Below are 56263 nucleotides of genomic sequence, written 5' to 3' on the forward strand. Positions count from 1 at the left end.
TTCCGGGCCCCGCCCTCCCGGCTACTCGAGGGCGACGCCCCACTGCACCGCGAGGCCGGCCAACCCACCCGCCACCGCCTTCCCGGACGGCGTGAACGTCCAGGCGCCGCCACGCCGTTGGAAGGAGCCGACCAGCATCGCGGTCTCCGGCACGCCGCCCGTCGCGGCCGCCCAGCGCTCCGGCCCGGTGGTGTGCGGGCCGTACGAGCCGGTGAGGGCCAGCCCGTGCACGTAGCCGAGCGGCAGGGCGGGCGGCTCCTCCTCCTCGGTCGAGACCGCGACCACCACCTCGTCCGCCGCAGCCGGCAGCCGCTCCGGATCCAGCGTCAGCTCGGCGGCCCGGACCGGCTCACCGGGCACCGAGCGGGTCGGGTGGAGGCGCACGGCGCCGTCCGAATCCTGCGGGTTGTTGAAGAACACGAAGTGCTCGTCGCTGAGCACCCGCCCGCTCGCGCAGACGAAGGCGGAGACGTCCAGTTCCACGGCGTCCCCGCCGGCCGTCCGGCTCTGCCACGACAGCCGCACGGTGGCGGCGGGCTCCGCGGCCCCGGCGGCGGCGTCCGCCGCGGCGGCCCGCCGGGGAGCGGTGGATCCCCCGCCGCCGAGCCGCCCGCGCAGGCCCTGCTCCGCCAGCAGCTCGACCAACTCCGGCCCGCTCACCAGCGTCAGCGGCTTGTTGCGGATGTACTCGTACGAGCCCGGCCCGAACCCGGCCGTGGTCACCAGGATGCCCTTGATGGCGCCGTGGTGGCGCACCGTCGAGTCCAGGTCGCGCACGGCGGTGGGGGAGACCGTCGAGCGGTACCGCTTGGCCTGGATCACGATCCGTCCGCCGGTCACCGGGTCGAGGTCCTCCGCGACCACGTCCACCCCCGCGTCGCCGCTGCGGGCGGTGGTCATCACCCGGAACCCGCGCAGCCGGAACAGCTCCGCGATCAGCTCCTCGAACTCGATCGGGTCCATCTCGAAGAGGTCCGGCTCCTCCTCGCCGCCCTGCCCGGCCACGATGCCACCGACCGTCTCCGGCAGCCGGTCCGGCCGCACCTCGTCCAGCCGCTCCGGCCGTGCCGACAGCCTGCCGCCGAGCCCCTGGAAGCACTCCACGGCCGCCACCCGGTCCAGCGCCAGCCCCGCGAACTCGGCCCGGTCCACCGTCACCGTGGACAGGAACCGCTCGGCCTCCCGGCCGGTCGCCGGGTCGATCCCGCGGACGAAGCCGTTCAGCACCACGGAGGCCAGCAGCCCGTCGCCGTCCGCCCGGAACAGCTCGGTCACCACCCGCAGCGCGCTCTGCGCCAGCACCTCCCGGTACAGCGCCTTGCGCTCGGTGGCCGGGCGGGCCACCTCGGCCTCCCGGTCGTCCGCCTTCACGTAGCGCACCCGTGCGCTCGACGGCACCACGTCCGCGCCCGGCAGCTCCCAGTTGACCACCAGCTGGCGGGTGGACGCCTCCCAGGCCGCGACCAGCCGGTGCGGGAAACCCTCCGGCCAGCCCGCCGAGCCGTACAGCACGGCGCTGAAGTACTCCTGCACCGCCTCCGCCTCGCCGGCCCGCAGCCGGTGCAGCAACTCCCGGGTGCCCGCCGCCCGTTCCTCGTCCTGCCGGCGGTGCTGGGCCACCCACTCCAGGTACTGGCCGTGGTACTCGGCCAGCCGGCGCTGCCGGTCCGCCTCCGCGGCCTGCGCCGCGTACCAGTCCTGCTCGAACCGGGCCCGGGCCTGCGCCACGTACTGCTCGTACTGCTGCCACACCCCCGGGTTGCGCGCCTGGACCGGGTCCGGCGGCGGCACCTGGTAGCGCGCCTGGTCCGGCATCGGCACCGGCTCGCCGAGCCGGCCCGGTTCGAACGGCGGCAGCGCGCGGGGCGCCAGCAGCGCCTGCGGGCTGAACGCCGGCCGGCCCAGTCCGGCGGCCAGCAGCCCGCGCAACTCCTCCACCCGGCGGTCCAGTTCGGCCGTCCGCCGGGTCGCCTCGGCCTCCCGCGACTGCTGGTACGCCCGCAGCGCCTCGCGCTCGTTCCGCGCCGCCGCCCGCTGGGCCTCCCGGGCCTCCCGCTCGCGGCGCCGCTCCTCGGCCGCCTCGGCGCGCCAGCGGGCCTCCTCCCGGCGCTGCTGCTGCCGCTGCGCCTCCGCCCAGACCGCCAGCACCCCGTCGTTCCGCCGCCCCGCCACCGTCCACCCCTTCGTTCCGCACCCGAGCGGCGCGGCTCGGCCTCCCGGCCGCGCCGCCCCCCGCGCCCGCCACAATAGAACGTGGACGGGTGAACCGGCGAAGCGCCCTGTGACCTGCGGCGGCGTCAGGACCGGGCCGCCGTCAGCCGGCCGCGCGGATCACCACCTTGCCGACCGACTCCCGGTCCGCGAAGGCGCGGAAGGCCTGCGGCGCCTCGTCGAAGCCGAACTCGCGCCCGATCGCCGGCCGCAGCCCGTGGGCCGCGGCCGCGCGCAGCGCCGCCTCCAGGTCCGCGCGGCTGCCGACGAACTCGCGGCGGATCGTCGCCAGCGAACCGGCGTAGGCCTCGTCGGTGATCCGGAGGGCGGCGGGGCGGTCGCCGACCACCCAGAGCAGCACGATCTGCCCGTGGAACGCGGCCGAGCGGACCGACTGCTCGATGGTGGCCGGACCGTGCGTCTCGACCACCAGGTCGGCCCCGGCGCCGCCGGTCAGCCGGCGGACCTCCCCGGACCACTCCGGCGTGCGGCGGCGGTCGACGATGTGGTCCGCGCCGAGGGCGGCCAGCCGCTCCGCCCCGGTCGTGCTGCCGCTGACGGCGATCACGCGGCAGCCCAGCGTCCGGGCGAACTGCACCGCGAACAGCGAGACGTCCCCGCTGCCCAGGACGAGCACGGTCTGCCCGGGGAGCAGCCGTGCGCCGCCGGTGAGCGCCCGCCATGCGGCCACCCCGGCGCAGGTGAACGACGCGGCTCCGGCCCAGTCGAGGTGGTCCGGGACGGCCGCGAGGGCCTGCTCGTCCAGCACGGCGTACTCGGCGAGCAGCCCGTCGACGGTGCAGCCGAGCTGGTCGGCGAGCTCGGGCCGCAGCGGGCCGTCCGTCCACCGCGGGAAGTAGCTGCCGGTGACGCGGTCGCCCGGCCGGAACCGGGTGACCGCCTCACCGGTGGCCACCACCTCGCCGGCGCCGTCGCTGAGCGCGACCACGCCGGGCCGGGCGGGGAGCGGGTAGCGGCCGGAGAGGATCAGGGCGTCGCGCCGGTTGAGCGCGGCGGCGTGCACCTTCACCAGGACCTCGGTGGGGCCGGGGGAGGCGGGGTCGCCGTGGTGCAGGACGAGGCCGTCGGGGGTGCCGGGCCGGTCGATTCGGTAGGCGCGCACGAGGGGTTCCTCTCACTGGTTGCGGTGGTCGGGATCGATCATCGCCGGGGTGGTGCGCCGCGCCAATTCCCTTCGGGGAATGACGCGGTGGGCGGCTCGGCGGCCCCGCGCGGCGGGGCGGGTGCCCGCGGGCCGGTGCCACCCGGGTGCGACGGGGGCCGGTCGGCCCGGCCCGGCGCGGCCGGGCCGGAGCGGATCGGCCCGGCCGCACCCTCGGCCGTCAGGATGCCCCCGGGGGTATCTCTGCTACAGTCGAGAACAGATACCCCGGGGGGTAAACCGTGAGATTCGTGAGAAGGAGCGAGCACGTGTTTTTCGTCGACACCCTGGAGATCGAGGGCCTCGGCAACCGCAGCTACCTCGCCGGCGGCCCCGGCGGGGCGGTCGCCGTCGACCCGCCGCGCGACATCGACCAGGTGATCGCCGCGGCAGCCGGGCGCGGCGTCCGCATCGCCTACGTGGCCGAGACCCACGTGCACAACGACTACGTCACCGGTGGGCTGGAGCTGGCCCGGCTCACCGGCGCCCACTACCTCGTCCCCGCCGGAGCCGACGTCTCCTACCGGCGCGTGCTGGTCCACGACGGCGACGACTTCGACGTCGACCCGGCGGCAGGCCTGAGCCTGCGGGCCGTCGCCACGCCCGGCCACACCCCGCACCACACCGCCTACGTCCTCAGCGAGCAGGGCTGCGACGTCGCCGCCTTCACCGGGGGCTCCCTGCTGATCGGCACCGTCGGCCGCCCCGACCTGGTGGAGCCCCGGCTCACCGAGCGGCTCGCCCGCGCCCAGCACGCCTCCGTCCACCGCCTCGCCGATCAGCTGGCCGACGAGGTACCGGTCCTGCCCACCCACGGTTTCGGCAGCTTCTGCTCCGCCGGCCGGGCCGACACCGACACCACCACCGTCGGCGAAGAACGCCTCCGCAACGACGCGCTGGTCAAGGACGCCGACACCTTCGTCGCGGACCTGCTCGCCGGCCTCGACGACATCCCCGCCTACTACGCTCACATGGGCCCGGTGAACAGCGACGGGCCCGCCCCGGTCGACCTCACTCCGCCGAGCACCGCCGACCCCGCCGAACTCGCCCGACGCCTCGCCGCCGGAGAGTGGGTCGTCGACCTGCGTGCCCGCACCGCCTTCGCCGCGGGGCACCTGGCCGGCTCCTTCAACTTCGAGGGGGACGGCAGCCTCGCCACCCACCTGGCCTGGCTGATCCCCTGGGGCAAGCCCGTCACCCTGCTCGCCGAGAGCCCCGAGCAGCTGGCCGCCGCCCAGCGCGAACTCGTGCGGGTCGGCATCGACCGCCCCGCCGCCGCGGCCACCGGCGATCCGGCCGGCTGGCTGCTTCCCGGCGAGCAGCTGCGCTCGTTCCGGCGCGCCACCTTCGCCGACCTGGCGAAGGCGCTCAGCGAGGACGAGCCGCCGCTGGTCCTCGACGTCCGCCGCGACGTCGAACGGACCGCCGCACGGATCGACGGCACGTTGCACATCCCGCTGCACCAGCTGCACCGCCGCAGCGCCGAACTGCCCGAGGGCGTGCTCTGGGTCCACTGCGCCGGCGGCATGCGCGCCGCGATCGCGGCCTCGCTGCTGGACGCCGCCGGGCGGCAGGTCGTCGCCGTCGACGACGGCTTCGGCGCGGCGGCCGCGGCCGGGCTGCCGATCAGCACCGGCGTCGAGGGCGCGTCGGGCGCCTGAGCGGCGGGTGCCGCCAGCGCCGCCTGCAGTGCCGTCACCCCGCGGCACCGCCCATGCCCCCGCACCACTGCACCACCGCACCACCCGGAGTCACGCCCATGCAGCGTCCTGACGACCCCCGACGGCACGTCGCCCGCCCGCCCACCGTCCGGCCTCCTCTCGTCCGGCCGTCCGCCGTCCGCCCGCCCGGGCAGCCGGCCCGCCGAGCGGCCCGGCCCCCGCTGCCCGGGGCAGCCGACCGGATACCCCTCGCCGTACCCGCCGGTGCACTGCCCCGGCCGCCCGGCGCCGCCCGCCCGCGCTGCCAGGCCCCGGACCCCCGGCGGTGCACGTGATCACCTTGGTACTGGCTCTCGCCGCCGGGGCCGTCGTCGGGCTCGTCCTCGGCGGCCTCGGCGGGGGAGGCGGCATCCTGGCCGTCCCCGCACTGATCTACCTGCTCGGGCTGACCCCGGCCGCCGCCACCACCGCCGGACTGATGATCGTCCTGGCCACTTCGGTCTCCGCGATCGTCGCCCACACCAGGGCCGGGAACATCCGCTGGCGGGTGGCCCTCGCCTTCGCCGCCGCCGGGCTGGTCCCCGCGGCGCTCGCCGGAGCCGCCGCCGCGCGACTGCCGCAGTCACTGCTCACCGCGGCCTTCGCCGTGGTGGCGGCACTGGCGGCGACCAAGATGCTGCGCCCGGCCCGGAGAGGAACGGCCGCGACGGCCGGCTCGGCCCGGGCGGCCGTCACCGGGGCCGGGCTCGGCGCCGTCACCGGACTGCTCGGAGTGGGCGGCGGCTTCCTCGCGGTGCCGGCCCTGGTGACCGCGGTCGGCCTGTCGATGGAGACCGCCGTCGGCACCAGCCTCCCGGTGATCGCCGTGAACGCCTCGGCCTCCCTCGCCGCCCGCGGCGGCGCCGGCCCTGGTCTGGACTGGGCGGTGATCGCGCCCTTCACCGCCGCCGCGGTGCTCGGCGCCTGGGACGGCAAGCGGCTGGCGGCCCGCTTCTCCGGCGTCACCCTGCGGCGGGTGTTTGCCGGCCTGCTGCTGGCCGTCGCGGCCGTCATGGGCGCCGACGCCGTCCTCTGAGCCCCCGTTCCCCATCCCCCGCTCCACCACGCAAGGAAGTCCGCTGTGCCGACCCCCTCCGCACTCACTCCCGAGCAGGCTCACCCCCGCCTGTCCACCCTCACCGTCGTCGACGTCCGCACTCCCGGCGAGTACGCGGCGGGCCACATCCCCGGCGCGCTGAACGTCCCGCTCGACCAGCTCGGCCGTGCCCTGCCCGCGCTGCGCGAGGCCGCCGGGCGTGGCGGGCTGCTGATGGTCTGCGCCTCGGGCGCCCGCTCGGGCCGGGCCTGCACCGACCTCGCCGCCGCCGGCATCCCGGCCGCCACGCTCGTCGGCGGCACGTCCGCCTGGGTCGCCGCCGGGCACACCGTCGACCGCCCCGAAAGCGCCCCCGCCAGGGCACCGTGGTTGATGGACCGTCAGATCCGTTTCGTCGCAGGGGGTCTGGTGGTGGCCGGCCTGCTCGTCGGCCTGGTGCTGCCGGGTGCGCGCTGGTTCTCGGCCGCCGTCGGCGTGGGCCTGGTGTTCTCCGCCGTCACCAACACCTGCGCGATGGGTGCGCTGCTGGCGCGCCTTCCGCACAACCGCCCACGCCCGGGCCACCGCGACGACCTGGCCGCCACCCTGGCCACCCTCACCACGGGGCAACCGGAGCCGCACGCACCCGGCCGGTCGTGACCGCGCCGCGAGCCCTCCGGACCAAGGGGGCTCAGCCCCTGGTGAGAGGACCGATCCCGGTCTTCCGCCCGTAAGCGGAGACGAGTTGGTCCTTACCCCGCGGTTCGAGATCGATCTTGCACGGTCCGGGCAGACCGGGTGCGTCGAACTGCACGACGATGTGATGGCCGCTGTCCGCTTCGAAGTACACGGACCAGGTCACGGAACGGAGGCTACCGGTCGCAGAGGGCCGCGGTCCCGCCGTTTGCACGTCTGATGCGGCTGGGCCCGGACGCGGCGGCGCCCCGGCCGGGTGGCCGGGGCGCCGGGGGGTGTTGTGCTGGGGGGTCAGCTTTCGGCGGAGCGGCGGCGGCTGATGGCGACGAGTGCGGCGCCGGCGGCGAGGGCCGCGGCGGCGCCGCCGGCCTCCAGGACCAGGCCGTCGTTCGCGCCGGTGGCGGCGAGCTGGCCGGTGGCGGCGGTGGTGGTGCCGAGGGTGGTGCCGGTAGAGAGCGGGGCCGGGTTGGAGACGGTGGTGACGACCGCGGCGGTCTGGGCGGTCCGGGTGCCGGTCTGCTCCTGGCCGCCGGTGGTGCCCTGGGCCTGGGGCTGCTGCGCGGTGGTCTTCTGCTGGTCGGCCCTGGCGGCGGCCGCGGCGGCCTCGTCCTCGGCGCGGGCGACGGCCTGGCCCTCCTTCAGGAAGGCCAGGACGTCGGCGTAGCTGCCGTCGAGGGCCTTCAGGCCCGCCTTCTTCACGGCCGGGCCGCCCGCCTCGACGAGCTGCGAGACCTTGATGCGGTTGTCGCTCTCCTGCAGGACCGGGAGCCGGCTCTCCAGGAATCGGCGCAGGTCGGCCGGGCTGCCGTCGAGCGCCTTCTGTGCGGCCTCGCGGACCAGGCTTCCGGTCTGCGGGTTCGCCAGGACCTGCCGGATCTCGGTGCGGTCGTCCTCGGCGCGGGCGGTGTACTGGCCCTCCTTGAGGAACCTGACGACGTCCTCGTAGGTGCCCTTCATCGCCTTGTCGGCCGCGGCCTGCACGGCCGGGCCACCGCGGGACATGATCTGGACGAGCCTGAGCCGGTCGTCGCTCTCCCGGACACTCGGCATCTCGACCGTCAGGAAGTGGCGCAGGTCGGCGGCGGTGCCCTTGAGGGCCTTCCCGGCGGCCTCGCGAACGCGGGGGCCGGTCTCCTTGTCGGCGAGGATGCGTTCGATCTCGGCGCGGTCCTGGTCCTCGGCGCGGGCGGTGTACTGGCCCACCTTGAGGAAGGCCTCGCTCTCCGCATAGGTGCCCTTGAGAGCCTTCTCGCCCGCCTTCGTGACCGCTGGGCCGGCGCCGTCGAGGACCCGCACGATGAGGACCCGGTTGTCGGTGTGACGCGCAGGCTCCAGTTCCACCTCCAGGAAGTGGCGCAGGTCCGCGGCGGTGCCCTTGAGAGCCTTCTCGCCGACCTCACGGACCTTGGACCAGCTCTCCGTGCCTGCGATGATCCGCTCGATCTCGGCGCGGTCGCTCTTCTCCTGGGCGGCGCCGTGGTCGTCGGCGGCGTCGGGCGCCGTTTCGGACGCCGTGTCGGGGCCGGTGACGCCGGTGGGCTGCGGGCTGTCGGCGGCGGAGGCCGGCGACTGGAGCAGAACGGGCGCCAGCACGGCAGCCGCGAGGACCGCCGAGACCTTGGGCAACTTCATGCGCGTGAACCTGCTTCATACGGAGGAGTCCTGAACCGGCTCAGCATAGATCGTTTGAAGCGGTTGTCGTACGAATAACTCCTGTGACAGGCGGGCGCCACCGGATGTACACCGAGAGGACCACCGTTGGTCCTTCGCGGGAGCGAGGCGCCGCCGGCCCGCCGCAGGCAGCCTGATCCACGACAGAGCGGACGAAGCTCCGGACACCGGCGTCGAACGGCCGCGCGGGGCGCCGGGGCCCACCCGCCCCGGCGCCCCGCCCCTCCACCCCTGGGGGGCCTCCTCCGCAGCCGACGGCCTTCTGTCCGAGGCAATTGGTAACCTCGCTGGTTCGGACGGAGGGAAGGCATGGGCACAGGGCAGCAGACGGGCGGCGGGTGGATCTCGACCGGGCTGCAGTGGCGGGACGGCCGGCCGCTGCTCAGCGCCGTGCACGGGCGCCGGGTGCACGAGCGGGTGGCGGAGCCGGGCACCGTGGTCGGCTGGCTGCTGGGCGGACCCCGGCGCTGCACCGGCGCCTGGCTGGCCGGCGCGACCGAGCGGACGCCCTGCCCGCACCACGCCGAGATCGAGCCGGACGGCGGCGCCGTCCAGTGCCCCGCCTGCCAGAGCGTGGACCGGGGACTCGCGCTGGCGCGGGACCAGATCCTCGACGACGGGCGCACCTACCGCCTCTACCTCGCCTGGTTCGGCGACGGGCTGGTGAAGGTGGGCCTGACCGCCGAGCAGCGCGGCACCAGCCGGCTGCTCGAACAGGGCGCGCTGGCCTGGACGTTCGCCGCCCGCGGCGCGCTGCCCGCCGTCCGCCGGGCCGAACTCACGATCGCAGCCTCGGGGCTGGCCCGGGAGCGGTTCAACGCCCGGACGAAGCCGGACCACTGGTGGTCGCCCGGCGACGCCGCGCACCGCCGGACGCTGCTGCTGGACGCCCGTACCGCGGCGCACCGGCTGCTGGCCGGCCACGCGGTGGAGCTGCTGGCCGACCACCCGGTCACCGACCACGTCGTGCTCTTCGGCCTGGCCGAAGGGGCCCCGGCCGCCTACGGGCGGATCGAGACGCTGGCTCCGGGCGCGGTGGTCGCCGGGGCGCTGCGCCCGCCGATCGGCCGCCACCTGCTGCTCGACCAGCCGGACGGTGCCGAGCCGCTGCTGCTCGACACCCGGCTGCTGACCGGGTGGACGCTCACCCAGGCGGCCGGCCGTCCGGCGTCGGGGCTGGTCGTGCGACCGCGAGTGCGTCCCGAGGTGCCGGACACCCAGGAGGCGCTGTTCTGACGGCGCGCGGCCGACTGGTCGCCGCCCGGCCGTCGCTCCGGCCACCGCCCGGGCGGACGGCAGCCCCGCCGCTCAGGCCAACGTGCCGCGCACCCCGCCGCTCAGGCCAGCTTGCCGCGCACCCCGCCCGGGCCCGACCGCGCGCGACGCGACGCCGGGGGCCGGGACGGCCGGACGTCGCTGCGGGCGGGCGGCTCGGCCTCCGCCGCCCGACGCGCGAGCGCGGCCCGCGCGGCGGCCAGCGCCACCCGCGCGAGCAGGGGGTCCTCCCGGACGCCCGCAGCGCGGTTGGCCGCCTGGCAGTGCGCGCACCAGACGGGCGAGGCGGGCCCGTCCGGGTACACCATGCCCTCCGGCGGTAGGTAGTGGGCGCCGCACTCGACGCACTCGAAGACCATCCTCATCCGACGATCACCGTCCCGGATCCGTGGCACCGACCGCATGGCGACCAGAAGGTGTCGACCCTCGGCACCATGCTCCCTTCCTCGTCCAGCTCGACCGAGGCTTCGGTCTTCTGGGTCCCCCCGGACCCGCCACACCCGGTGCAGGCCTGAACCTCAGGCATATGACCCTCCTTGGCGCGGGGACCCACCGTAGCGCGAATCGCCGCGACGGGCGCCGCTCCTGGCGAACGACCACCCGTGTGGGGAGCGCACGGCCCACCGGCACGCGCCGCCCGTGCGACCTGGGCCGGTGCGCGACGGCCCCCGGACACGCCGGTGGGCCCCTCCCGCCAGGAAGGGGCCCACCGGCGAGCTCCGCTTTCAGCCGAGGGAGCTGCGGAGGAACTCGCGGTTCATCGCCGCGATGCTCGGCAGCGGGATGCCCTTCGGACAGGCGGTGGCGCACTCGCCGGTGTTGGTGCAGCCGCCGAAGCCCTCGGCGTCCATCGCGGCGACCATGTTCCGCACCCGGGACTTCCGCTCCGGCGCGCCCTGCGGCAGGACGTTGAGGTGGACCACCTTGGCGGAGGTGAACAGCATCGCCGAGCCGTTCGGGCAGGCGGCGACGCAGGCGCCGCAGCCGATGCACTCGGCGTGCTCGAAGGCCGTGTCGGCGGCCTCCTTGGGCACCGGCGTGGCGTGGGCGTCGGGTGCGCTGCCGGTCGGGGCGGTGATGTAGCCGCCGGAGCCGATGATGCGGTCGAACGCCGAACGGTCCACCACCAGGTCCTTGACCACCGGGAAGGCCGAGGCCCGCCACGGCTCGACGTCGATGGTGTCGCCGTCCTTGAAGTGCCGCATGTGCAGCTGGCAGGTGGTGGTCCGCTCGGGGCCGTGGGCCTGGCCGTTGATGACCATGCCGCAGGCGCCGCAGATGCCCTCGCGGCAGTCGTGGTCGAAGGCGACGGGCGTGTCGCCGCGGGTGATCAGCTCCTCGTTGAGGGTGTCGAGCATCTCCAGGAAGGACATGTCGGGGCTGATCCCCGAGACCTTGTAGGTGGTCATCGAGCCGGGTGCGTCCGGGCCCGCCTGGCGCCAGATGCGCAGGGTGAGGTTCATGCGTAGCTCCGCTGGGTGGGGTGGACGTGCTCGAACTCGAGCTCTTCGCGGTGGAGCACCGGTGCCGTGCCGGTGCCGGTGAACTCCCAGGCGGCGGCGTAGCTGTACTCCTCGTCGCGCCGGGCGGCCTCGCCGTCCTCGGTCTGGCTCTCGGTGCGGAAGTGGCCGCCGCAGGACTCGGCCCGGTGCAGGGCGTCCAGGCACATCAGCTCGGCCAGTTCGAAGTAGTCGACCAGCCGGTTGGCCTTCTCCAGCGACTGGTTGAGCTCCTGGCCGGTGCCGGGCACCTTGATCCGGCGCCAGAACTCGTCCCGCAGCCGGGGGATCCGGCCGAGGGCGCGGCGCAGGCCGGCCGCGTCGCGGGCCATCCCGCACTCGTCCCAGAGGAGTTCGCCCAGCTCGCGGTGGAACGAGTCCGGCGTGCGGTCGCCGTTCACGGCGAGGATGAGGTTGAGCCGGTCGGTCACCTCGGCCTCGGCGGCGGCGATCTCCCCGTGGTCCGCGGGCACGGGCGGCAGCGGGTTGCGGGCGAGGTAGTCGTTCAGGGTCGGCGGGAGGACGAAGTAGCCGTCCGCCAGGCCCTGCATCAGGGCGCTGGCGCCGAGCCGGTTGGCGCCGTGGTCGGAGAAGTTGGCCTCGCCGATGGCGAACAGGCCCGGCACCGTGGTCTGCAGGTCGTAGTCGACCCAGAGCCCGCCCATGGTGTAGTGGATCGCCGGGTAGATCCGCATCGGCACCCGGTACGGGTCCTCGGCGGTGATCCGCTCGTACATCTCGAACAGGTTGCCGTACTTGGCGGCGACGGCGTCCCGGCCCATCCGGCGGATCGCGTCGGCGAAGTCCAGGTAGACGCCCTGGCCGCCGGGGCCGACGCCGCGGCCCTCGTCGCAGACGTTCTTGGCGGCCCGGGAGGCGATGTCGCGCGGCACCAGGTTGCCGAAGGAGGGATAGATCCGCTCCAGGTAGTAGTCCCGTTCGGCCTCGGGGATCTCGGCCGGCGGCCGGGTGTCGCCCTTGGCCTTGGGCACCCAGATCCGGCCGTCGTTGCGCAGCGACTCGCTCATCAGGGTGAGCTTGGACTGATGGTCGCCGGAGCGCGGGATGCAGGTCGGGTGGATCTGGGTGAAGCACGGGTTGGCGAAGTACGCGCCGCGCCGGTGCGCCCGCCAGACGGCGGTGGCGTTGGAGTTCTTGGCGTTGGTGGAGAGGTAGAAGACGTTGCCGTAGCCGCCGGTGGCCAGCACCACGGCATCGGCGGTGTAGGTGGAGATCTCGCCGGTCACCAGGTCGCGGGCGACGATGCCGCGGGCCCGGCCGTCCACCACCAGCAGGTCCAGCATCTCGGTGCGCGGGTGCATCTCGACGTTGCCGGCGGCGATCTGCCGCGACAGCGCCTGGTAGGCGCCGAGCAGCAGCTGCTGGCCCGTCTGGCCGCGGGCGTAGAAGGTGCGGGAGACCTGCACGCCGCCGAAGGAGCGGGTGTCGAGCAGGCCGCCGTACTCGCGGGCGAACGGGACGCCCTGCGCCACGCACTGGTCGATGATCTCCACCGACACCTGGGCGAGGCGGTGCACGTTCGACTCGCGGGCGCGGAAGTCGCCGCCCTTGACCGTGTCGTAGAAGAGCCGGCGGATCGAGTCGCCGTCGTTGCGGTAGTTCTTGGCCGCGTTGATGCCGCCCTGCGCGGCGATCGAGTGGGCGCGCCGCGGGGAGTCCTGGAAGCAGAACTGGACCACGTGGTAGCCCTGTTCGGCCAGCGTGGCGCCGGCTGCGCCGCCCGCCAGGCCGGTGCCGACGACGATCACGGTGTGCTTGCGCCGGTTGGCCGGGTTGACCAGCTTGGCCTCGAACCGCCGCTGGTCCCAGCGCTGTTCGATCGGCCCGGCGGGGGCCTTGGTGTCGGCGACCGGAGCGCCGACGCCGTACTCGGCGTAGGGGAGCTCGGTGGGCACGGCGCTCTCGCCGCTCTGCGCGCTCGGGGTGTTCACGGTGCTCAACTCACCACTCCGGTCATCACGGCCACGGGGACGGACAGGAAGCCCACGGTCAGCACCAGGGCCAGGCCGTTGGCGGCCAGCTTCAGCGCCTTCTCCCGGCGGGCGTTGGAGGCGCCGAGGGTCTGCGCGGCGCTCCAGAACCCGTGCCGGATGTGCAGACCGACGGCCAGCATCGCGACGACGTAGATCACGCAGCTGTACCAGTTCGAGAACGACGCCACGATGTTCTGGTACGGCTTGCCGTGCTCCGCGTTGGGGTTCACGGTGAGCGTGGTCAGGTCCAGGATGTGCCAGACGATGAACAGCCCGAGGATCACCCCGCCCCAGCGCATCGTCCGGGTCGCGTAGCTCGCCCGCCGCCGCTTGTGTACGTACTTGCTCGGCCGGGCCGCGATGTCGCGCCGGCTCAGCTGGTACGCGGACACGCCGTGCAGCACCACGGCGGCGAGCAGGCCGGCGCGGGCGATCCAGAGGAACCACTCGTACCGCAGGAACGGCTCCCCGAGGGTGCGCAGCCAGTGCGCGTAGCCGTTCAGCTCGTCCGGACCGAAGAAGATCTTCAGGTTGCCCAGCATGTGGGCGACCAGGTACAGCAGCATGACCAGTCCGCTGACGGCCATGACGGCCTTCTTGCCGACGGTCGACCGCCACAGCGTCACCAGTGTGGACGGGTGCCGGGCCGTCCGAGTCGCGGTTGTCATGGCGTCAACGGTAGGGACGGGCCGTCCAGTGCGTCCAAGACATGATGCGGCTCGCCGCGATAGCCAGTACCTATCGACCACGCCTATCCTGGCCGGGTGCAGCTCCAGCAACTCCGCTACTTCGTCGCGGTCGCCGAGACCCGCCACTTCACCCGGGCCGCCGAGGCGGCCCACGTCGCCCAGCCCTCGCTCTCCCAGCAGATCCGCGCCCTGGAGCGCGAGCTGGGTGCCGAGCTGTTCCACCGCACCCGGGGCAACATCGCCCTCACCGACGCCGGCGACGCGCTGCTGCCGCTCGCCCGGCGCATCCTCGCCGACACCGAGAGCGCCCGGCTGGCCGTTCAGGAGACGGTCCAGCTGCGCCGCGGCCGGGTCCGGCTCGGGGCGCCGCCGAGCCTGTGCACCAGCCTGGTGCCGGACGTGCTGCGGGTCTTCCGGGACCGCTACCCGGGCGTGGCGCTGCTGGTCCGCGAGGGCGGCTCGCGCGACCTGGTCCGCACCCTCGCGGCGGGCGAACTGGACCTCGCGCTGATCATCACACCGCCGAGCGGCGAGGCGGCGCCCGCGCTGGACGTGACCGAGCTGCTGCACGAGGAACTGGTGCTGGTCTCGCGGTCGGCCGAGGGGCGGCGCCGCAAGGTGCGGGTGGCGGAGCTGCGCGGGCGGCCCCTGGTGATGTTCCGCGAGGGCTACGACGTCCGCGAGGCGACGCTGGAGGCCTGCCGGGCGGCCGGGTTCGAGCCGGAGTTCGCGGTGGAGGGCGGCGAGATGGACGCGGTGCTCGGCTTCGTCGGGGCCGGGCTCGGGCCGGCCGTACTGCCGGGCATGGTGGCGGCCCGCTCCGGGCTGGCCGTCACGCCGTTCGCCGGGCCCGGCCTGGGGCGGACCATCGCCGTGGCGCACGGCCGCGAGGTGCCGCTCACCCGGGCCTCGGCCGCGCTGCGCGAGACCCTGCTCGCCCATTTGCGCGACGCCGCCCGGGACGGCGACCTGCCGCCGGGCACCCGGCTGCTGCTGGCCTGAGCGGGGCGCCGGCACCGTGCCGCCGGGCGTACGCCGGCCGACCGCCGGGTCCGCCGTACCCGACCGCTGGACCCGACCGCCGTGCCCGACCGCCGGTCCGCCGTGCCCGACCGTTCGTACGAATGGTTGGCATGGTACGCGAAGCACCCGAATCGTGATCCGGAACCACCGGTGGCCCGGAACCCCGTGTTCACGGGCGTGCGTCCCGTGCAGTGACCGCGGTGCCGTATGGTGCGTCGCCGCAGAACCGAGCCGGCAGAGCCGGGCCGGCAGTGACGGGCGAGCAGGGACTCACGGGGAGTACGACGCGATGGGCGACGGGAAGCAGCTGGACGGCAGACCGGTCGGGGGCGACGGCGCCCCCCTCGGCGGCACGCCGGAGATCGAGGACGAGCGACCCTGGGAGCTCCCCGACTACCTCCACGAGCGGGAGCTCGGTGCAGGCGCCAGCGGCCGGGTCGTGCTCGCCCGCCACCGGGAGACCGGCACTCCGGTGGCGATCAAGTACCTGCACGGCTCCGTCGGCAGCTCCGGCCTGCGCGAGGAGGCGGAGGTCCTCGCGGCCGTCGACTCCCCGCACGTCACCCGGCTCTACGAGTACGTGGAGGGCGAGCGCGGCGCGGCCATCGTGATGGAGCTGGTGGACGGCATCGCGCTGCGCGACCTGCTCCGTGCCGAGGGCGCCACCACCCCGGAGGCCGCCCTGGTGGTCCTGAAGGGCTCGCTGCTGGGCCTGGCCGCCGCCCACGAGGCCGGGGTGGTGCACCGCGACTACAAGCCCGCCAACGTCCTGGTCGACACGGCCGGCACCTCCAAGCTGGTCGACTTCGGCATCGCGGTGGCGCGCGGGGAGGAGGGCGACGTCTCCGGCACGCCCGCGTACATGCCGCCCGAGCAGTGGGCGGGGCGCCCCGCCTCGCCCGCCGGCGACGTCTACGCCGCCACCGTCACGTTCTTCGAGTGCCTGACCGGTGCCCGCCCCTACGCCGGCACCACGATCGCCGAGCTCGCGGTCCAGCACACCGAGGCCCCGATCCCGGCCGAGCAGGCGCCGGACCCGGTCCGCCCGCTCATCCTCGCGGGCCTGGCCAAGGACCCCGCGGACCGCCCCGACAGCGCGGCCGCCCTGGTCGAGGAGCTGGAGGCCGTCGCGACGGCCGCGTACGGGCCGGACTGGGAGGAGAAGGGCTGCCTCGACCTGGTCGCGCTGCTGGCCCTGCTCGCGGTGCTGCTGCCCGGTGCCGGCGGTGCCGGCGGCGGCACCGCGCTGGCCCACACCGCCCTGGGCGGCGGGGGCGCGGTCGGTGCGGAGGCGGCGGCCGGCACCGTCCTCGCGGCGGGCGTGGACGCCGCCGCCGAGGCCGGCACCGCTCCGGCGGCCCCGGTCCGGGAGACGCTGGTCCGCCGCGGCGCCCGGCTCGGCGGTCGCGGCAAGGCGCTCGCCGGGGTCGTGGCCGGCACTCTGACCCTGGCCACGCTGGCGGGCATGGCGATGGCGGGAGCCGCCGACGGCGGCGCCCACACGGTCACCGGCGGCGCAGCCCCCGAGGCCACCACGACGCTCGGCACCACCGACCCGACCGGCGCACCGTCGCCCGCGGCGAGCAGCGCCACGGACACGCCGTCCGCCTCGCCGTCCGCCTCGACCGGCACGCCGTCGGCCTCCGGAAGCCCGAGCGCCACCGCCACGGCGGGTTCCCCGACGGCCGGGCCCTCCGGGTCCTCGCCGGTCGCCGGGGCGCCGACTACCAAGGGCGCCCCGCCGGCCACCGGAGCCCCCGCGCCCGGGCAGCCGACCCCGCCGCCCGCCGGCCCGGCCTCACCGCCCCCGACCGCCCAGCCCGCGGGCCCGGCCGCCCCCACGACCGTCGTCGCACCGACGCCGGTCGTCACCCCCACGCCGACCCCGACCGTGGCGCCGGCCACCCTCGCGGTCAGCACGGTGAACCTGGACTCGCTGACCTGCAGCGGCCGTTGGAGCCTGAGCGCGACGGTCACGGTGGTCGCCCAGGGCACCGGCAGCGGGACGCTGACGCTGAGCTGGTACCACACCTCCGGCGGACGGTCGGTCACCGTCGCGACCGACACGGTGGTGATCCAGGGCGGTCGCGCCACGGTCACCCGGGCGCACGACTTCGGCTCGGCCGACACCTTCCCGACCTGGGGTGTGCGGATCGGCACCAGCCCGGCGGCGGCCAAGCCGGGCAGGACGTCGGCCGAGACGGCCGCCTTCCTCTGCGACCCGCCCCGCTGAGCCGGCGCCGCTGGGCCCGGGGCGCTGCGCCCCGGCCCCCCGGTCCGCCGAGCCGGCGCCGGCAACGCCTTCCACCGATCCGGTCCCTCACCGACCGGCCCCCGAACCCCTCGTCCCCACCCCGCTCTCCGGAGGAGCCATGTCCACGTCCCGCCCCGACTCCGCCGCGGCCCCGGCGCCCGAACCGGACCGGACCGTGCGGCTCGGCGCGGCCCCGAAGGACGTCGAGGCGACGGTCCGGCTCGGGTCCGGTCCGGCGGCGGAGGAACTGACGGTACGCCTGACCGGTGCCCCGGAGGACGCCGAGCAGACGGTTCGGCTCGGGTCGGAGGCGGTTGCGGGGGAGCAGACCGTGCGCCTGGCCGGGGGCTCCGAAGCCGTCGAGGCGACGGTCCGGCTGGAGTCCGGCCCGGTGACCGGGGAGCAGACCGTCCGGCAGGCCCGGAGGACCGCGGGACCGGCCGCCGCCGAGCCGGACACCGAGGCCACCGTCCGGCTCGACGCCGACGACCCGGGGAGCGCGACCTTCCTCGACCCCCGGGTCTGGGGCGGCGCGCCGCAGGCGGGGGAGACCAGCACGCTGGTGGACACCCGGACGGGCGGCAGGACGGTACCCGCCCCGCCGGCGGCGGACGAGACGGACGCAACCGGCACCGTGGAGAGCGCCGCTACCGCCCCGACCGACTCCTCACCCACCGGTGGCCGGAAGGAGGAACGTTCCTTCGCCCCCGGCGAGCTGCGACGCTTCGGCCCCGGGGTCCCGCCGCAGGCCGCCGCCGTCTGGCACGGCGCCGCCGTCCCCGACCGGGAGCAGCCGGGACGCCGCCGGGCATCGCGGTGGTTGGTGCCGCTGGCGGTGCTGCTGGCCGTCCTGGCCCTGCTGGCCTTCCTGTTCTGGCGCTTCACCTCGCCCGCCCTGGCGGTCACCGGCGTCGGCGTGACCACCGACCCCGCGGGCCCCGGCTGCGGCGGCACGGCGGTGATCACGGCCACGGTGGAGACCGACGGCGGCGCCGGCACCATCCGCTACCGCTGGCTGCGCAGCGACGGCACCACCTCCGACGAGATCCGCCAGGACGTCGAATCGGGCGCCCGCAAGGCCGACCTGGTGCTGCGCTGGAGCTTCGAGGGCCGCGGCGAGCTCCAGGCGACCGCGACCCTGCAGATCCTCTCACCGGACGCCCGCACCGCAGCCGTCTCCTTCCCCTACCGCTGTTCCTGAGCCGCGCGGAGGGAGTGCTCGGGCGTCCCGGCTCCCCGGCACCGGGACGGCGGACGCCTTGCGCGACGTGTGGACGGGAGAGGGTTCCGCCGGCGCGGCGGACGGCCTTCCGTGGACGGGCGAAGCGCGACGTGGACGGGCCCGGGGCGGCTGCCCCGGGCCCGTCCACGTCGCCGGCTGCGGTCAGGCCGGGAGGACCGCCTCGATCGCGGCGATGACCTCGTCCGACTCCGGCTCGGTGCGCGGGCGGATCCGGGCGGCCACGGTGCCGTCCGGGGAGACGAGGAACTTCTCGAAGTTCCAGGCGACGTCGCCCGCCTGGCCCTCGGCGTCGGCGGTGCGGGTCAGCACCTCGTAGAGCGGGTGCCGGTCGTCGCCGTTGACGTCCGTCTTCTCGAACAGCGGGAAGGAGACGCCGTAGGTGGTGGAGCAGAAGGTCTGGATCTCCTCGGCGCTGCCCGGCTCCTGCCCGGCGAACTGGTTGGACGGGAAGCCCAGCACGGTGAAGCCGCGCGCGGCGTACCGCTCCTGGAGCCGCTCCAGGCCGGCGTACTGCGGCGTCAGGCCGCACTTGGAGGCGACGTTGACGATCAGCAGCGCCTTGCCCTTGTAGTCGCCCAGCGAGGCGGCCTCGCCGGAGAGGGTGCGCAGCGGGATGTCGTACAGGCTCACGGAGATGCCCTTCGGTCGGTCGGACGGGCCGGTATCGGCACAGGGTGTGCGGAGCGCGCCGGGGCGCGACTCACCGTGGCGCACAACTCCCGAGTGCGCCGGTCTGTTCCCGGTCGTCATCCGGCCAGGTCGGGCGGTCTGCCAGGGCGAACGCCGAGGGTGGTGTACGACCGGCCGGCGGCCGGGTTCGGACCGTACCCGAAGTGGGGAACCCGACGTCCCGCGGCCGCGTCGACGGCTGCGGGACGACGGCCGAGGGGGTTGGCGATGCGGGACCGGGAGCAGGACGACGGCACGGGATCGGGGAGGGGCGGGTGGCAGCTGCCGGAGTACCGCCACGTCCGGGAGCTCGGTGCGGGGGCGGCCGGGCGGGTGGTGCTCGCGCACCACGACCCCACCGGCACACCGGTCGCGATCAAGTACCTGCACGACGCGGCGGGCGGGGCGGAGCTGCGCCGGGAGGCGGCCGTTCTGGCCCGGGTGGACTCGCCGTACGTCACCCGGCTCTACGAGTACGTGGAGTGCGGGCCGTACGCGGCCATCGTCATGGAGCTGATCGACGGCATCTCGCTGCGCGCGCTGCTCCGGGCGGAGGGGGCGACCACCCCGGAGGCGGCGCTGGTGGTGCTCAAGGGCTCCCTGCTGGGGCTGGCCGCCGCGCACGCGGTCGGGCTCGTGCACCGCGACTACAAGCCGGCCAACGTGCTGGTCGCGGCGAACGGCACCACCAAGCTGGTCGACTTCGGCATCGCCGTGCCGAGCGGCGACGACCGGGACGTCTCCGGCACCCCGGCCTACCTGGCGCCCGAGCAGTGGACCGGCGCGCCGGCCTCGCCCGCCGCCGACGTCTACGCGGCGACCGTCACCTTCTTCGAGTGCCTGACCGGCGCGCGTCCGTACACCGGCGGGACGCTCGCCGAGCTGGCGGTCCAGCACCGGGAATCGCCGGTGCCGGACGGGCTGGTCCCGGAGGCCGTCCGGCCGCTGGTCCGCGCCGGTCTGGCGAAGGAGCCGGGGGACCGGCCGGTCGGCGCGGCGGAGTTCGTCCGGCTGCTGGAGGCGGCGGCCACGGCCGGGTACGGCCGGCGCTGGGAGGAGCGCGGCCGGTCCGACCTCGCGGCGCTGGTCGCCCTGCTGGCCGCGCTGCTGCCGTGGGGCGCGGCCGGCCCGCCGCCCGGAGGGACGACGGCGCTGGCGCACACGGAGCTCGTGGCCGCCCAGGGCGCTGCGGCGAGCCGGGGCGAGCACGCGCGCGGCGGCCGATCCACGGCGACCAGGTCCGAGCACCCGCGCGGGGGCGCCTCGGCGAGCCGGACGGTCCGGCGGTTGGGGCTGCACGGGCGGGTCCGGGCCGAACATCCGCGCCGCCGGCGGGCCCGGGCGGTCGCCGGCGCGGTGGCGAGCACGCTGGCGGCGGCCACGCTGGCCGCGGTGGCGGTCGCCGGCACAGGGGACCGCGGGGAGCGGACCGCGCTCGGGAGCCCGCTGCCGGAGCTCACCACCACTCTCGGCCCGGCGGGCGGGGGCGGCGGGGAGACGTCGGCGGGGTCGTCGGACCCCACGACGTCCGCCGCGTCCTCCGGCGGCCGGACGTCCACCGACCCGCCGTCCTCCTCGACGAGCGGACCGGCGTCCCTGTTCGAGTCCTCCTCCCCGTCCGCGCCCGTGTCACCGCCCCCGACCTCGTCGCAGCCGCCCCGGCCCTCGCCGTCGAAGCCGCCGACCACCGGTACGGCGTCGGGCCGCTCGCCCAGCCCGACGCCGGGCCGGACATCCGGCACGACGCCGCCGCCGGGCACCGCCACGTCCTCCACGGCCAGGCTCACGGATGCGCCGCGGACCACCCCGCCGACCACGAGCACCACGGCGGCGACGGTCGTCGGTGGACCGCCGACCGTCGTCACCCCGCCGCCGGTGACCCGGGTGACCTCGCTGAACGTCGACTCGGTCAGCTGCCTGGACAGCAGCGTCTGGGGGATCCAGGCCAGGATCACCGTCGTGTCGTCCGGGCCGCCCGGGGCCACGCTCACCGTCTCCTGGCAGCACCACTCCGGCGCGAACAACGCGCCGGTGACCGTCGCCACCGACACCGTGCGGCTCGGCACCGGTTCGGTCACCCTCACCCCGTCCCACGTGTTCGGCAACGACGACAGCGTCTACTGGGGTGTCCGGGTCGTCAGCGATCCCAGGCCGGACAGTACGACGACGGGCTACCGGGAACTTCGCGGGTTCGACTGCCGGCAGCCGGGCTGATCCGCGCGCCGGGTCCGCCGGACCGTTCCGCCCGACGGTGCCATCGCCCCGCCGTCTGCTCCCGCCGTCCGTTCCGCCGCCCGTTCCATCGTCCGCTTCGCCGTCCGGTCCCGTCGCACGTCCCCGGAGGTTCCATGTCCCTGCCCCGACCGGAGCCCGGCCCCGGATCCGGCCCCGACCGTACCGTTCGACTCGGCGGCGGCCCGGCGCCCGAGCGGACGGTCCCGCTCGGGCGTCCTGCGCCCGCCGCCGAGGAGGCGGAGTGCGCCACCTACCTCGACCCGACCGTCTGGGGGACTGCGGCGCCGGGCCCCGCAACCGCCCCGCCGGAGCCCGCGCCGGCGCCGCCGCGCCACGAACCGCCGCCGTACGAACCGCCGCCGTACGAGGTGCGCCGGTTCGGCCCCGGCGTGCCGCCCGTGGCCGCCGCGGTCTGGCACGGACCGCCGTCCGCGCCGCCGCTGCCGCCCCGGCGGCGCCGGGCCGTCCGGTGGCTGGTCCCGGCGGCCGTCCTGGTGATCCTGCTCGCCCTCCTCCTCGTCCGCTGCCGGTCCGAGCCGCCGCTGGCCCTGGGCGGCGTCACCGTCGGCGCCGAACCGGCGGGCGGCCCGCCGTGCGGCGGAACAGCCGTGATCACCGCGACGGTCGCCACCGACGGCCATCCCGGCACCATCCGGTACCGCTGGCTGCGCAGCGACGGCACCTCCTCCGGCGAGCTGGTGCAGCCGGTGCAGTCGGGCGAGCGCCGGGCGGAGCTGGTGCTGCGCTGGACCTTCGACGGCCGTGGCACCATGCAGGCGACCGCGACCGTGGACATCCTCGCGCCCCGGCACCTGGGTGCGGCCACCTCGTTCACCTACGCCTGCCAGGGCTGAGCCGCCGGCCACGGCCGATCCACCGGCCGGGGCCGGGCGCGTCGACGCGAACGCCCCCGGTGGCGGGGCGCGCACTGCCCCGGTGGCACCGCGGACGCGGTGCCACCAGGGCCCGTGGGACGCTCGGGCTCAGACCTTGAGGGTCTTGATCGCCGTCGGGGCGTGCTCCGGCAGGGAGGCCAGCTCCTCGAACTCGGTCACGTCGCTCATGTCGACCGTCCTGCTCATCGAGATGTTGGTGACGCGCTCCAGGATCGCCTCGACCACGACCGGGACCCGGTGCTCGACGGCGAGCTTCTTGGCCTCCTCGAAGGCGGCGCCGAGCTCGTTCGGGTCGGTGACCCGGATCGCCTTGACGCCCAGGCCCTCGGCGACCTTGACGTGGTCGACGCCGTAGACGCCGATCTCCGGGGTGTTGATGTTCTCGAACTCCAGGTTGACCTGGAAGTTGATGTCCAGTCCGATCTGAGCCTGGCGGATCAGGCCCAGGTAGGCGTTGTTGACCAGGACGTGGACGTAGGGGACCTTGTGCTGCGCGGCGACCGCCAGTTCCTCGATCATGAACTGGAAGTCGTAGTCGCCCGAGAGCGCGACGATCGGGGTCTCCGGGTCGGCGGTGGCGGCGCCGATCGCGGCCGGGATGGTCCAGCCGAGCGGGCCGGCCTGGCCGCAGTTGATCCAGTGGCGCGGCTTGTAGACGTGCAGGAACTGCGCGGCGGCGATCTGCGAGAGGCCGATGGTGGTGACGTAGCGGGTCTCCGGGCCGAAGGCCTTGTTCATCTCCTCGTACACGCGCTGCGGCTTCATCGGGATGTCGTCGAAGTGCGTGCGCCGCTGCAGGGTGGCCTTGCGCTCCTGGGCGGAGGCGGCCCAGTCGCCGAAGTCGGGGAGCCGGCCCTCGGCCTCGAGCTCCTTGGCGACCGCGATGAAGAGCTCCAGCGCGGCCTTGGCGTCGGAGACGATCCCGTAGTCGGGGGCGAAGATCTTGCCGAGCTGGGTCGGCTCGATGTCGACGTGGACGAACGTGCGGCCGTTGGTGTAGGCCTCCAGGTTGTACCCGGTGTGGCGGTTGGCCCAGCGGTTGCCGATGCCCAGGACGAAGTCCGAGGCGAGGAAGGTCTCGTTGCCGTAGCGGTGCGAGGTCTGGACACCCACCATGCCGGCGGCCAGCTCGTGGTCGTCCGGGATGGTGCCCCAGCCCATCAGGGTGGAGATGACCGGGACGCCGGTGAGCTCGGCGAACTCGACCAGCAGGTCGGAGGCGTCGGCGTTGATGATGCCGCCGCCGGCGACGATCAGCGGACGCTCGGACGCCAGCAGGAAGCCGACGGCCTTCTCGATCTGGGCCCGGGTCGCCGACGGCTTGTAGACCGGCAGCGGCTCGTAGGTCTCGGGGTCGAACTCGATCTCGGTCAGCTGGACGTCGATCGGCAGGTCGATGAGGACCGGGCCGGGCCGGCCGGAGCGCATCAGGTGGAACGCCTGCTGGAAGACACCGGGGACCTGCGCGGCCTCCAGGACGGTGGTGGCGGCCTTGGTGACCGGCTTGGCGATCGAGGCGATGTCGACGGCCTGGAAGTCCTCCTTGTGGAGCTTCGAGACCGGCGCCTGGCCGGTGATGCAGAGGATCGGGATCGAGTCCGCGATCGCCGAGTACAGGCCGGTGATCATGTCGGTGCCGGCCGGGCCCGACGTACCGATGCAGACACCGATGTTGCCCGCCTTGGCGCGGGTGTAGCCCTCGGCCATGTGCGAGGCGCCCTCGACGTGGCGGGCGAGCGTGTGCTTGATGCCGCCGACGTTCCTGAGCTCGCGGTAGAAGGGGTTGATCGCCGCGCCGGGCACGCCGAACGCTTGCTCAACACCCTCGCGCTTGAGGATCTCCACGGCCGCGGCGGCGGCGGTCATACGAGGCATCGGGTTTCTCCTGCGTCGGCCCGCTGTGGGTCGGAGGGCTCATCTCCAGAATTCCACCATACGGAAGAACGGTTTCTGTATGTGGAAACACGGTACGGCGGGCCTGTCGGGGCGTCAAGGGGACTTTCAACGGAATGTAGAAGGCGGCCGGCGGGGGAACCCGCAGGTCGCGGGCGCGGGCTGGGGCGCAGGCGGGGTGCGGGGGTGGCGGTCCCGGCGTGCGCGGCTCGGTCGTTCGGCCAGGCTGTCACGGCGGGTGCGGGCGATCCATCGCCCGTTCCTCCAGTCCGGCGAGCCCCGGCGGGGGTGGCGCTCGTCCCTTCCTGCAAAGCCCGTCCGTGTGGCGGGCGGGCTCCTCTTCGCGATCGGGCAAAGCCCCGAGGGGGGTGGCCGCGCTCCGGACGTGCGTGTGGGGGCCGAACGTGCGTACCCGCCCGAAGGGGTGGCCGGGAGCCTGAAGTGGTGGCGTGGTGTCCTCTGAGTGGAGGAATTGTGGGCACGGTTGGCCTCGTCGGGGCTCCTGGGTACCGTCAGTGGCACGCCGGGCCCGTCATGGTTCCCATGTTCACCACGGGCCGCGGCCGGGGGTTCGGGATCGACCGGGGAGCGGGGGAGCTCCGGCCGTCGAGTCCCCGTCCGGTCGTACCACCGGCCCCGTCGGCCCGGTCGTCCCGTCGGAACCTCTCGCACGTGCGCCGCGCTGCCCGCCCGCCGCCTGTCGTGCGGCCCGTCGCCCGCCTCCGTGACCCGCACCGTGATCCGTCACCGCTCCCGCTTCGCGTCCGCCCCGCCGGCGGCCGCGCGGAAGGACGTACCCATGGCCCGTACCGTCCGCTCGCTCCCCGCCTTCCGCCCGCTGAACCGCCCCAGCCGCCCGAGCCGCCCGAGCCGCCCGAGCCGCCCCAGCCGCCCGAGCTACCCGACCCGCGCCGACCGCCTCGCCGCTGCCCCGGCCGCCGTCCGCACCGCCCCCGCCCCCGCTGCCGTCCGCCCCGTGGCCGCCCCGGCGGTGGCCGGATGAGCCCCCTGCCTCCGGGCCGGAAGAGCCCGCCGGGCGGCCCCCGGCGCAAGGCTCCGCCGGGCCGCGCCCGCCCGCGCCGCCTGCTGCGCCACCGCCACCCCGCCCGCGCCCTGCGCGCCGTCCCCTGGCGCTTCGACCTGCCCGCCTCGCTGGTGGTCTTCCTGGTCGCGCTGCCCCTCTGCGTCGGCGTCGCGGTCGCCTCGGGCGTGCCCGCCGAGCTCGGGCTGGTCACCGGCATCGTCGGCGGCCTGGTCGTGGGCTCCCTGCCCGGCAGCAGTCTGCAGGTCAGCGGCCCGGCCGCCGGCCTGACCGTCCTGGTCTACGAGGCCGTGCAGGAGTACGGCGCCGGCGCGCTCGGCATCCTGGTCCTCGCCACCGGCCTGCTCCAGCTGGCCATGGGCGCCCTGCGGGTGGGCCGCTGGTTCCGCGCGATGTCCGCGTCGGTCGTCCACGGCATGCTGGCCGGGATCGGTCTGACGCTGCTCTTCGGCCAGTTGTACGCGCTCGCGGACCGGCGCGCGCCCGCGAGCGGGCCGGAGAAGATCGCCGGCCTGCCCGCACTGCTGCGGGACGCCCTGACCGGCGCGGCCGCCCCGAGCGCGGTCGCTCTCGGCGTCGGCACGCTGCTGGTGCTGGCGTTCTGGAAGTACCTGCCGGCGAAGGCGGCCCGCTCGGTGCCCGCGCCGCTGGCCGCGGTCGGCCTGGCCGCCGCCGTGACCGCCGCCGCGGACCTCCCGGTGGCCCGGGTGCGGGTCGCCGGCCTGCTGGAGGTGGTGCGGCCGCCGGAACACGCCGCCCTCGGGGCCCTGGCCGGCACCGCCGGCGTCGGCACCATCATCGCCTTCACCCTGATCGCCTCCGCCGAGACGCTGTTCAGCGCGGCCGCCGTGGACCGGATGCACCACGGCCCGCGCACCGACTACGACCGCGAGCTGACCGCCCAGGGCATCGGCAACACGCTCTGCGGGCTGCTCGGCGCACTGCCGATGACGGCGGTGATCGTGCGCAGCGCCGCCAACGTGCAGGCCGGGGCCCGGACCAAGGCCTCGCGGGTGCTGCACGGGTTCTGGCTGCTGCTGTTCACCGCGCTGCTGCCCGGCGCGCTCGGCCTCGTCCCGCTGACCGCACTGGCCGCCGTGCTCGTGCACGCGGGTGCGAAGCTCGTCCCGGTGCGGCGGATGGTCGGGCTCTGCCGGGAGCACCGGGGCGAGGCGGTGGTGCTCGCGGTCACGGCGGTCGCGATCATCACCACGGATCTGTTCGAGGGCGTGCTGATCGGGATCGGTCTTGCGGTGGTGAAGTCGGCCTGGCAGACCTCGCACCTGCAGATCGGGGTCGAGGAGCTGCCCGGGCGGTGTCCCGGCGCGCCCGCCGGCGGCGACGGACCGGGGTACGGGCACCGCACGGCCGGCGGCCGTGCCGGGGCTCGGGACCAGGACTCGCCGGCCGCACCCGGTGCGGGGCCGGTGCTGCGGGTCCGGCTGAGCGGCAACGCGACGTTCCTGCGGCTGCCCCGGCTGCTGGACGCGCTGGAGCGGCTGCCGGCCGACCGGCCGGTGGAGCTGGACTGGTCCGACCTGCGCCACCTGGACCACGCCTGCACGGTGGCCCTCACCACCTGGGCCGCCCAGCACCGCGCCCGCAGCTCGGCACCACTGGCCGTCGAGCCGCCGCTTCCCACGGTGGTGTGACGGTCCGTCGGGGCGCGGCGCCGGGCCCCTGCGCCGCGCCCCGACGGGTGGCATGCACACCACGGCTCTGAGAACATCTGCGGATGATCACACTCGCCGACGACCTCGGCCACCTCTCCTACGTCGTCTCGGGCGACGGGCCGCCCGTCGTCCTCGTGCACGCCGGCGTCGCCGACCACCGCATGTGGGACGCGGTCGTACCCGCCCTCGCCGAGCGGCACACGGTCATCCGGTACGACCTGCGCGGCTTCGGCGAGTCCGCGCCTCCGACCGGGCCGTTCAGCGAGACCGACGACCTGTGCCGCCTCCTGGACCACCTCGGCCACCGACGGGTCCGGCTCGTGGGCGCGTCCTGGGGCGGCCGCGTGGCTCTGGAGTTCACGCTCACCCACCCGGAGCGCGTGCACTCCCTCGCGCTCCTCGCCCCACCGTGGCCGGGGTACCACTGGTCCGCGGACATGGTCGCGTACGACGAGGCGGAGACCGCGGCCCTGGCCGCGGGCGACCTGGACACCGCGGTCCGGGTGAACCTGGACATGTGGCTGCGCGGGCCCGCTCGCGCCTGGGACGACGTCGCCGCAGGGCTGGCCGACCGGCTCCGCGGCCCGGTGCGGACGTCACTGGTCAACCAGGCCGTGGTGGGCGAGTACTCCCAGGGCGTCACGTCCCGCGACGTCGCCGCCGTCTCCGTGCCCACACTGGTGGGTGTCGGGCGGCTCGACGTCGCCGACTTCCAGGACATCGCCCGCCGGTACGCCGACGGGATCCCCGGTGCCACACTGGTCGAGTTCGCCACCGCCGCCCACCTCATCGCCCTGGACGCGCCCGCCGAACTCGCCGCGGCCCTCGGGACGTTCCTCGCCCGTCGGTCCGGGTGACGCCGGTCGGTCCGGGTGATGGAGCGGTCGACGTGACGACGGTCCACGGGAGGAGCGAAGAATCGTGATCGCAGCGTTTTCGGTGACCCCGCTGGGAATCGGGGAGGACGTCGGGGAGGCGGTGGCCGCCGCCGTCCGGGTGGTCCGGGCGAGCGGGCTGCCCAACCGCACCGACGCGATGTTCACCAGCATCGAGGGGGAGTGGGACGAGGTGATGCCGGTGATCAGGGAGGCGATCGAGGCGGTCAAGGCCTACAGTGGCCGGGTCAGCACCGTCATCAAGATCGACGACCGCTCCGGCGTCACCGACGGCCTCACCACCAAGGTGGCCACCGTGGAGCGCTACCTGGCCGAGGGCTGAGCGGGCGTCGACGGGTTCGATGCGGATCGACCGGTGGCGTCGAATCCGCCTGACGGCATCGAACCCGCCGACTCCGCAGACCTCATCCGCTCGTCTCCCGCCCCCCGGGCCTCTCCCGCACCCGGCGCACCGCCGTTCGGCGGCCGCTCGCGCGTCGGTGCGCATCCCCCCGACCCCCGACCGCAGGTGACGGGGGTTCCGCACGGGCGGTCGCCCGCGCCGGGCCGCGTCGGCGGCGGAGTTGGCAGGGATGAGTGCTTGTGGGGCGGCGGCACCCCTGCGCAGGCTGTGTCATGTCACTGACATGCGCGGCCGGACGCACCGCAGGCCCGCGGGGGAGACGGGAGCGGCCGATGCCCTACCACCACGTGGACAGCTCCGCCGTCGAACCGGGGCACCGCTTCGAGTGGTGGTGCGAGATGGTCGCCCGGGACGTCGCGCCCACCCGGATCACCACCGAGCACGCCGACGACTTCCCCGCGACCGTCGGCACTCTGGCGCTCGGTCCCGGGCAGCAACTCACCACGATGTCCTTCCCGTCCATCCGCTCGGAGCGCACCCCCGCTCTCATCCGGCGCTCCGACCCGGAGGTGTACGAGCTGGCGCTGATCCGGGGCAGTGCGATGTGGATCGCGCAGGGCGACAACGAGACCCGGATGCGCTCCGGTGACCTCGTGCTGTGGAACACCTCCCGCCCGTTCGACGGCCGAGGGCTGCCTGGCGGCGTGTCCAGGGCCGTCATCCTGCACCTTCCGGTCGCCGAACTCCCGCTGCACCACCGTCGGTTGGACCGGTTGCTGGCCAGCTCCGCGCCCGCCCGCGGTGGGGTGGGCGGGGTGCTGGCCGCGTTCCTGCGCGGAGTCGTACGGGAGGCGCCGGCCGTCGCCGAGCACGAGGCCGTCCGGCTCGGCGTCGCGGCGCGCGAGCTGGCCGTCGCCTACCTCGCGCACCGGCTCGGCATCGAGGACCGGCTGCCGCCGGAGCCGCGCCACCGGATGCTGCTCGTCCGCATCGACGCGTACATCGAGGAGAACCTCGGCGACCCGGACCTGTCGCCCGCCGTGATCGCGGCCCGGCACCACATCTCGCTGCGCACCCTGCACGGGCTCTTCCACCGCGAACAGCGCGGCGGTGTCGCGGCGGTGGTCCGCCGGCGCCGCCTGGAGCGGTGCCGGGCGGACCTCGCCGACCCGGCTCTCGCGGTGGTGCCGGTGCACGCGATCGCGGCGCGGTGGGGCTTCCGCGCCGCTGCCGCCTTCAGCCGGGCCTTCCGCGACGAGTACGGCACCACGGCGAGCGAATTCCGCGCCGCGGCGGGTATGGCGGTGCTCTGAGCCCGGGTATGGCGGTGCTCTGAGCCCGGGTGCGGCGGTGCTACGAGCCGCAGCGGACGTCGACCGCGCTGAGCCGGTCGTTGCGCGCGGAGTCGAGGTTGCCCTGCCACCAGCGCGCGACGGTGCCCATGTACCCGGAGGGGGCGGAGCCGGCGTAGAGCTCGGCGGGGCCGCCGCCCCGGTTCCAGACCGAGCTGGCGCGGTCGTCGAACCAGCCCGGGACGATGTTCAGCCCGCAGTAGGGCACGATCCAGATCCAGCCTCCGGCGTTGGCGTTCTGCCAGAAACAGGTCTGGCCGTCCTTGCAGAGGTCCCAGGCCGAGTTGAGGGCGTCCGGTCCGGTGAACCGGTACAGCCCCTGCTCCCCGGCGACCGCGGTGACGGTCGTCTCGGCGCTCGCGGACGGAGCGGCGGCGAGCGCCGAGGCGCCGGCCAGGACGGCGACGGCCGCGGCGGCGAGCCTGGTGCGGATGTGCGACATGGGGTATCCCTCCCGGGATCGGTGGTGGGCGCCGGTGCGGCGCCCACCACCAACCCTGCTGCAGCGGGCGGCAGCAGTCGTTGGCCCTCCGCGCAGAGCCCGTTGGCGCTGAGCGCAGACCGTCGACCGTCGGGTTCCGCCGCAGGTCCGGCGGTCCGGCGAGTCCGCTGAGCCGCGGCCGACCGTGGGTTTTCCCGCAGGGAGCGGTGGCCTCGACCCCGGACGGACCCGCGGGGTTCAGAACTCCGAGTTGGCGAACCAGCGGGCCAGCAGCTCCTGGTCCCCTGTGCGTTCGAAGGATTCCGCGTTTAGGGGAAGGCGGCCGTAGACGAGCAGCAGCAGGTCGGCCGCGGCGCCCCGGACGGTCGCATCGGCGGCGTCCGCCCGCCCGCCGTCGGGGTCGAGCCCGAAGCCGTCGGGACCGAGCCGGACCAGCCAGTCGCCGCCCCCCTCGACGGTGCGGAACCGAATGGTCTCGCCGTTGCCGCGGAGGTTGGCCACCTTGGGGGCGAAGGACGCGGCGAACGGCAGGTTCACCAGGAACTCGTCCACGCCGTCGACCGCGAGCGCGCGGTCGATCACGGGGCGGATCCCCAGCGCCAGCTCTGCGTCGACCCGGTGCACCAGGGTCTCGAACAGCATCCGGCGCGCCCAGAACCGGGCGTGGGGATCGGCGCCCCACGCCCACATCGGGGTGTCCGGGTCGGTGGCCGTGAACGCGCCCGCCGCCTCGGTCGCGCTGTCGGCGAGCCAGTCGGCCCAGCCGTCCTCCCCCGTCGGCAGCCGCAGGTCGACGTCGCGGCTCCGCGGGGGCTCCTGGATGCGCCCGCGCAGCAGGACGGAGAACCAGCGCTGCACGCTGCCGGCATGCCGGACCAGATCGGCCAGCGACCAGCCCGGGCAGCCGGGTACCGCGGTCGCCGGGTCGGCGCCCCTGACCACCGCCACGAACCGGGCGGTCTCGGTCGCGACGGCGGCGCGGTGGTCGACCGGTGACGTGCCGCGGGCGGGACGGTCGGAGTTGCTCACCGTGAGATACCTTTCGAGAGGTTGATGGTCGGGGACCTCAAGTAATGCGTTCGACGGTAAGTCTCAATGATTGAGAGTGTCAACTAATCGCCCCCGGGCCCCCGGGGACGGCCGAGGGCGCTCAGCCGGCGGGCGGTGCGGCCGGGCGCCGTTCGGTCACCCAGGCGGCGATCTGCGCGCGCGAGGTGAAGCCCAGTCTGGTGAGGATGTGCTCCACGTGGGTCTCGGCGGTGCGGCGGGAAAGGACCAGCCGGGCCGCGATCTCCTGGTTGGTCAGACCCAGCGTGACCAGCTCGGCGACCTCCCACTGCCGCTTGGTGAGCGGCGACCGGTCCGCCGCCGCCCTCGACGCCGTCGGGGGCTGCGCCGACTCCTCCAGCGCGAGGGCGACCGCGGCGCGGACCGGCATCTCCCTGCCCGCCCGAACGGCCCGGTCGAAGGCCGCCTCGCCGAGCGCCGCCCGGGCCCGGGGCAGATAGTCGCGCCGCGGCCGGAAGACGGGGAAGTACGACTCGGGCCCGGCCCCGATGCCGCGCCAGAGCCCCTCCGCCGCGCCGGCCAGCGCGGCCGCCCGGTCGTGCTCCGCCCGGCTTCCGGCGAGCGCGGCGAGCGTCTCCAGGGCGAAGGCCAGGCCCGGCCGGCTGTCGAGCCGCCGGTGGCAGCGCAGCGCCTCGCGGGCGGCCGCCTCGGCCTGCTCCGGCCGGCCGCCCGCGGCTTCGACATGGGCGATCAGGGTCAGGCCGAGCGCCCGCCACCACACCTCGCCGCGCCGTGACAGCCAGGCGACGCACTCGTCCAGCACGCGCCGGGCCCTTGCGAGGTCGCCGGCGAGGATCAGCGCCACGGCCAGGAAGAGCCCGGTGTTCACCTCGTGCTGCCAGGCCCGTGCGGCGCGCATCCGGTTCAACGCCTCACCGAGCAGGGCGGCCGCCCGGTGCGCATCGCCCTCCAACAGGGCGGCCATCCCCGGCAGGTGCGCGGTGTAGGCGATCTCGGCCCGGTCGCCGAGCTGGACCGCGGACCGGGCCGCCTCCGTGAGCAGGCGCAGGGCCGGTGGGACGTCACCCTGCCAGATGGCGTACGACCCGGACAGCCGCAGGCCGGCCACCCTCTCGCGACTCGGTCCGGACGAGACCGACAACAGCCGGTCGAGCCAGCGCCGCGCCTCGCTGTGGTGGCCGCCCATCGCCCAGTACTCGTCCAGCCCGACCGCCAGGCGCAGCCCCGCCGGGGCCTCGCCGGGCTCGTCGGCGCAGAACTCCAGCGCTGCCCGGAGATTCGGGTGCTCGACGTCCAGGGTCGCGACCCAGGCGGCCTGGTCCGGGCCCATCCACTCGGCGGCGAACCGGGCGGCCATCCGCTCGTACCAGTCACGGTGCCGGCGCCTCACCCGCTGCCGGTCGCCCGCGGCGACGAGCAGTTCCTCGCCGTACTCGCGCAGCGTCTCCAGCATCCGGTAGCGGACCCGGCCACGGTGCTCGTCCCGCACGAGGATCGACTTGTCGACCAGGGAGTCGAGCAGGTGGAGCGCCTCGCCGGGCTCCAGCCCCTCGCCCGAGCAGACGTGCTCGGCCGCGTCCAGATCGACGCCGCCGTAGAACACCGAGAGCCTGGCCCACAGCAGTCGCTCGGGATCGGCGCACAGGTCGTGGCTCCAGTCGATCAGCGCGCGCAGCGTCTGCTGCCGCGCGGGCGCGGTCCGGCTGCCGAGGCTGAGCAGCCGGTACCGCTCGTCGAGCCGGGCCTCGATCTGCTCGACGGTCAGGCTGCGCAGCCGGGCCGCCGCCAGCTCGACGGCGAGCGGGATGCCCTCCAGGCGGCGGCAGAGCCGGGCGACCGCGGCGGGGTCGGCGGTCTCCGGGGTGAAACCGGGCAGTACCGCGGCGGCCCGGTCGAAGAACAGGCGGGCGGCGTCGGACCCCGCGACGGAGCCGGGATCCGTCGTCCCGGGCACCGGCAGCGGCGGTACCGGCAACAGGACCTCCCCGGCGACTCCCAGCGACTGCCGCGAGGTGGCGAGCACCCGCAGCTCCGGGCAGCCGCGCAGCAGCCGGTCCACCAGGGCGGCGCAGGCGCCGACCAGGTGCTCGCAGTTGTCCAGCAGCAACAGCAGCCGGCGATCACGGAGCCACGTCTCGACGGTCGCCGGCGCGGGCTGCGCGGTCGCGCTGCGCAGGCCCAGCGTGTCGGCCACCGTCTGTGCCAGCAGCGCCGGGTCGCGCAGCTCCCCGAGCTCGACCAGCCAGACACCGTCCCGGTGGACGCGGCGCAGCTCGCCCGCGACCCGGAGCGCCAGCCGGGTCTTGCCCACTCCGCCGGGCCCGGTCAGCGTGACCAGCCGGGAGTCCGACAGCAGCCGCTTCACCTCGGCCACCTCGTGCCGGCGGCCGACGAAACCGGTCACCTCGGCGGGCAGCCTGCCGATCATGTCTTGAGTCTAGGGCCTCTCTTTCGGCTCTCGCCGGGCGGGCGACGAGATCCGAAAGAGCGGCCCGAGGCCGCGGTCCCGTGGTCGCGCCGGGCCGCCGCTCTCCTCGCCCGGGGGTACGGGTGGTGCACTTCGGTATCCGTGTACGTACTTCCCCCGATCCGGTGCGGCCGGGGGCACGGGCAGCCTGAGTCGTGGCACAGCGGCACGATCCGACACCCGGGAAGGCCATGACAGTCACGATCATCACCGACACCGTCGAGTCCCTGAGCGCGGTCCGACGCGACCTCGCCGACCGGTTGGACGCATGGGAGCTTCCCGGGCTGGTGGACGACGCCGTCCTGATCCTCTGCGAACTCGCGACCAACGCCCTCACGCACGGCGCGGGACCCGTCTGGTACCGCGTTCGCCGCACCATGGATCCGGCGGGTGGGGCGACGGTCCGCCTGGAGGTCGGAGACCAAGGCCCGGGGTGCCCGGACGGCTCGCTCCAGGGAGTGCCGGCGCCGACCGACGCCTGCCACGGCCGGGGGCTGCACATCGTCGCCTCGCTGGCCGCGGCATGGGGAACCGCCGTCCTGCCGCACGGCCACCTGGTCTGGGCCGAGCTCGCCGGATGAGACGGCCGGGGGAGCGGGAGGGCCGCCGGGCCCCGGGCCCGGGCGGCGCGGAGCGTGCTCGCGGGAGGCGGCGGCCTCCGCCCGCGGCGTCGGCAGGTCCACGTCGAGGAACGGCAGCACCCAGCGGTCCGGCGGTCCGATCGGGCCTGATCGGACCGCCGCCCTGGAGGGTCACCGCAGGCTGTCGAGGTCGATGCTGTCGGCCACGGCCCGGTAACCGCGCGGGCCGGGGTGGAGGTGGTCCCCGCAGTGGTAGCCGTCCGGGATGCTGCCGGTGCCCGCCGGGTCGACGGCCCGCTCGAAGTCGGCCACCGCGTCGTACTCCCCGGAGGTACGGATCCACTCGTTCAGGTCGCGGCGCAGCCGGTCGGTCTCCGGCGTCCAGAAGGGAGCGCCGCCGAAGGGCATCAGGGTGGCGCCGACGGCCTTGACCCCGCGGGCGTGGGCGGCGCGGATGAGGGTGCGGTGGGCGTCGATCAGTCGCTGGAGGGTGACGGGTGGGTCGTCGCGGTCCACGCCGCAGATCTGGTCGCCGGTGCGGAGGATGTCGTTCATGCCGTGGGAGACGATCACGGTGCCGACGTTCGGCCGGTCGAGCACGTCGCGCTCGAACCGGGACAGTGCGCTGTCGCCGGCGCACGCGGAGTCGGCGAGCATCTTGTTCGAACCGATGCCGGCGTTGAGCACGGGAAGCGGCCGGCCGGCGGCGACGAGCCGTTCGGCGAGGAGGTCGGGGTAGCGGTCGTCCCCGTCGACGGTGGCGCCGAAGCCGTCCGTGGTGGACTCGCCGAAGGCCACCACCGCCCTGCCCGCTCGCGGCCCGCCGCCGACCTCGACACCGCTGAGGTAGTACCAGGACCCGTAGCCCGGGCGGACGGCGTCGCCGAACGCCGTCGCGGCGGCGTCGCCGCGGTGGTCGCCGCCGGCCCGGTAGGTGGTGGTCATGGAGAGCTGGTGATGGGTGGCCGGGCCGGTCGGGCCGTCGAAGTAGAGCGTCAGCGCCACCCGGTCGCGGGCCGTCACCGGGAGGCTCACCGGGTCACTGAGGACTTCGCCGCCGGCGGGGACGACGACGGACTCCCGGTGGCCGAACGGCACCGGCCGTAGCGTCCCGGGCACGACGGCCGCCCCGTCGGTGGCCCGGCCGACGCTGGCTCCGGTCAACCGCAGGGGAGCCGCGCCGTAGGCGTTGGACAGCCTGAAGCGGACGGCCGTGCCGCCCGCGCCGAGCCGCACCACCTGGCGCACCGACTGGTGGTCGAAGCCCTGCACGGCCCAGGTCGCGAACCAGGGCGCGCCGGAGGGGCGCATCATCGGCGCGGACCACGCGGCCGACCAGTGCCGTGCGTGCGCCGGGCCGGCCGAGGCGGGAGCGGTGGTCGCGGCGATCGACAGGGCGGTCAGCGCGGCGACGGTGGCGGCGCGAGTGAGCGAGGTCATGATGGCCTTCCTCGGGGCGGCGGTCGGTAGGGGCGACGATCGGGCGGGCCGGGTGCGGCGGCGACTCGCGCCGCCGGGGTCTCTCCCGTCCGCTCATGACCCTGACCCCGCGCGGCGCGGGAATGTGACACGCAGGCAGTCCGTCCGGCCGGTTCGCCCGGGCGGGGGGCTCGGCCGTGTCCGAGCTACTCGACGGGGCGAAAGCTGCCGGGGTGGCGGTCGGCGGCCGGGCCGTGCCCCGGTGCGGTGGCGTCGAGCTCGTCGAGCATCTCCCGGGTGAAGCCGAACCAGTAGGTGGCCATGAGACCGGTGGTGTAGCCGGTCGCCAGGCCGGCGGCGTAGACGGCTGCGCCGACCGCGAAGCCGCGCGAGCCGGTCAGCAGGGGGAAGAGCGCCCAGCCGGACGGGCCGATCGCGGTCGAGCCGACGGTGGCCCCGAGCTGGCCCAGCAGGCCGACGACCGCTCCGCCGCAGGCGCCGCCGAGACAGGCCGTGACGAACGGGCGCCCGAGGGGGAGCGAGACCCCGTAGATCAGCGGTTCGCCGATGCCGAGGAACCCCGCGGGGAGCGCGGACCTGATGGTCGCCCTGATCGAGGCGTTGCCGCGCAGCCGGAGGTAGACGGCGACGGCGCAGCCCACCTGCCCGGCCCCGGCCATGGCGAGGATCGGCAGCAGCGCGGTGGAGCCCTGCTGCTGGATCAGGGTGGTGTGGATCGGGATCAGCGCCTGGTGCAGACCGAGCATGACCAGCGGGAGGAACAGCCCCCCGAGGACCAGCCCGGCGAGGGCGCCGCCGTGGGAGAGCAGCCAGGTGGCGAACTCGCCGATCGCCGAGGCGACCTCGCCCGCCGCGAACATCAGGCCGAACAGGGTGACCAGGCCGGTGACGAGCACGGTGACCGTGGGAGTGAGCAGGACGTCGAGGGCGTCGGGCATCACCCGTCGGGTCCACCGTTCGACCTGGACCGCGAGCAGTGCGGCGGCGAGTGCGCCGATCACCCCGCCCTGGCCCGGCGCGAGGTGGTGGCCGAGGACCTCGACCTTGGCGACCCCCGCGTAGACGATCACACTGGCCACGGCGCCACCCAGGACGGGCGTGCCGCCGAACTCCTTGGCCGTGTGGTAGCCGACGAAGACGGCGAGCAGGGACATGAACGCCGCGGAGATCGCGGTGAGGGCGGGCACCAGCCCGGGGGCCCAACCGAGGTTGCCGAGCGCGCCGTTGAGAGCGGCCACGATTCCGCACCCGATCAGTGCGGGGATGAGCGGCACGAAGACGTTGGAGATCCGGCGGAGCACGAGCTTGACCGGGGTCGCGTTCCTGGCCCTGGCCTGCGCCTTGATCGCCGCGCCGCGCCGGGCCAGGTCCTCGGCTCCGACCGCGGCACCGGCGGCAGGGCCGAACCGGGCCGCGAGGGTCTCCCGAGCGGCGCCGTCGTCCTGCTGGTCCCCCCGCTCCGGCGGCCCGTCGAGGAGCGCCCGGAACTCGGTGGTCACCCGGGCGACGACGCCCGGGCCGAGGACGATCTGACAGGTGTCGTCGTCGACGACGCCCAGGACGGCGGGAAGCGCGCGGAGCCGTTCCTCGTCCACCCGGGACCGGTGGTGGACGCCGAGCCGCAGCCGGGTCATACAGTGGGCGACGGAGTGGACGTTGGCGGGGCCCCCGACGAGCGGGAGGATGGCTTCGGCGGTGGCACGGTGTTCGTCGTCGGGCATGACGGGCCTTCCGTGGCTCGGTGCGGAACGTCGGAGCTGCCGGGGCGCGTCGCGCGGGCGACCGCCGGTGCGGTTGGAGCGGCGCGGCGGCGGTCGGCGCGTGAGCGAGCCGAGGACCACCAGGATGGCGCGCCCGGCCCCGCGGGCGTCGCGGGCAGCCTCCGAGCCACGGTCGTGTCGCTCCGGGTCGTACGCCAGGCCGGGCCACGAGGATCGGAACGGGCGGAAGTTCGGCGCCGCCGACTATTGGTAGGTAACTTTACTATCCATTAGGCTGTCGGTCGGCGGCTCGGCGCGGCGCCCGGTCCGACGGGGGCGTGACGCGCTCAGTGAGAGCTCTGACCCGGCCGCTGCGGTGGTGCTGTCGCCGCGTACCCGGTGAGTTCGTGTGCTGTGAACCGGGGTCCAGCTCTCGCCGTCTCTCGAGTCATGGAGTCCAGGGATGCGTCTGGGTGTCTCGGCAAGGCCTGTTCGTGTCGGAGTGTTCGCCGCTGTGCTCGCGTTGCTCGGCGGCCTGTTGCTCGGCTGGTCCGGGCGGGCGGGGGCGGCGGGCGATCCGCTGATCTCGCAGGGAAGGGCCGCGACGGCCTCGTCCACCGAGGGGTCGTCGTACGCGGCGGGGAAGGCGTTCGACGGCAGTACCTCCACGCGGTGGGCGAGTGCGGAGGGCAAGGACCCGCAGTGGCTGCGGGTGGACCTCGGGGGGAACGCCACCGTCTCCCGGGTGAAGCTGAGTTGGGAGGCGGCCTACGCGAAGGCGTACCGGGTGGAGGTGTCGGCGGACGGGGAGACCTGGACGACCGTGGCGGAGGAGAAGGCCGGGAACGGCGGGACGGACGACTGGGCGGGCCTGGCCGGAAAGGGCCGCTACGTCCGGATGTACGGGACGGCGCGCGGCACGTCGTACGGGTACTCGCTGTTCGAGATGCAGGTGTACGGGGTCCCGGACGGCGGCCCGTCGCCGACCGGCCCGTCGCCGACCGGCCCCTCCCCGACCGCGAGCACGCCGGCCGGCGCGTTCACCGTGGTGGCGGCGGGGGACATCGCCGCGCAGTGCACCGCCTCGGACAGCGGGTGCGCGCACCCGAAGACGGCCGCACTGGCCCAGCGGATCAACCCGCGGTTCTACCTGACGATGGGTGACAACCAGTACGACGACGCCCGGCTGGCGGACTTCCGGAACTACTACGACAAGACCTGGGGGGCGTTCAAGGCGAAGACCCACCCGGTGCCGGGCAACCACGAGACCTACGACCCGGCCGGGCCGCTCGCCGGGTACAAGGCCTACTTCGGCAGCATCGCCTACCCGCAGGGGAAGAGCTGGTACAGCTTCGACGAGGGCAACTGGCACTTCGTCGCACTGGACTCCAACGCCTTCGACCAGAGCGCCCAGATCGACTGGCTGAAGGCCGACCTGGCGGCCAACTCGAGGAAGTGCGTCGCCGCGTACTGGCACCACCCGCTGTACTCCTCGGGCGGGCACGGCAACGACCCGGTCTCCCGCCCGGTGTGGAAGATCCTCTACGCGGCCGGGGCCGACCTGGTACTGAACGGGCACGACCACCACTACGAGCGGTTCGCCCCGCAGGACCCGGACGGGAAGGCCACCGCGGACGGGATCGTCGAGATCGTCGGCGGGATGGGCGGCGCCGAGCCGTACCCGATCGAGCAGGTCCAGCCGAACAGCCAGAAGCGGATCAGTGGCGAATACGGCGTGCTGAAGCTGGACTTCACCGACTCCGGCTACGGCTGGACCTACGTCGGAACGGACGGCCGGGTCAAGGACACCGGCCCGACGTACAGCTGCCACTGATATGTACCTGGCCACCACCGGCCGCCGTACGGACGCGCCGTCCCGCCCCGCGGGGACGGGACGGCGCGTCCCCGGCACGGTCGTCGCGCTCGGCGCGGTCAGCCTGGTCACCGACGTCTCCTCGGAGATGGTCACCGCCGTGCTGCCGCTCTACCTGGTGCTGGGGCTCGGCCTCTCGCCCCTGCAATTCGGTTTCCTGGACGGGATGTTCAACGGCGCCACGGCGCTGGTCCGGCTGCTCGGCGGCAGGCTCGCCGACCGCGGCGGCGGCCGGCACCGGACGGTCGCCGGGGCCGGCTACCTGCTCTCGGCGCTCTCGCGGCTCGGGCTGCTGCTGGCCGGCGGGGCGGCCGGCGGCATCGCCGCCGCGCTGGCCGCCGACCGGCTCGGCAAGGGCGTGCGGACGGCGCCGCGGGATGCGCTGATCACGCTCAGCGCGCCGCCGGACGCGCTCGGCCGGGCGTTCGGCGTGCACCGGGCGATGGACACCACGGGAGCGCTGCTCGGACCGCTGGTCGCGTTCGCGGTGCTGTGGGCGACGGCGGACGCGTACGACGCGGTCTTCGTGGTCAGCTTCGCCACCGGGCTGTTCGGCGTGCTGGTGCTGGTGCTGTTCGTCCCGCCCGCTCCGGTCCTGCCCGCTCCGGTCCTGCCCGCTCCGGTCCCGCCTGGTCCGGTCCTGCCCGGTCCGGCGCCGGCCGTTCGGGCGGAGTCCGCCGTGCGGCCCGCGCCGGCGGCGGGGCGGGTGCCCGCTCCCCGACCGGCCGGGCGGCCGCGCAGCCGGGCGCTCGCCGACCCGGTGTTCCGGCGGGTCGTCACGGCCGCCGCGCTGCTGGGCGCCGCGACGATCGGCGACTCCTTCCTCTACCTGCTGCTCCAGCGCGGTCTGGACCTGGCGCCCCTGCTCTTCCCGCTGCTGCCGCTCGGCGCTGCGGCCGGCTACCTGCTGCTGGCCGTACCGGCGGGGCGGCTCGCCGACCGCATCGGGAGGCGCCTTCCCTTCCTCTGCGGCCACGGCGCGCTGCTCGCGGCCTACCTCACCCTGCTGGCCCCGCCGGGGTGGCCGGTCGCCGTGCTCGTCCTGGTGCTCCTGGGCCTCTTCTACGCCGCCACGGACGGCGTGCTGATGGCCCTCGCCGGGCCGGTCCTGCCGCGCGACGGCCGGGCCGGCGGGCTCGCGGTGCTGCAGACCGGCCAGGCGCTGGCCCGGCTGGCCGGTGCGGCCGGCTTCGGTGCGGCCTGGACCTGGTGGGGGCCGCGCCCCGCCCTGGCGGCGGCCGCACTGGCGCTGGCCGCCGCACTCGTCGCCGCATGGCGGATCCTGCCGGAGGGGGAGTTCTCGTGAAGGCGCGTCCGGTGCTGCTGATCGCCGCCGCCCTGGTGCTGCTGGGCGGCTCGCTCGGCTACGTGCTGCACGCCCGGCAGCGCGGCGGCGGGCCCCGGCTCGTCGCCGCGGAGAGCTCGTTCACCCTGGACGAGGCCGGGCTCTACTACCGGGACGGCGCCACCGGCCGGGTCGCCCGCGCCCCGGGGGTGCCGGACGGGCCGTCCTGCGTGCGCTTCTACGCCGCGGGGGCCCGGGCCCTGTGCCTGCGGGCGCTTCCCGGTACCCCGGCCCGCACCCAGGCGGTGGTGTACGACCGGCGGTTCACCGAGCTCCAGACGGTGACGGTGCCCGGCATCCCGAACCGGGCCCGGGTGTCGGCCTCCGGGCACCTGCTCTCCTGGACCACCTTCGCGGTGGGGGATTCCTACGCGGCGGGCACGTTCTCCACCCGGACGTCGATCCTGGACCTCCGCACCGGCTACCTGGTCAAGTCGATCGAGTCCATTCCGCTCACCGTCGACGGCAGCCGGTACCACGCCGCCGACGTCAACTACTGGGGCGTCGACTTCGCCGCCGACGACAACCGCTTCTACGCCACCGTCTCGACCGGCGGCCGGACCCACCTGGTCGAGGGCGACCTCAAGGCGTGGTCGGCCCGCACGCTGCGGGAGAACGTGGAGTGCCCCTCGCTCTCGCCGGACGGCACCCGGATCGCCTTCAAGAAGAAGGTCTCGGCGGATCCGGCGGCGCCCTGGCGGCTCCACGTCCTGGAACTGGAGGGGATGCGCGAGCACCCGCTGGCCGAGTCGCGGAGCGTGGACGACCAGGCGGCCTGGCTCGACGGCGGGACGCTCGGCTACGCACTGCCGGCCCGGGAGGGCCGGGGCACCGACGTCTGGAGCGTTCCGGCGGACGGCGGCGGGACACCGCACCTGCTGGTGCCCGGGGGTTCGTCGCCGGTGGCCGTCGCGCCGGCGCCGGGCTGACCAGGCCGGCCGGGCGGCCACCGGGTGTGCCCGCAAGGCCACGGACGGGGCCGCCGGACTCCGGGCGGGCCCGGCGGCCCGGCCCGGTGCCAGACTGGTCATGAGGGCTGGAGGTCGTGATGGGGTTCTACGCCGATCAGGTCGTGCCGCGGATCGTCAACGTCGTCTGCGGGACGAAGGAGGCCGCGCACCTTCGGCGGAGGGTGTGCGAGGGCCTGGAGGGCGATGTCCTGGAGATCGGGTTCGGCTCGGGGCTGAACGTCCCGTTCTACCCGCGGGCCGTGACCAGGGTCGCCGCGGTGGACCCCTCCGACGTGGGCTGGAAGCTCGCGGCCGACCGTGTGGCGGCGACCCCGGTCCGGGTGGAGCGCGGTGGCCTGGACGGCCAGGTGCTGCCCTTCCCGGACCACGGCTTCGACGCGGCGCTGTCGACCTGGACGCTGTGCACCGTCCCGGACGCCGAGGCCGCCCTCCGGGAGGTGCGGCGCGTCCTCAGGCCCGGCGGGACGCTGCACTTCCTCGAGCACGGCCTGGCGCCGGAGGGGGACGAGGGCGTGCGTCGCTGGCAGCGGCGTCTCGACCCGCTGGAGCAGCGGCTGTTCGCCGGGTGCCACCTGACCCGTCCGGTCACCGAGTTGCTGACGGGGGCGGGCTTCGTCATCACCGACCTCGACGTCTTCTACGAGAAGGGCGCCCCGAAGCCGATGGGCGCCGACTCCCTCGGCGTGGCCGTTTCGCCCGCCTGAACCGGGACCGCGGCGGGCGCGTGCCCCGCGGTCGGCCGCCGGCCGTGGCGGTGCACGGGGCGGCGGGGCCGACGCGCGCGGCGAGGGGTGGCCGCCGGCCCGTGGTGGGGCCGGCGGCCGTTCCGTGACTGCCGCGGGCTCAGCCCGCCGCGGTCGCCCGCGAGCTCTGCCCGGCGTGGTCGGACCGCGCCGCGCTCCGACCGGGGAGCAGCCGGTCCAGCGCGTACGGGCCGCCACCGATCGCCGTGATGGCGAGGAACGCCCAGCAGAACATCACCGACGGTTCGCCGTTGTTCTGCAGCGGCAGCAGGGCGTGCTCCTGGTGGACCGTGAAGTACGCGTAGGCCATCGAGCCGGAACAGATCAGTGCCGCGACGCGGGTGCCGAGGCCCACCGCGACCAGGACGCCGCCGACGAGCTGGATCAGCGCCGCCCACCAGCCGGGCCACTCCCCGACGGGTATGGTGCCGCCGCCCTTGGCGCCGCCGAACACGCCGAACATCGACGCTGCGCCGTGGCAGGCGAAGAGCAGGCCGACGACGACCCGGAACGCGGTGAGGACGATCGGGCGGGCGACGTCGAGCGCCTGGGTCTGGGTTCTTGCCATGGGGAGACTTGCCTCCTGTGGGGAGGGAACAGGGGGGACGAGCGGCGGTAAGGGTACCCTTAGCGATCTTGAGTTGACAATACGTCAGTTCTTCGGCCGTGCCCGAAGGGGTCGGTTCGGGGCCGGTTCGACTCCTCCGCGATTCTTGACCGATCGGTCTGGATATGACTATAGTTCAGATATGGCGCGAACCAAGGAATTCGACCCGGACGCGGCGCTCCAGTCGGCGCTGGAGCTGTTCTGGCGGCGCGGCTACGAGGCGACGTCGATGGCCGACCTGGTCGATGAGCTGGGGATCGCCCGGGCCAGCCTCTACGCCACCTTCGGCAGCAAGCGGGAGCTCTACCTGCGCGCGTTGGAGCGGTACGGCGAGCAGTGCGATCCGGGGCTGCTCGCCGAGCTGTCCCAACCCGGTCCGGTGCTGCCGGCCGTCCGTGCAGTGGTTCGACGGTATGCCCGGGAATCGTGCGAGGACGCCGAGAGCGGCCTCCGGCGCGGATGCTTCGTCACCAATGCGGCGGTCGAGGTCGCCCCGCGCGATCCGGACGCGGCCCGCCGGGTCGCGGCCAGTCTCGGCCACCTGGAGACGGTGCTCACCGCGGCGCTGGTCCGTGCCGAGGCGCAGCGAGAGCTGCCCGAGGGGCGTGATCCGCGCGCGCTGGCACGGATGCTGCTGGTGCTGCTTCAGGGCATGCGGGTGATCGGCAAGGCCGGCGACGGGTCGGCCCGCCTGCGTGACGCCGCCGAGCAGGCGCTCGCCCTGCTGGACTGAGCCCGTCCGCCTGCCGCTCGGGCGTCGGTCGTCGCGCTGGGGTCGCGCGCTCTGCTGCCCTCTTTCTGGATCGAACGATCAATTTAGACGGCGGTCACGGAGAGAGATAGTCGATTCGGTCGTCCACGACCCGGATTCGCCGCGACCGGAGCGGCGGCCCCGCCCCCTGATACGTCCGGCCCCGACCCCCTGACCCAGAACGCACAGAGGAGAGCTCCGCATGACCACGCGTTTCGCCGACCGTTCCGTCCTCGTCACCGGCGCCGGCAGCGGCATCGGCCGCGCCACCGCCCTGGCCTTCGCCCGTGAGGGCGCCCGGGTCGTGGTGGCCGGCCGCACCGGGTCCTCGCTCGCCGAGACCGTCCGGCTGATCGAGGAGGAGGGCGGCAAGGCCCTGGCCGTCGTCGGGGACGTCGCCGACGGCGAGGATGCCGCCCGGCTGGTCCGCACGACGGTCGAACGGTTCGGCGGCCTCGACGTCGCCGTCAACAACGCCGGCATCCTCGGCACGCCCGGGCCGATCGCCGACACCGACGAGCGGGACTGGCAGCGCCTGATCGACACCAACCTCACCGGTACCTGGCTCGCCATGAAGCACCAGATCACCCACATGCGGGCGAACGGCGGCGGCGCCATCGTCAACGTCTCCTCCAACCTCGGCACCCACATGCGCCTGGCCGGCCTGGGCGCCTACGCCGTCACCAAGGCGGCCGTCGCCACCCTGACCCGCGCCGCCGCCCGCGACCACATCGCCGACGGGGTCCGGATCAACTCGGTCAGCCCCGGCCCGGTCGACACCGCGATGTCCAGCCGCCCCGGCGAGAACGCCACCGAGAAGGCCGACCGCATGAGGGCCCAGGTACCGGCCGGCCGCGCCGGCACCGTCGAGGAGATCGCCGCCGCGGTGCTCCACCTCGCCTCCGCCGAGTCCGCCTTCACCGTCGGCGCCGACCTCGTCCTCGACGGCGGCATCACGGCCTGACGGCCGGTCGGGCGGAGCACCGGCGGTCCGGTGCGGCCGGTTCGGGGGTCCGGCCGCACCGTACCCGGCGGCCGGACCACCGCCCCGCCGCTGCAACGGCGTTCCGGGGACCGCCCGTTCAGGGCCGGCCCCGCTCCGGCGGCCCGCCGGGGAGGTCCGGGTGCCGCACGGGCGCCTCACCCACCGGGAGGCGGGGCAGGGCGTAGGGGTGGTGGTCGCGCAGGTAGCCGACGAGGTGTTCGCGCAGCCGGCAGCGGAGCTCGAACGCGTCGTCGGCGTTCGCCGCCGTGGCCAGCGCCCGGACGACGATGGTGGTGGGAGTGGTGTCGACCACCTGGAGGGCGCTGCCCTCGCCGTCCCACAGCTCGCTCTTGGCCAGGAAGTCCTCGAACTCCTCCCGCAGCAGCCCGACCGGGGCGTGGTGGTCGAGGTGCAGCAGCGCGGTGCCGGTGATCCGGCTGGAGCGACGGGACCAGTTCTCGAACGGGCGGCCCACGAAGTACGACATCGGCATCACCAGCCGCCGCTGGTCCCACGTCGCGATCACCACGGCCGTCAGGGTGATCTCCTCCACCGTCCCCCACTCGCCGGCCACCACGACGACGTCGCCGATCCGGGCCAGATCGCCGAAGGCCATCTGCACCCCGGCGAAGACGTTGGCGAGCGTGCTCTGCGCGGCCACGCCCGCCGCCACACCGACCAGCCCGGCGGAGGCCAGCAGGCTCGTCCCGACGCCGCGGACCGTCGGGAAGGTCATCAGGACGGCGCCCAGCGTCGCGACGGCGACGAACGCCTGGCCGATCCGGCCGAGCAGACTGGCCTGGGTCCGGGCCCGGCCGGCCCACGCCGGGTCGCGGCGGTGCACGGCGAGCCGGACGGCGCCGTCCACGAGCAGCGCCACCAGGCGGGCGCACAGCCAGCCGCCGGAGGCGATGGCGAGGACCACGGCCAGGTGGCGGAGCCCGTCGCGGGCGGCGGGCGGTGCGTCGACCCACGGCTGTGCGGCGGCGAGCAGGAGGCACGCCGTCAGCGCCAGGACAGGTCGGCGGCACCTGTGCACGAGGTCCGGGACGCGGGGGCCGCTCCCGGGGGCCGCCAGCCGCCGCGCCACCGCCTGCGCCGTCCGGTCGAGGCCGTAGGTGAAGAGGGCGGCTGCGGCGCCGACGGTGGCGAGGCGGAGCAGACTCCACCACATCTGCGGCTCTCCTCTCTGCTTCGTGGGGGTGGTGAGGCGGGGCGGCCCCGCGGCTCGGGACGGCCGTTCGGGCGGCCGCGGGAGGTGGGTGACCGACCGGCGGCCCGCGTCGCCGAGGGCGACGGGGGTCGGCCCGGCCGGTCAGGCGGCCAGTAGGTCCTTCAGGCCCTGGTCCCAGTCGATCCGGGTGTGTTCGAGGCCGGGCGGGACGAGGCGGGTGGTGGCGGTCAAGAAGCGCTCGACCGCCTCCGCGGGGGCGGCGAGCAGGGCGATGCCGTCGCTGCCGCCGAGCGCGATCAGCATGCGCGTGTCGTCGTACAGCGCGATGTGGACGTCTCCCTCGCCCGCGGGCGCGTGCATTCCGGCGATGAGCAGGTCGCGCGAGAGCGTCCAGACCGCATCCGCCTGGTAGGAGCCGAAGTCGAGGGTGATCGCGTGGGGGTCGTCGGTGCGGTAGGACCAGTCGACGTGCAGCTCCTGGCCGTGCTCCTCGTCGGTCACCAGGCGCATGGCGATCCGGGTGGTGAGATGGTCCATGGTGGGGTTTCCCTTCCCGGGTTGATCGGTCGGGTTGATCGGTGGGGTTGATCGGTGGGGTTGATCCGGCAGGTGCTTCGGGACGGCCGCAGGCTGTCCCGGCCGGGCGGGAGCACGGTCAGGCGGCCGCCGGTCCGCCGTCCTGCTCGACGTGGCGCTTGAAGTCGTTCAGGTCGTCGATGACGCGGCGGTCCACGAAGCCGAGCGCCTCGGCGAGGTGCTCCCAGAGCCCCTGAGGTTCGGTCTCCAGCTGGAGCATCACGCGCGTCGTCCGGTCGTCCACGGAGTGGAAGGTGACCACGCCGCTGTGGCGCACCGGGCCGCCCCCGCCGTCCCAGGCCACCCGTTCGCCCTCCACGACCTCCGTCGTCACGGCCTCGAAGTGCCGCCGCCCGCCCGCGGTTTCGATCACCCAGGTGCTTCCCCCGGGGCCGGACACGTCGACACTCACCACGCCGCGCATGAAGCGCGGGAAGTCCTCGCACCGGACCCACTGCTGGTAGACCTCGCCGCGCGGCGCCGCCACCTCGACCGACTCCTCGATCCGTCCCATCGTCTCCTCCTCGACGTCCGGTAGCTGCTTCCGATGCCCCGCTGTCCCCCGCTGCCCCCCGAGGCCGCCGCCCGTGCGGCGGTCTGGTTGCCCGCGTGCCCCGATCCCCGCCGCGCATGCACGGCGGGTTCCGCCCGCACCCACCCGCACCTCCGCGCCGTACGTCCTGCCGACCGCCCGTGCGATCGTTCACACAACCCTCACAGCGGGAGATGACATGGACCCGGCCCCGGCGGGTACTCGGGGACGGACCGTACGCCGAGGGGAAAGGACCGACATGGCCACGACCAGTGACGAACTCCTCCACCGCGTGACAGCCCCGGCCCCGGACGAGGCCGTGACGGCCGACACACCGGGCAGGCTCCATGCCCTCGTCCCGGAGCTCGACGGCATCGATGACTCGCGGCAGGTCGCCCCCGCCGACGCACGCGAGCTGACCCGTGTCCTGCTGACCCGCCTCGCGACGCTGGAGGAGGGCACCCGCGAGTACTCCTACGTGCGGGCCACGCTCATCGAGCTCAACCTGTCCCTGGTGCGGTTCGTGCTCCGCCGGGTGGGGAACCGTCAGGAGCCGGAGGAGGATCTGCTGCAGGTCGGCTCGGTGGGCCTGATCAAGGCGATCGACCGCTTCGACCCCGAGCACGGGGTGGAGTTCACCACCTTCGCAGTGCCGACCATCCTCGGCGAGATCCGCCGGCACTTCCGCGACGCCACCTGGGCCGTTCACGTCCCGCGGCGCCTCCAGGAGCTGCGCATCACCCTCGCCAGGGCCCGTGACGTGCTGTTCCAGCGCCTGGGCCGCACGCCGACCGTCGCCGAGCTCGCCGAGCACCTCGGGTTGTCCGAGGAGGAGGTGATCGAAGGGCTGGCGGCCGCCAACGGACACACCGCCGGCTCTCTGGACGCCCCGTCCGCCGACGGCCAGGACGACGACCCGAGTCCGCTCGCCCAGCGCCTCGGGCGGGAGGACCAGAGGTTCGCCGCGATCGAGAACCTGGTCGCCCTCAAACCGCTCATCGCCGAGCTGCCCGAACGCGACCGCCTCATCCTGTCCATGCGCTTCGGCGAGGAGCTGACGCAGTCCCAGATCGGCGACCGCCTCGGGCTGTCCCAGATGCACGTCTCCCGTCTGCTCGCCCGCATCCTGAAGAAGCTGCGCGAAGGGCTCAGCGCCACCTGAACCGCCACCACGTACCGTGCCACGCACGCCGCTCGAGGTCTGGCCGGACCGGGGCGGCGTGCGTAGGCTCGTGGGCAGACCCTGGAGGGGAACACGACGACGATGCCAGCCGAGATGACGATGCCCGCAGAGAACGAGCCCGCCACCGTGCCACCGACCACCGGCCGCGACGGGCCCGCCCGGCTGCCGGGCGCCCGGCCCGCGCCGGACCTGGTCGTCCACACCCGGCACACCGACACCCGGGCGGCCGTCTGCACGCTGGCCGGCGACCTCGACATCGAGACCCTGGAACCCGCCAGGAGTAAGCTGGACGACCTGGTGGAGCAGCGTCCACCGCTGCTCGTCGTGGACCTCGGACGCGTCACCTTCTGCGACTCCTCCGGCCTGAACCTGTTGCTGCAGACCCGGATGGCGGCCGCCGCGGCGGACGTGGAGTTCCGCCTCGCGGCGCCCTCCACCATGGTGCTGCGCCTGCTGGAACTGACCTGCGCCGACAGCGTGTTCTCGATCCACCCGTCCCTGGACGCCGCGCTCGCCGCACCGCTCTGACCACCGCCCCCGGGCGGTGGTCGGGAGGGGACACGCATGATCCGGCGACGGCCGGGAAGCCGAACAGACGAAGCGGAACCGAAGCTGCCTGAATCGAAGGGGTACCCGCACATGACGACCAGCCGGGCAACCCTGGACGACGACCGGCCGAGCACCGGTCCCACGCTGCCACCGGGCGGACAGCGCCGGCGCCTGCACCTGGCCGGGCTGCCGAAGCCCGTCGCCCGCGCCCGGGCGTACACCGTGCAGGCCGTCGCCGACTGGTCGTGGCCGGTGAGCTCCGCCGGTGCCGACGACATCGTTCTCCTGGTCGCCGAACTGGTCGCCAACGCCATGCTGCACGCCGGCGGCCCGGTGGACCTGGTCCTCGACGCCTCCCAGGCGCGACTGCGCATCGAGGTCAGCGACCGGTCGACCGCCCTGCCCGAGCCGCGCCGGCCGCACCGCCCGGGCGTGCCCGGCGGGCACGGCCTCTTCATCGTCCAGCGGGCGGCGACCCGCTGGGGCGCGCTGGCCGACGGCGACGGCAAGACGGTCTGGGCCGAGATCGACACGCTGCCCCCGGCGCACCCCGGCGGCTGACCCGGGACCCGGGGCGGCGCCCGACCGCTGCTACGGGGCCGTTGTCCGCGAGGCCCTCACGGGCCCCAGCCGCAGGTGGTGGCTCGGCCACGGCGGCGGCGCGGCCGGCCCGAACCACACGCGGACGTCCTCTCCCGTGCGGACGGGCAGCAGCGGGTAGTCGTTCTCCGCGTGCTCGGTCCGGTGCAGCGCATGATCCGGGCCGAGGTGCCGGGCGGCGTACGCTTCGAAGGCGGCCGCGTCGGAGGGCCGGCAGATCGTCGCCACCACTTCGCGGGCGCCCGGCTCCGGTGCGAAGCCCGGGCCGCGCAGCAGCAGGACGTCGTCGCTGTCGACCATGGTCGCGTTGGCCGCGTCCCGGTGCCGCCGCCAGAGCGGGCCGGTGTAGAACGCCTCCAGCGCACGCCGGCGGTGCACCATGTCGGGGAACGCGCGTACCCAGACGAAGCGGTCCGGGTCGTCGAGATCGCGGAACCGGCCGCCGACGGTGATGCCGACGGCCTGCTGACCGGTGACGAACTCGCGCTCGAACAGCTCGATCAGCGTCTCCCGGGCGCCGGGATGCAGGGTGTACTGCCGCAGTTCGACGATGCTCATGCGACGGCCTGCCCGGCGCGGGTCGGGTCCGGGGCCCGATCGGGGGCCGTCGGTGCGGTGCGAGGGCGGTCGGCCACCTCGTGGAAGCCGAGCAGGAAATCGAAGTCGTCCATGCGCCGCAGGCTAGGGGATCTCCACTGCCACCCCCTGTCAGTGGATACTGGGCGGCATGCGCGCGAGCCGGCTGGTGACCCTGCTTCTCCTGCTCCAGAACCGGGGGCGGATGACGGCCCGGGAGCTGGCCGGGGAGCTGGAGGTCTCCGTCCGGACGGTCTACCGGGACGTCGACGCGCTCGCAGCCGCCGGCATCCCGCTCTACGGCGCCGCCGGACACGCCGGCGGCTACCGGCTGGTCGACGGCTACCGGACCCGCCTCACCGGGCTGACCGCGGACGAGGCGCAGGCCGCGTTCCTCGCCGCCCTCCCCGGCACCGCCGCCGAGCTCGGCCTCGGTGAGGCGCTGGCCACCGCTCAGCTCAAGCTCCGGGCGGCTCTGCCGGCGGAGCTTCGCGAGCACGCCGACCGGATCAAGGAGCGTTTCCTGCTCGACGCCCCCGGTTGGTACGGCGACGTCGGCCGGACGCCGCACCTCGCCGCCGTCGCCGCCGCGGTGTGGTCGCGGCGGGCGGTGGTGCTGAAGTACCGGCGCTGGCGCGCGCCGGAGGAGATCGAGCGCCGGGTCGAGCCGTACGGTCTCGTGCTCAAGGCCGGGCGCTGGTACCTGGTCGCCGGCGGGCCGTCCGGCATCCGGACCTACCGGGTCGACCAGATCATCGGACTCGACTCCCCGCAGGAGGAGTTCACCGTCCCGGAAGGCTTCGACCTGGCCGAACACTGGCGCCGCCACCTGGCCGAGTTCCGTGCCCGGCTGCACACCGGGGAGGCGCTGGTCCGGCTCACCCCCGAGGGAGCCCGCCGCCTCGGCGTGACACCCGACGGCGACGGGTGGACCGAGACCCGGGTGCCCATCGAGTCGGTCGACCACGCCCACGGCGAGTTCCTGCGGCTGGGCACCGACATCCAGGTCGTCGCACCGGCGGAACTGCGCGACCGGATCGCCGGGACGGTCAGGGCCCTGGCCGCCCGCTACGGCGGGTGAGGCCGGCCGGCCCCGCGGTAACCCACTCGCCGGACGGGCGCTGGACACGCCCTATGCCGACAGCACCTCGCCGTCGTCCGGCTGGGCGCAGGCGGCGGCCAGCTCGTCGAGGGAGAGGTCGAGGGCGTAGGCGAGAGCGGCGATCGTGAAGAAGGCGGGGGTGGGCGCGCGGCCGGTCTCGATCTTGCGGAGGGTCTCGGAGGAGATGCCGGCCGCGGCCGCGATCTCGACCATCGAGCGCGTACCGCGCGCCTCGCGGAGCAGCGCGCCGAAGCGTTCGCCGCGCTCGCGCTCCCAGGGGGTCAGCGGGGTCCTCACCATGCCGTCGATCCTAATGCCGACGCCCCCGCGCCCGCCGCCCCTCCGGCTGCGCCCGCGACTGCCCGGCCCTCCCCACGCCGGCCCTCCCCACGCCGGCCCGGCCCTGGGTCCGGCGCCCCCCGGTGCCCCCCCGCGCCCGCGCTCGACCTCCTCGACCGTGATACAAATACCGGTATAAGAATTGGGTTTCGGGCTTGGGAGGGGATCGTCATGGTGGAGTTGAAGTCGGAGTCGGCGCTCGCGGCGATGCGTGAGGCGGGGCGGGTGGTCGCGGACGCGCTGGCCGCGGTGCAGGGGGCGGCGGCGGTCGGCGTCAGCCTGCTGGAGCTGGACGAAGTGGCGCGCGAGGTGCTGCGGAAGGCCGGGGCGAGCTCGCCGTTCCTCGGCTACCGGCCGGCCTTCGCGCCGGTGCCGTTCCCGGCGGTGATCTGCGCCTCCGTCAACGACGCCGTGGTGCACGGCATCCCGGACGGCCTCCGCCTGCGCGACGGCGACCTGGTGAGCATCGACTGCGGCGCGCTGCTGGACGGCTGGGCCGGTGACGCGGCCGTCAGCTTCACGGTGGGGGTGCCGGCGGAGGCGGACGTGCGGCTGATCGAGACCGCCGAGCGCGCGCTGGAGGCCGGGATCGCCGCGGCCGTGGTCGGCAACCGACTCGGCGACATCGGACACGCCGTCGCCCGCGTGGCGCGCGCGGGTCGGTACGGGTTGCTGGAGGGGTTCGGCGGCCACGGCATCGGGCGGCGGATGCACGAGGACCCGCACGTCCCCAACGAGGGCCGCCCGGGGCGGGGTTACCCGCTGCGGCCGGGGCTGGTGCTGGCGATCGAGCCGATGCTCATGGCCGGCGGCCGCGACGACCACCGCATCGACCCGGACGGCTGGACCCTGCGCACCGTCGACGGCAGCCGGGCTGCGCACGTCGAGCACACGGTGGCGATCACCGAGGACGGCCCGCGCATCCTCACCCTGCCCTAGGTGGCCGAGGGGGTCGGTCGGGCGGTGCTGGAGACCCACCGTCAAGTACGTGCGGGAGCCCGCGCGGGTGACGGGGTGGACGTCGGCCGGTTCGCCGCCGCCCCGGCCCTGGCGCGGTGCCGTCCGGGCGGGTGACCCGGCGGCCGGGGACCGCCCGACCGGCCGACGCGTGCGAGAGCATGCGTCTCGGCGGTCCGGTGCGGCGCGGCGACGGGAGGCGGGCGAGGTGATCGGTGGGGTCCACCTGGAGGCGCAGTGGCGCCGGGAGGCACTGCGGACCAACCTGTGGGTGGTGCCGATGCTGGAGGTGCTGCTCGCCGGGCTGCTGTTCCTGGCCACCTGGTCCGTGGACCGCGCGGCCCATCGCGGAGAGCTGGTGCTGCCGGGCTGGGTGATCAGCGGCACCGCCGACGCCGCCCGGCAGATCCTCGCCGCCATCGCGGCGGCGCTGATCACGGTGGTCGGCGTGGTGTTCTCGATCATGATCGTGACGCTGACGCTGGCCTCCACCCAGTTCGGTCCGCGGATGCTGCGGACGTTCATCCGTGACCGCACCACCCAGCTGACCCTGGGCACCTTCGTCGGGACCTTCGTCTACGCCGTCCTGGCCCTGGTGGTGATCGGCCCCTCGTCGGTCGGAGAGTTCGTCCCGCACCTGTCCATCACGGTCTGCATGGTGCTGGTGCTCGCCGACCTCGGGGTGCTGATCTACTTCATCCACCACATCGCGACCTCGATCCAGCTGCCCCGGGTCATCGCGAGCATCGCGGCGGAGCTGTCGGCGGCGATCGAGGCGGGTGCGGGCGAGCCCGTACCGGTCGGCGGCATCGAACGGGGGCCCACGGCGGCCGAGCTGCACGCCCGGCTGGACGCGTCCGGAGCGGCCGTCCCGGCACCGGCCAGCGGTTACCTGCAGTTCGTCCGGCACCGGACGCTGGTCCGGATGGCGACCGAGTTCGAGGCCGTCATCCGGCTGGACCACCGGCCGGGGCACTTCCTGGTGCAGGGGCACCAGCTCGCCACGGTCTGGCCCGCCACGGCGGCGGACGAGGTCACCAGGAGCTTCGCCCGCGCCCACATCACCGGGCCGACCAGGACGCTCGCCCAGGACATCGCCTTCGCGGTGGACCAGTTGGTGGAGATCGCGATCCGGGCGCTGTCCACCGCGGTGAACGACACCTTCACCACCCTGACCTGCATCGACTGGCTGGGTGAGGGGCTCTGCCGGATCGCCTCCCGCTGGCATCCGGACCCGGTGCACCGGGACGCGGCCGGCCACATCCGCGTGATCGCCGCCCCGGTGAGCTACGAACGGCTGGTGGAGCGCGCGTTCGAGAAGATCCGGCAGGCCGCCCAGGGCATGCCCGCCGTGCTGATCCGCCAGCTCGACGCGCTGGCCGAGATCATGGTGGCGACCACCACCGAGGCGCAGCGCGAAGTGCTGCTCCGCCAGGCGGCGATGATCGACCGGTTGGGTGCGGAGTCGGTGTCCGAGCCGGCCGACCGGGAGGACGTCCACCGCCGGTACCTGACGGTCCTCGCCGTCCATGCGAGCCGGGCCGCCGGGCGGCCCTGACGCCGCGCCCGGCGTGGCGGCGCGGATGCGACGTCAGGGTCCCGCCGAGGAGGGCCTAGGAGAGCAGACCGTCGTAGTCGGGGAGCTTGAAGGTCCGCTCGGCGTGGCCGCCCGTCAGGTCGGTGGTGTTGTTGCCGACGTTGGCGATGACCGTGTAGCCCTCCTGCTCCACCTCGGCGCGCTGGGCGGTCTTGAACTCCTGCACCGGCTGGAACAGGTCGCCGAAGTCGCGGCCGTGCAGGCCGTCCACCGGGTAGCCGGCGCGCTGGAGCGCGCAGCGGGTCAGCGAGTCGATGAAGTCCGGGCGGGCGGTGACGAAGATGACCGCGACGCCGCGCGAGTGCGCGTAGGTGGCCAGGTCGAGGGACGGACCGACCGCGGGCTGGCTGAAGGGGTGGAAGTGCGTCTGGAGCGTCGTGTTGTCGATGTCGAACACGATGGCCGGGCGGACCGCGGCGCCGGCACCGGAGGTGCGCTGCTCGACGTAGCTGCGGGCCCCGGCGAGGGAGGTCTTGACGTCGGCCAGCCACTGGCTCTCCGTCACGGTGGCCGCGGCGCGGGCGACGGCGGCCGGGGCGGCGGCCTGCGCGACGGCCGGGGCCGGCCGGGCGGGGGCGGCGGTCGCGGGGGAGGCCAGGGCCGCGACGAACGCGCCGGCCAGGGCCACGGGGAGCGCTGCTCTGCCGACCTTGCTGATTCCTGCCATCGGGAGCCCTTCTGTCGTGGTGTCGGGAGCCCGCGCGCATGTTCGACGACGCGGACATGGCGAATGTGACACATCGCGGGGGAGGGCAACAGGACCATGTTGCTTACCAGCAGGTAACAATCTGCCGTGCATCCGGCGCGTGAACACCGGGCGCGGCTCCGAGCGCCGTCCGGCGCCCGTCCGGCGCCCCGGGCCGGGAAGCTCAGCCCATCAGCCGGAGCCGGGTGGCCGCCACGCCCACCCGGACGGTCTGACCCCAGGTGAGCTCCAGCGCGTCGCCCTCGATGCCGTCGCCGAAGGCGACCAGGCGGTCGGACTCGACGGTGAGGAGCAACCGCTGCTCGGCGTCGAGCAGTCCGTGGACCCGGCTGGTGCCGGTGGCGGGTGAGGGCCAGGCCTCCCGGACGAACCAGGCGAGGGCCGGCGCGGTCGAACCGGGCAGGGGGAGCGGGCTGCCGCGTTCCAGCCAGGCGGAGCGGCACCAGCCGGTGGCCCCCGTCCCGGTGCCGACCAGCACGCCGGAGGAGGCCTGCGCCTCTCCCGGCGGGCCGCCGGTGTCCGCCGGCCCGCCGGCGGATACCGGCCCTTCGAGCCCGGCGCCGGCCCCTTCGAGTGCGCTGCCCGCCACCGAGAGCCGGTACCGCGCCGTCTGGTGCCCGGGCTGGCCGACGTACACCTCGTTGAGCGCCAGCAGCCGCTGGGTGTCGTCCGCCACCGCCTCGACCATGGTCCGCTCCTCCAGGTGCCGGTCGGCGCCGCGGTGGGCGGCGGCCGGCAGCAGGACGGGCAGGGCGTCGGCGCGGTGGCGGACCAGCACACCGGGGTTGCGGCCCGGGTCGGCGTCGACGCCGATCACCGGCTGGCCGTCGAGGTACTTGGCGACGTTCGCGACCAGGCCGTCCTGGCCGACCACGACCACCACGTCGCCCGGCTCGAAGAGGAACCGCGGCAGGTCCGCGCGCTCGACCCGGGTGCGGCGCCAGTCCAACGGGACGGCGGCCGCGGCCCGGGCCAGGGCCTCGGCCTGGCGCCGGTGGCGCTGCTCGACCTCCGCGACGGAGCGCCCGCGCGAGGAGAGGAAGAAGGCGGCCTGACCCGGGGTGCCGTGGTGGGCGATCAACTCCTCGTACTCGGTCCGGCGGTGGACGAGGACGGCGCGCGGTGCGAGGCTCACCGCTCGCCCCCGCCGGCGAGCTTGGCGAGCAGGCCGGTCACCACGTCCGGGGAGAGGGTGACGCTGTCGATCCGGGGGAGGTGCTCGGCGAGCCGCATCAGCGCGAGTGCCCGCAGCACGGCCGGGTCGGCCTGCTGGTGGGCGGTCAGCCAGGCGCCCTCGGCGGCGGCCCTGGCGTCGCCGAGGGCGCGTGCGGCGTCCGCCTCGGCGGCGGCGAGCCGGGTGCGCCGCTCCGCCTCGGCTTCGGTGCGGACCCGGTCGGCGACCGCCTCGTCCTCGGCCTGGAGTCGGGCGTTGGCGCCCCGCTGGGTGATCAACTGCTCCTCCCGGCGGGCCAGTTCGATCTGGTTGGCGAGCTCGTTCTCGGCGATGCCGCGCTCGTGCTCGACGGCCACCGCCCGCCGCTCGAAGGTGGCCCGGTCGGCCTCCTGCTGGACCAGCTCGCGGGCGGGGGTGCGCAGCGCCCGCTCCACCTCGGGCTCGGGGCGGAGCGCGACGACCCGGACGGCGATCACGGCGAGCCCGGTCTCGGTGATCCGCGGTTCGGCGGCCAGGCCGGCGGCCATCCGGTCGCGGACGGTGCTGACTCCGTCGGCCAGCGCGGCGGCGAGCGGGGTGCGGGCGAGCAGGCCGAGCGCGTGCTGCTGGGCGGTCTCGGTGAGCAGGGTGGCGATCTGGTCGAGCGGGGCGGCGCGCCAGGCGCCCGTGTCGGGGTCGATCCCGAAGTCGACCCGGACCGCGGCGGTCGCGGGCTCGGTGATCCGGTAGGTCAGCGTGGCTTGGACGGTGACGTCCTGGAAGTCGGACGTCCGGGCGTGGAAGAGCATCGCCAGTTCGCGGTCGTCCACCGG

51 protein-coding genes (1 of these 51 only partly in view) are annotated in these 56263 nt (G+C 75.0%); 27 read left to right on the forward strand and 24 right to left on the reverse strand.

The window, feature by feature from the left end; genetic code table 11:
• Positions 1-21 precede the first annotated feature (21 nt).
• Complete coding sequence (locus MCM47_RS42495; protein WP_308222287.1) at positions 22-2172, reverse strand: restriction endonuclease; 2151 nt, start codon at positions 2170-2172, stop codon at positions 22-24.
• A gap of 142 nt (positions 2173-2314) precedes the next feature.
• On the reverse strand, positions 2315-3334 hold the full coding sequence (locus tag MCM47_RS05275) for an NAD(P)-dependent alcohol dehydrogenase (protein WP_238741671.1): 1020 nt from the start codon (positions 3332-3334) through the stop codon (positions 2315-2317).
• Positions 3335-3642: 308 nt separating this feature from the next.
• Here MCM47_RS05275 and MCM47_RS05280 point away from each other — a divergent pair, with 308 nt between their 5' ends.
• From MCM47_RS05280 to MCM47_RS05290, 3 genes are all read left to right on the forward strand, one after another.
• Positions 3643-5034 (forward strand): rhodanese-like domain-containing protein, encoded by a 1392-nt coding sequence (locus MCM47_RS05280; RefSeq protein WP_238741673.1) that lies wholly within the window; start codon positions 3643-3645, stop codon positions 5032-5034.
• Positions 5035-5365: 331 nt separating this feature from the next.
• Positions 5366-6109 (forward strand): sulfite exporter TauE/SafE family protein, encoded by a 744-nt coding sequence (locus MCM47_RS05285; protein ID WP_238741675.1) that lies wholly within the window; start codon positions 5366-5368, stop codon positions 6107-6109.
• 45 nt (positions 6110-6154) lie between these two features.
• Positions 6155-6769, forward strand: coding sequence for a rhodanese-like domain-containing protein (locus tag MCM47_RS05290; RefSeq protein WP_238741677.1), 615 nt, complete (start codon positions 6155-6157; stop codon positions 6767-6769).
• Positions 6770-6800: 31 nt separating this feature from the next.
• On the opposite strand, the gene MCM47_RS05295 is transcribed toward MCM47_RS05290, so the two are convergent.
• Both MCM47_RS05295 and MCM47_RS05300 read right to left on the reverse strand, forming a co-directional pair.
• The gene (locus MCM47_RS05295; RefSeq protein WP_238741679.1) at positions 6801-6971 is read right to left on the reverse strand and encodes a hypothetical protein; all 171 of its coding nucleotides are present in this window, start codon (positions 6969-6971) and stop codon (positions 6801-6803) included.
• Between the two features lie 125 nt (positions 6972-7096).
• Positions 7097-8437: an ALF repeat-containing protein gene (locus tag MCM47_RS05300; protein WP_305067942.1), complete on the reverse strand. Its 1341-nt coding sequence runs from the start codon at positions 8435-8437 to the stop codon at positions 7097-7099.
• A 348-nt stretch (positions 8438-8785) separates the two neighbouring features.
• Here MCM47_RS05300 and MCM47_RS05305 point away from each other — a divergent pair, with 348 nt between their 5' ends.
• Positions 8786-9712 carry a DUF2797 domain-containing protein gene (locus tag MCM47_RS05305; protein ID WP_238741681.1) on the forward strand — a complete coding sequence of 309 codons (927 nt, stop codon included), beginning with the start codon at positions 8786-8788 and terminating at the stop codon, positions 9710-9712.
• A 101-nt stretch (positions 9713-9813) separates the two neighbouring features.
• Here MCM47_RS05305 and MCM47_RS05310 read toward each other — a convergent pair whose 3' ends face one another.
• The 4 genes from MCM47_RS05310 to MCM47_RS05325 form a co-directional block, all read right to left on the reverse strand.
• Entirely contained in the window at positions 9814-10116 is a 303-nt protein-coding gene (locus tag MCM47_RS05310; protein ID WP_238741683.1) for a hypothetical protein, read from the reverse strand.
• A 360-nt stretch (positions 10117-10476) separates the two neighbouring features.
• The gene (locus tag MCM47_RS05315) at positions 10477-11214 is read right to left on the reverse strand and encodes a succinate dehydrogenase/fumarate reductase iron-sulfur subunit (protein WP_238741685.1); all 738 of its coding nucleotides are present in this window, start codon (positions 11212-11214) and stop codon (positions 10477-10479) included.
• Positions 11211-13166 (reverse strand): fumarate reductase/succinate dehydrogenase flavoprotein subunit, encoded by a 1956-nt coding sequence (locus MCM47_RS05320; RefSeq protein ID WP_238860025.1) that lies wholly within the window; start codon positions 13164-13166, stop codon positions 11211-11213. Before MCM47_RS05320 ends, MCM47_RS05315 begins: the two co-directional genes overlap by 4 nt.
• A gap of 41 nt (positions 13167-13207) precedes the next feature.
• Positions 13208-13912, reverse strand: a complete 705-nt coding sequence (locus tag MCM47_RS05325; RefSeq protein ID WP_238741687.1) for a succinate dehydrogenase cytochrome b subunit — start codon at positions 13910-13912, stop codon at positions 13208-13210.
• A gap of 96 nt (positions 13913-14008) precedes the next feature.
• Between MCM47_RS05325 and MCM47_RS05330 the strand changes: the two genes are divergently transcribed.
• The 3 genes from MCM47_RS05330 (at position 14009) to MCM47_RS05340 (ending at position 18411) form a co-directional block, all read left to right on the forward strand.
• Positions 14009-14935 carry a LysR family transcriptional regulator gene (locus tag MCM47_RS05330; protein ID WP_238741689.1) on the forward strand — a complete coding sequence of 309 codons (927 nt, stop codon included), beginning with the start codon at positions 14009-14011 and terminating at the stop codon, positions 14933-14935.
• Between the two features lie 310 nt (positions 14936-15245).
• Entirely contained in the window at positions 15246-17189 is a 1944-nt protein-coding gene (locus tag MCM47_RS05335; protein WP_238741691.1) for a serine/threonine-protein kinase, read from the forward strand.
• 139 nt (positions 17190-17328) lie between these two features.
• A complete protein-coding gene (locus MCM47_RS05340) occupies positions 17329-18411 on the forward strand; it encodes a hypothetical protein (protein WP_238741693.1) in 1083 nt (360 codons plus the stop codon).
• Between the two features lie 183 nt (positions 18412-18594).
• Here the strand turns inward: MCM47_RS05340 and MCM47_RS05345 are convergent, their stop codons facing one another.
• Positions 18595-19083, reverse strand: a complete 489-nt coding sequence (locus MCM47_RS05345) for a glutathione peroxidase (RefSeq protein WP_238741695.1) — start codon at positions 19081-19083, stop codon at positions 18595-18597.
• Between the two features lie 267 nt (positions 19084-19350).
• Between MCM47_RS05345 and MCM47_RS05350 the strand changes: the two genes are divergently transcribed.
• Complete coding sequence (locus tag MCM47_RS05350) at positions 19351-21336, forward strand: serine/threonine-protein kinase (RefSeq protein ID WP_238741697.1); 1986 nt, start codon at positions 19351-19353, stop codon at positions 21334-21336.
• Positions 21337-21470: 134 nt separating this feature from the next.
• Positions 21471-22211, forward strand: coding sequence for a hypothetical protein (locus tag MCM47_RS05355; protein WP_238741699.1), 741 nt, complete (start codon positions 21471-21473; stop codon positions 22209-22211).
• A 129-nt stretch (positions 22212-22340) separates the two neighbouring features.
• Here MCM47_RS05355 and gcl read toward each other — a convergent pair whose 3' ends face one another.
• The gene (gene gcl / locus MCM47_RS05360) at positions 22341-24119 is read right to left on the reverse strand and encodes a glyoxylate carboligase (RefSeq protein WP_238860026.1); all 1779 of its coding nucleotides are present in this window, start codon (positions 24117-24119) and stop codon (positions 22341-22343) included.
• 826 nt (positions 24120-24945) lie between these two features.
• On the opposite strand from gcl, the gene MCM47_RS05365 reads away from it, so the two are divergent.
• The 5 genes from MCM47_RS05365 to MCM47_RS05385 all read left to right on the forward strand — a co-directional run bounded on the left by MCM47_RS05365 (position 24946) and on the right by MCM47_RS05385 (position 29413).
• Entirely contained in the window at positions 24946-25149 is a 204-nt protein-coding gene (locus MCM47_RS05365) for a hypothetical protein (RefSeq protein ID WP_238859066.1), read from the forward strand.
• Positions 25146-26840, forward strand: a complete 1695-nt coding sequence (locus MCM47_RS05370) for a SulP family inorganic anion transporter (protein ID WP_238859067.1) — start codon at positions 25146-25148, stop codon at positions 26838-26840. Before MCM47_RS05365 ends, MCM47_RS05370 begins: the two co-directional genes overlap by 4 nt.
• 83 nt (positions 26841-26923) lie before the next feature.
• On the forward strand, positions 26924-27718 hold the full coding sequence (locus MCM47_RS05375; protein WP_238859068.1) for an alpha/beta fold hydrolase: 795 nt from the start codon (positions 26924-26926) through the stop codon (positions 27716-27718).
• Between the two features lie 64 nt (positions 27719-27782).
• On the forward strand, positions 27783-28079 hold the full coding sequence (locus MCM47_RS05380; protein WP_238859069.1) for an MTH1187 family thiamine-binding protein: 297 nt from the start codon (positions 27783-27785) through the stop codon (positions 28077-28079).
• A gap of 353 nt (positions 28080-28432) precedes the next feature.
• The gene (locus tag MCM47_RS05385) at positions 28433-29413 is read left to right on the forward strand and encodes a helix-turn-helix domain-containing protein (RefSeq protein ID WP_238859070.1); all 981 of its coding nucleotides are present in this window, start codon (positions 28433-28435) and stop codon (positions 29411-29413) included.
• A 40-nt stretch (positions 29414-29453) separates the two neighbouring features.
• Here MCM47_RS05385 and MCM47_RS05390 read toward each other — a convergent pair whose 3' ends face one another.
• The 3 genes from MCM47_RS05390 to MCM47_RS05400 all read right to left on the reverse strand — a co-directional run bounded on the left by MCM47_RS05390 (position 29454) and on the right by MCM47_RS05400 (position 33351).
• A complete protein-coding gene (locus MCM47_RS05390) occupies positions 29454-29894 on the reverse strand; it encodes a peptidase inhibitor family I36 protein (RefSeq protein ID WP_238859071.1) in 441 nt (146 codons plus the stop codon).
• A gap of 237 nt (positions 29895-30131) precedes the next feature.
• The gene (locus tag MCM47_RS05395) at positions 30132-30923 is read right to left on the reverse strand and encodes a maleylpyruvate isomerase family mycothiol-dependent enzyme (protein ID WP_238859074.1); all 792 of its coding nucleotides are present in this window, start codon (positions 30921-30923) and stop codon (positions 30132-30134) included.
• Positions 30924-31044: 121 nt separating this feature from the next.
• The gene (locus MCM47_RS05400; protein WP_238859076.1) at positions 31045-33351 is read right to left on the reverse strand and encodes a LuxR C-terminal-related transcriptional regulator; all 2307 of its coding nucleotides are present in this window, start codon (positions 33349-33351) and stop codon (positions 31045-31047) included.
• Between the two features lie 230 nt (positions 33352-33581).
• On the opposite strand from MCM47_RS05400, the gene MCM47_RS05405 reads away from it, so the two are divergent.
• Positions 33582-33971, forward strand: coding sequence for an ATP-binding protein (locus MCM47_RS05405; RefSeq protein WP_238859077.1), 390 nt, complete (start codon positions 33582-33584; stop codon positions 33969-33971).
• Positions 33972-34142: 171 nt separating this feature from the next.
• Here MCM47_RS05405 and MCM47_RS05410 read toward each other — a convergent pair whose 3' ends face one another.
• Positions 34143-35411 carry a GDSL-type esterase/lipase family protein gene (locus tag MCM47_RS05410; RefSeq protein WP_238859078.1) on the reverse strand — a complete coding sequence of 423 codons (1269 nt, stop codon included), beginning with the start codon at positions 35409-35411 and terminating at the stop codon, positions 34143-34145.
• A gap of 185 nt (positions 35412-35596) precedes the next feature.
• Positions 35597-37132, reverse strand: a complete 1536-nt coding sequence (locus MCM47_RS05415) for a PTS transporter subunit EIIC (RefSeq protein WP_238859079.1) — start codon at positions 37130-37132, stop codon at positions 35597-35599.
• A gap of 481 nt (positions 37133-37613) precedes the next feature.
• Here MCM47_RS05415 and MCM47_RS05420 point away from each other — a divergent pair, with 481 nt between their 5' ends.
• From MCM47_RS05420 to MCM47_RS05435, 4 genes are all read left to right on the forward strand, one after another.
• Complete coding sequence (locus MCM47_RS05420) at positions 37614-38945, forward strand: discoidin domain-containing protein (RefSeq protein WP_238859080.1); 1332 nt, start codon at positions 37614-37616, stop codon at positions 38943-38945.
• A gap of 1 nt (position 38946) precedes the next feature.
• Positions 38947-40290, forward strand: a complete 1344-nt coding sequence (locus MCM47_RS05425) for an MFS transporter (RefSeq protein WP_238859081.1) — start codon at positions 38947-38949, stop codon at positions 40288-40290.
• Positions 40287-41258 (forward strand): hypothetical protein, encoded by a 972-nt coding sequence (locus tag MCM47_RS05430; protein WP_238859082.1) that lies wholly within the window; start codon positions 40287-40289, stop codon positions 41256-41258. The genes MCM47_RS05425 and MCM47_RS05430 overlap by 4 nt, the downstream gene beginning before the upstream one ends.
• A 119-nt stretch (positions 41259-41377) precedes the next feature.
• Positions 41378-42004: a class I SAM-dependent methyltransferase gene (locus tag MCM47_RS05435; RefSeq protein ID WP_238859083.1), complete on the forward strand. Its 627-nt coding sequence runs from the start codon at positions 41378-41380 to the stop codon at positions 42002-42004.
• 139 nt (positions 42005-42143) lie between these two features.
• Here the strand turns inward: MCM47_RS05435 and MCM47_RS05440 are convergent, their stop codons facing one another.
• A complete protein-coding gene (locus MCM47_RS05440) occupies positions 42144-42611 on the reverse strand; it encodes a DoxX family protein (RefSeq protein WP_238859084.1) in 468 nt (155 codons plus the stop codon).
• 181 nt (positions 42612-42792) lie between these two features.
• On the opposite strand from MCM47_RS05440, the gene MCM47_RS05445 reads away from it, so the two are divergent.
• Together MCM47_RS05445 and MCM47_RS05450 are read left to right on the forward strand one after the other, a co-directional pair.
• Positions 42793-43383: a TetR/AcrR family transcriptional regulator gene (locus MCM47_RS05445; RefSeq protein ID WP_238859085.1), complete on the forward strand. Its 591-nt coding sequence runs from the start codon at positions 42793-42795 to the stop codon at positions 43381-43383.
• Positions 43384-43603: 220 nt separating this feature from the next.
• On the forward strand, positions 43604-44365 hold the full coding sequence (locus tag MCM47_RS05450; protein WP_238859086.1) for an SDR family NAD(P)-dependent oxidoreductase: 762 nt from the start codon (positions 43604-43606) through the stop codon (positions 44363-44365).
• 118 nt (positions 44366-44483) lie between these two features.
• On the opposite strand, the gene MCM47_RS05455 is transcribed toward MCM47_RS05450, so the two are convergent.
• From MCM47_RS05455 to MCM47_RS05465, 3 genes are all read right to left on the reverse strand, one after another.
• Complete coding sequence (locus MCM47_RS05455; protein ID WP_238859087.1) at positions 44484-45560, reverse strand: mechanosensitive ion channel family protein; 1077 nt, start codon at positions 45558-45560, stop codon at positions 44484-44486.
• 141 nt (positions 45561-45701) lie between these two features.
• Complete coding sequence (locus tag MCM47_RS05460) at positions 45702-46097, reverse strand: SsgA family sporulation/cell division regulator (RefSeq protein WP_238859088.1); 396 nt, start codon at positions 46095-46097, stop codon at positions 45702-45704.
• 118 nt (positions 46098-46215) lie between these two features.
• Positions 46216-46650 carry an SRPBCC family protein gene (locus MCM47_RS05465; RefSeq protein ID WP_238859089.1) on the reverse strand — a complete coding sequence of 145 codons (435 nt, stop codon included), beginning with the start codon at positions 46648-46650 and terminating at the stop codon, positions 46216-46218.
• Positions 46651-46927: 277 nt separating this feature from the next.
• On the opposite strand from MCM47_RS05465, the gene MCM47_RS05470 reads away from it, so the two are divergent.
• From MCM47_RS05470 to MCM47_RS05480, 3 genes are all read left to right on the forward strand, one after another.
• Positions 46928-47830, forward strand: a complete 903-nt coding sequence (locus tag MCM47_RS05470) for an RNA polymerase sigma factor SigF (protein ID WP_238859090.1) — start codon at positions 46928-46930, stop codon at positions 47828-47830.
• A gap of 114 nt (positions 47831-47944) precedes the next feature.
• Positions 47945-48379: an STAS domain-containing protein gene (locus MCM47_RS05475; RefSeq protein ID WP_238859091.1), complete on the forward strand. Its 435-nt coding sequence runs from the start codon at positions 47945-47947 to the stop codon at positions 48377-48379.
• Between the two features lie 111 nt (positions 48380-48490).
• Complete coding sequence (locus MCM47_RS05480) at positions 48491-48961, forward strand: anti-sigma regulatory factor (RefSeq protein ID WP_238859092.1); 471 nt, start codon at positions 48491-48493, stop codon at positions 48959-48961.
• Positions 48962-48991: 30 nt separating this feature from the next.
• On the opposite strand, the gene MCM47_RS05485 is transcribed toward MCM47_RS05480, so the two are convergent.
• Complete coding sequence (locus MCM47_RS05485) at positions 48992-49558, reverse strand: NIPSNAP family protein (protein WP_238859093.1); 567 nt, start codon at positions 49556-49558, stop codon at positions 48992-48994.
• A gap of 169 nt (positions 49559-49727) precedes the next feature.
• Between MCM47_RS05485 and MCM47_RS05490 the strand changes: the two genes are divergently transcribed.
• Positions 49728-50657, forward strand: coding sequence for a YafY family protein (locus MCM47_RS05490; protein ID WP_238859094.1), 930 nt, complete (start codon positions 49728-49730; stop codon positions 50655-50657).
• 51 nt (positions 50658-50708) lie between these two features.
• On the opposite strand, the gene MCM47_RS05495 is transcribed toward MCM47_RS05490, so the two are convergent.
• Complete coding sequence (locus MCM47_RS05495; RefSeq protein ID WP_238859095.1) at positions 50709-50978, reverse strand: helix-turn-helix domain-containing protein; 270 nt, start codon at positions 50976-50978, stop codon at positions 50709-50711.
• A gap of 210 nt (positions 50979-51188) precedes the next feature.
• On the opposite strand from MCM47_RS05495, the gene map reads away from it, so the two are divergent.
• Both map and MCM47_RS05505 read left to right on the forward strand, forming a co-directional pair.
• A complete protein-coding gene (gene map / locus MCM47_RS05500; protein ID WP_238859097.1) occupies positions 51189-51956 on the forward strand; it encodes a type I methionyl aminopeptidase in 768 nt (255 codons plus the stop codon).
• A gap of 226 nt (positions 51957-52182) precedes the next feature.
• Positions 52183-53532: a DUF2254 domain-containing protein gene (locus MCM47_RS05505; protein WP_238859099.1), complete on the forward strand. Its 1350-nt coding sequence runs from the start codon at positions 52183-52185 to the stop codon at positions 53530-53532.
• Between the two features lie 55 nt (positions 53533-53587).
• Here the strand turns inward: MCM47_RS05505 and MCM47_RS05510 are convergent, their stop codons facing one another.
• From MCM47_RS05510 to MCM47_RS05520, 3 genes are all read right to left on the reverse strand, one after another.
• Positions 53588-54238, reverse strand: coding sequence for an HAD family acid phosphatase (locus MCM47_RS05510; protein ID WP_238859101.1), 651 nt, complete (start codon positions 54236-54238; stop codon positions 53588-53590).
• Positions 54239-54440: 202 nt separating this feature from the next.
• Positions 54441-55412 (reverse strand): hypothetical protein, encoded by a 972-nt coding sequence (locus tag MCM47_RS05515; protein WP_238859103.1) that lies wholly within the window; start codon positions 55410-55412, stop codon positions 54441-54443.
• Positions 55409-56263 carry the 3' portion of an SPFH domain-containing protein gene (locus tag MCM47_RS05520; protein ID WP_238859105.1) on the reverse strand. 150 nt of this gene lie beyond the right edge of the window, so only the last 855 of its 1005 coding nucleotides appear in the window; the start codon falls outside the window, past its right edge; it ends in the stop codon at positions 55409-55411. Before MCM47_RS05520 ends, MCM47_RS05515 begins: the two co-directional genes overlap by 4 nt.

Origin of the sequence: Kitasatospora sp. A2-31, assembly GCF_022288725.1 — a bacterium.
In the GTDB taxonomy this organism is placed as follows: domain Bacteria; phylum Actinomycetota; class Actinomycetes; order Streptomycetales; family Streptomycetaceae; genus Kitasatospora.

Coding starts and splice junctions, on each gene's coding strand:
- MCM47_RS05310 (WP_238741683.1), bottom strand. CDS start 10,116: ATGAGGATGGTCTTCGAGTGCGTCGAGTGCGGCGCCCACTACCTACCG.
- MCM47_RS05470 (WP_238859090.1), top strand. CDS start 46,928: ATGGCCACGACCAGTGACGAACTCCTCCACCGCGTGACAGCCCCGGCC.
- MCM47_RS05445 (WP_238859085.1), top strand. CDS start 42,793: ATGGCGCGAACCAAGGAATTCGACCCGGACGCGGCGCTCCAGTCGGCG.
- MCM47_RS05490 (WP_238859094.1), top strand. CDS start 49,728: ATGCGCGCGAGCCGGCTGGTGACCCTGCTTCTCCTGCTCCAGAACCGG.
- MCM47_RS05485 (WP_238859093.1), bottom strand. CDS start 49,558: ATGAGCATCGTCGAACTGCGGCAGTACACCCTGCATCCCGGCGCCCGG.
- MCM47_RS05465 (WP_238859089.1), bottom strand. CDS start 46,650: ATGGGACGGATCGAGGAGTCGGTCGAGGTGGCGGCGCCGCGCGGCGAG.
- gcl (WP_238860026.1), bottom strand. CDS start 24,119: ATGACCGCCGCCGCCGCGGCCGTGGAGATCCTCAAGCGCGAGGGTGTT.
- MCM47_RS05450 (WP_238859086.1), top strand. CDS start 43,604: ATGACCACGCGTTTCGCCGACCGTTCCGTCCTCGTCACCGGCGCCGGC.
- MCM47_RS05375 (WP_238859068.1), top strand. CDS start 26,924: ATGATCACACTCGCCGACGACCTCGGCCACCTCTCCTACGTCGTCTCG.
- MCM47_RS05455 (WP_238859087.1), bottom strand. CDS start 45,560: ATGTGGTGGAGTCTGCTCCGCCTCGCCACCGTCGGCGCCGCAGCCGCC.
- MCM47_RS05460 (WP_238859088.1), bottom strand. CDS start 46,097: ATGGACCATCTCACCACCCGGATCGCCATGCGCCTGGTGACCGACGAG.
- MCM47_RS05385 (WP_238859070.1), top strand. CDS start 28,433: ATGCCCTACCACCACGTGGACAGCTCCGCCGTCGAACCGGGGCACCGC.
- MCM47_RS05325 (WP_238741687.1), bottom strand. CDS start 13,912: ATGACAACCGCGACTCGGACGGCCCGGCACCCGTCCACACTGGTGACG.
- MCM47_RS05410 (WP_238859078.1), bottom strand. CDS start 35,411: ATGACCTCGCTCACTCGCGCCGCCACCGTCGCCGCGCTGACCGCCCTG.
- MCM47_RS05415 (WP_238859079.1), bottom strand. CDS start 37,132: ATGCCCGACGACGAACACCGTGCCACCGCCGAAGCCATCCTCCCGCTC.
- MCM47_RS05335 (WP_238741691.1), top strand. CDS start 15,246: ATGGGCGACGGGAAGCAGCTGGACGGCAGACCGGTCGGGGGCGACGGC.
- MCM47_RS05510 (WP_238859101.1), bottom strand. CDS start 54,238: ATGGCAGGAATCAGCAAGGTCGGCAGAGCAGCGCTCCCCGTGGCCCTG.
- MCM47_RS05480 (WP_238859092.1), top strand. CDS start 48,491: ATGACGACCAGCCGGGCAACCCTGGACGACGACCGGCCGAGCACCGGT.
- MCM47_RS05425 (WP_238859081.1), top strand. CDS start 38,947: ATGTACCTGGCCACCACCGGCCGCCGTACGGACGCGCCGTCCCGCCCC.
- MCM47_RS05305 (WP_238741681.1), top strand. CDS start 8,786: ATGGGCACAGGGCAGCAGACGGGCGGCGGGTGGATCTCGACCGGGCTG.
- MCM47_RS05390 (WP_238859071.1), bottom strand. CDS start 29,894: ATGTCGCACATCCGCACCAGGCTCGCCGCCGCGGCCGTCGCCGTCCTG.
- MCM47_RS05400 (WP_238859076.1), bottom strand. CDS start 33,351: ATGATCGGCAGGCTGCCCGCCGAGGTGACCGGTTTCGTCGGCCGCCGG.
- MCM47_RS05350 (WP_238741697.1), top strand. CDS start 19,351: ATGCGGGACCGGGAGCAGGACGACGGCACGGGATCGGGGAGGGGCGGG.
- MCM47_RS05495 (WP_238859095.1), bottom strand. CDS start 50,978: ATGGTGAGGACCCCGCTGACCCCCTGGGAGCGCGAGCGCGGCGAACGC.
- MCM47_RS05340 (WP_238741693.1), top strand. CDS start 17,329: ATGTCCACGTCCCGCCCCGACTCCGCCGCGGCCCCGGCGCCCGAACCG.
- MCM47_RS05440 (WP_238859084.1), bottom strand. CDS start 42,611: ATGGCAAGAACCCAGACCCAGGCGCTCGACGTCGCCCGCCCGATCGTC.
- MCM47_RS05405 (WP_238859077.1), top strand. CDS start 33,582: ATGACAGTCACGATCATCACCGACACCGTCGAGTCCCTGAGCGCGGTC.
- map (WP_238859097.1), top strand. CDS start 51,189: ATGGTGGAGTTGAAGTCGGAGTCGGCGCTCGCGGCGATGCGTGAGGCG.
- MCM47_RS05300 (WP_305067942.1), bottom strand. CDS start 8,437: ATGAAGTTGCCCAAGGTCTCGGCGGTCCTCGCGGCTGCCGTGCTGGCG.
- MCM47_RS05365 (WP_238859066.1), top strand. CDS start 24,946: ATGGCCCGTACCGTCCGCTCGCTCCCCGCCTTCCGCCCGCTGAACCGC.
- MCM47_RS05435 (WP_238859083.1), top strand. CDS start 41,378: ATGGGGTTCTACGCCGATCAGGTCGTGCCGCGGATCGTCAACGTCGTC.
- MCM47_RS05370 (WP_238859067.1), top strand. CDS start 25,146: ATGAGCCCCCTGCCTCCGGGCCGGAAGAGCCCGCCGGGCGGCCCCCGG.
- MCM47_RS05355 (WP_238741699.1), top strand. CDS start 21,471: ATGTCCCTGCCCCGACCGGAGCCCGGCCCCGGATCCGGCCCCGACCGT.
- MCM47_RS05315 (WP_238741685.1), bottom strand. CDS start 11,214: ATGAACCTCACCCTGCGCATCTGGCGCCAGGCGGGCCCGGACGCACCC.
- MCM47_RS05475 (WP_238859091.1), top strand. CDS start 47,945: ATGACGATGCCCGCAGAGAACGAGCCCGCCACCGTGCCACCGACCACC.